This is a genomic window from Chondromyces apiculatus DSM 436, assembly GCF_000601485.1.
In the GTDB taxonomy this organism is placed as follows: Bacteria; Myxococcota_A; Polyangia; order Polyangiales; family Polyangiaceae; genus Chondromyces; species Chondromyces apiculatus.
In genome coordinates this window covers 1-48,424 of the sequence record NZ_ASRX01000094.1, presented here as the reverse complement: position 1 = coordinate 48,424, position 48,424 = coordinate 1, and the positions used below count along the sequence as shown (strand labels likewise).

Here is a 48,424-nt window from a genome sequence, read left to right as displayed (position 1 = left end):
CATCGAGTGCACGTTCAACCTGCTCAAGCGCTTCCGTCGCTTTGCCACACGCTACGAGAAGACTGCACGTAACTACGCGGCCATGGTCGCTCTGACCTGCGCTCTCTGCTGGCTGCGAATTTAGGGACAGGCCCTAGTGGAACAGCGCGTTGAAGCGCTCCAGCCCCTCGGCCTTCACCGAGATCACGCCGATCCCGTAGCAGCTCGCGTCGTCCTGGACTCCGTTCGCATCTGCGAATGCCACGATGGACATGGGTGACGCCCCCTCGGTTTACCCGTGAGACGAGGCCGCGGACGGCGACCGCATCCCGATCCCCGCGGTCCGGACCGAAATCCCGGTCTGGACGTTCCCTCCCAGGCTACGGAGGGCGTGGCGCGGCGGTCAAGACAGTCCCTGTGACATGGGTTACGGACCCCGGGAGGCCGCCATCCCGCCTCCACCACGGCGAGCTTCTTCCCCCGCTTCCGCCCCCATCGTCCCGTGGTTCACCAGCGTCTCTCGCGGCCCCCACGCCCACCGTGCTGACCCCCGCAGGCCTCTTTCGCGGCCTTACCCACGCCTCACGGAGCACGCCCCACCGTCTGGCGACCTTACGTACGTGTCACTGACCTCACCAAGCTCGTTACGCTGGCTCACCCCCGCCGTCCTGACCCCGCGCCCGCCGCTCTGCGGCCTCACCCACACCTCACGGTCCTCGCGGGGCCGTCTGGCGAGCTTACGTACGCCTCACGGACCTCGGAAAAGTCGTCTGGCGACCTTACCCACGCCGCCATCGAGACGATTCCTCACACCGGGCGCTCTCCCCGACCAGCTCCCTCACGCCTCTCCGAAGTCATGCGCGCTGCCCAGTCCGCCCTTCCAGATGGATTACGCCCCCGCTAGATTGCTCCGATGCGTACTTGCGTCCGGAGGACGGTCAGAGCTGCTTTGAGCACCACCTTGATCTTCGTCGCTGCCTGCGGCGAGACCCAGAAGCCGGGCGACGGAGGACCGGCCGGGTACAATGCGTACCAGTGCCCCGCGCCCGTCGGGGAGATCGTGCGGGAGGACTGCTCGCAGCTCGGCCTCAACTACGACGGCGTCTCGGCGAGCGGCAGCCTCGACGTCGGCGGCGTGGTGGGCGCGTCGGGGGAGTACAAGCAGCAGGCGATCCGCGCGGCCGACACGCTCATCCAGGTGCTCAAGGACCAGCGCGTGGCCCTCTGCCACGGCTTCAACACCTGCAAGATGACCGTCGCCGAGTACCGGCAGGACCAGCGGCGCATCGACGACACCTTCGCCTTCGTCGCCACCATCACCGAGCGGCTGAAGAGCATGAGCGGCGACGAGGTGCAGGCGGTGCTCAGGCAGCTCAACGACATCCGCACGAGCGGCACGCTCGCGGGGCGCGCCTCCGGCGAGCCGCTGCCGCAGCTCCCGCCTCCTTCGAACCCGGCCGTGGACCGGGCCCTGCCCGCGCGCGGGGACCCGTCGGCGGCCAACGCGTGGCGCCCGGGGATGTACATGATGCAGGCCGTGGGGCGGGTGGCGGCCATGGCGCACCAGGTGGAGCAGAAGACGACGCTCGGGTTCGACCGCGACCACGCCTGCGTGCTCGGCGCGTTCGTGAAGACGCGCTCCATCCAGAGCATGTGGCAGACGTTCAACGGCGGGGTGAAGTACGCCCTCATCGGCGGCGGCGAGGACAACGCCATCGACGTCGACATCGGCATCGCCGACGAGAACGGGCGGGTCCTGGTGAGCGACACCGCCGACGACGCCAACCCGGTCGTGGAGTTCACGCCGCCGGCCTCGGGGCGCTACGAGATCCGGCTGAGCCTCGCCGACTCGAAGGCGAGCGGCTCCTTCGTGGCGATGGCGCTGATGCAGGACGGCGGCTACGCGATCCCCGCGAACAGGCTCCTGCAGTCGTTCTCGAGCGCGATCCGCTACGGGTCGAAGCTGTCCGAGCAGGTGCAGCCGGGGCTCGTGTTCCACGGCGGCGGCGACTGGGCGTTCTTCGGGACGGTGCTCGAGCCGAACCAGAGCAGCACCTTCAGCGGCATCGACGTGGCGGGCACCCCGACCGTGGCGCTCGCCGCCGGTGACGACAGCTCCCTCAACCTGGACCTGGAGGTGCGGGACGGGTCGAGCGACAGGGTGGTGGTCGTCGACAAGGACAAGGACGCCGTCCCGAACACGGTGATCCAGCCCGGCAACTACAAGGTGCTGGTGCAGAACCCGAGCAGCAACGGCGCGACCATGGTGACGCTGCTCCTGCTCGACGTGGCCCAGTGACCCTCTCCTGAGCCTCTGATCTCCTACGCCACCCGCCGGATCCAGCGCCGGTCCTCGTCGGTCAGCGCGGCCTGAGGGACGGTCGCCCGGCGCAGCACAGGCAACACCCGGGCGGGGTCGCTGCCGCACAGGCCCGAGGCCCACGCGGGGTTGGCCTCCACCACGCCCCACCCGCGGCCCGCCATCCTCCCGACGTCGACGACCACCGCCGGAGGGAGCGCCACCTCGGGGTCGGCGAGCAGGGCCCGGAGCGCCGCGGACGCGGCCTCGACCTCCGCGGTGTCGGCCTCCCAGTCCCCCGCGGCGTCGCGCGCCAGCTCCCCGCCGCGGATGTACGGCGAGAGCGTGAGGGCCTCGCGTCCGCGGACGAAGAACCGGAACTCCACCTCGAAGACGACCGGCTCGCTCACGAGCACCGGCAGGTCCGGCGGCAGCACCGGGTCTGGATCGATCGCGGCGCCGTCCGCGTAGACGCGCGCGGGGAAGCACTTCTCGTCGGTGGGTTTCACGAACACGCGTTCGTGGAGGGTCAGCGCTTCGGCGAGGGTGGTGAGGCGCACCTCGCGGAGGCGGTGACGCGCGGGGAGATCCGGGAGCCAGGCGGCGTCGGGTTCGAGCAGCGCGATCCCGAGCTCGCCCGCGATGGCGTCGGCGAGGAGGGTCTCGCCGTAGAGGACGGGCTCGCGCGCGGCGAGGCCTTCCGGGCACTGGAAGGTGTGGAGGCGCTCGACGTCCCAGCCGGCCTTGAGTGCCGCGGTGAACAGCGCGTTCGAGTCGGAGCTGTAGCGGTGCGAGAGGACGAGGGTGGGCATGCGGGCGCAGAGGGCAGGGTGCCCGAGGCGCGGCGATCGGACAAGGCTGGGAGGTTCTGCGCGTCGGTTTCCGCTGGCTGGCTACAGTTGATCGACGATTCAAGTCCGGTCATGCCGCACAGAAGACGCAAAGCCTCTACTGGATCTCCGAAGGCGGTGGCTTTGAGTCTTCGGGAGCGAGGGCTTCGAGCTTCGTCAGCCATTCGCTGAAGCGAGGACAACGTGCGCGGAGAGCCGCAAGACCGATGCTTTCAATAGCCAGAGGAACATGCACACTTTTCTTGTAGCCCAGGATGGCTGCTTCGAGCCGCTTCGAAGGCGCTGTCTCCTCGCCGTCATTGACCTCCTCCGGCGAGATCACGCGGAGTAGCTGCTGGAGTGGAAGCAGCGCGGGACGGTCCTCGACGTCGAGAACTTCATTGAGCTTGTCGAGTCCTGCGAGTACGAGCGCTTCGAACTCATGCCGCTGCAGGTACGGGATGAAGCGCCAGTCGTTGTTGACTCTGGCCTTCATCGCCTCTTCAAGCAGCGCCGCCCGCTTGTTCGTGTCTGCTACAGCGCCGTGCGTCTTGAAGCCTGGGAAGTTCTTGGGGAGACCGTACAGATCAAAGAGGGTGGTGAAGCGGACGCTGGTGCCGCGTTGCTCGCCCATGAGCTTCACCAGATCGTCTCGCCATTTCGTCCAGTCGCCACCGCCTTTTTGCTTCGTCCCATGACGATCACGACTCTTGGCCACGATGCTGACGAAAGTAGCGATTCCGAGCGACGCGAGATGTGGCTCCAGCACATGTCTCACGAAGTACTCTTCGGTCTCTCCCTCGACGATGATGTACAGCCGCATCACGGCCGACCCCCGAGGATGTTCTTGTCGTAGAGTTCGGACAGCGAGTAGTCCTCCAGCCATGAGGCCAAGGCCTCTTCATCGAGGCGCCTCAGTTCAGTCGCACCGTCCTTCCGTTCAGCGACCACGATATCCCTCGGCAAGAACGCGTCGAGCACTGCGGGAGACTGCGTGGATACGATGACCTGTCGGCGTGTAGCGACGCTCTGGATAAGTCCGCAGAGAACTGCGAGCGCCGCTGGATGGAGGCCCAGCTCAGGCTCGTCGATGCACGTCAGACCCGGCAACAGATCGGAGGGTTGACCCAGAGCTGTAAGCAGGGCGATGGCACGCAATGTCCCGTCTGAGAGGTGCGACGGACCAAACAGCTCTCCACGGTCATCGACCCAATCGAGGCGTACGCCATCTCGTCCACTTACCGGCTGGAGTTCTCGTACGAAGGGCGCGACGCGGTGCACAAGGCCCTGGATGCGCTTCCACGATGCTCTACGGTTTTCGTCGGACGAGTCGCGAAGCGCCAAGAGGAAGCTTGCCAGGTTGTCGCCATCAGAACGCAGGAAGGTGTCAGCCTCCGGATCCGAGAAGGTTCGCAGTGGTGAATTGATGGAGGTGTCGTGAAAATGGTAAAAATTTAGCTGTCGCAGCAGCCAGAGCGCTGTCCGAGCGGTCGTGCCCCTCTCGCTGCGCTCTGTCTCCGCTCTCTCCTTGAGACGCGATTCACGATGGCCGGTCCCCATGGAGTGCCACCTCCAGGACTGGTCTTTCTGATGGCGAAACCCGGCTCGTTCCTCGACGAATTGCAGGCTGTTGTCGGCACTGAAGTCGAGCCGCGCCTCGTAAGCCAGCTCCTGACCCTTGTTCGTCTCGAACTCGAGCCCAAGCTCAATGATGCGCGTCTGGTGCGGGCCGTAGTGCATCAGGAACTTGGCACCGCCCCGGCGGCTCACGAAGTACTGCAGCGAATCGAACGCCAGCATCCGGACCATCGTGAGTGCGCCCAGGAGATTCGACTTGCCCGCTCCATTGGGTCCGATGAGGATGGTGACGGGACCGAGGGCTAGCTCTACACGCTTCAGAGAGCGGAACCCTGCAATCCGGACACGTTTTAGCTTGGATGTCGCCCGTCGGTTCTCTTCGCCCGATGTAGACGGAAGGTTGCTCTCCATCGTCACGCTCGATGTGATGGGCCTCGGATTGGGCACCCGCGAGCATGGTGTTTCCCTCTCCACGGGTCAACGCCTCCGTAGGCCGGTGCCAGGGCCACTGACCCTCGCTTGCATCTCTCTTCGTCGAGCGCCGTCGAGCGCCGAGCGGCAGATGGGAACGCACGAGGAGAGCTGGTGCTGCTACGTGAGGCTCGCTTGCGCGGCGTGGAGGCGGAGGATGGTGATCTCGGGCGGGGCGCCGATACGGATGGGGGGACCGGTGGTGCCCATGCCAGGGTTCACGTAGAGGGTGGCGGTGCCGTCGCGGTACACGCCAGCGTGGAAGCGGTAGAAGAAGCGGGCGAGGTTGTGGCGGGTGGCCCCGACCGGGGCGGCGAACTGGCCCCAGTGGGTATGGCCGCTGAGCACGAGCGAGGCGCCCTTCGCCGCGAGCTTGGGGAAGAGGGCGGGGTCGTGGGCGAGGGCGATGAGGGGGAGGGAAGGGTCGCGGCCGGCGACGGCGCGGGCGACGTCGGCGCGGCGGGTCCACACGTCGTCGACGCCGGCCAGGGTGATGCGGTCGCCTGCGCGGGAGACCTGGGTGTGCTCGTTGCGGAGCACGACGATGCCGGCGGCGCGGAGGCGGGCGACGAGCGGGTCGCCGTCGCCGAAGTAGTCGTGGTTGCCCATCACGGCGAAGACGCCGTCGCGGGCGCGGAGGGCCGACAGGGCGCTGGCGATGTCGTCGTGGAAGGCGGTGCCGCTCGTCACGTAGTCGCCGGTGAGGGCGACGAGGTCGGGCTCGAGGGCGTTGGCGCGGGCGACCCAGGTGTCGATGCGCTCGCGGGGGCACATGAAGCCGACGTGGAGGTCGGAGAGCTGGGCGATGCGGTAGCCGTCGAAGGCGGCGCCGAGGCCAGGGATGGAGACGTCGATGGTGCGGATGCGCACCCAGCGGCGGCCGATGAGGACGCCGTAGAGGGCGAGGACGAGGCAGGCGCCGTAGATCGCGGCAGCCAGGGCGCCGACGCCGAGGGAGACGCGTTCGGGGAAGGTGAGGTGGGCGAGGCCGAGGACGACGAGCCCGACCAGGAGGAGGACGGAGGCGCCGAGGGTCGCGCACCAGTGGGCGAAGTAGAGCTCCTCGCCGAGGCGGACGAGGGGCGCGAAGACGCCGGCGGAGGGCTGGTCGGCCATGACCCGGCGGAGGGGGACGCGGAGCAGCGCGGCGGCGAGGATGCCGGCGATGGCGGCGAGCCAGGGCGCGCCAGGGACCCCGAGGGAGGCGAGGACGTGGTGGAGGCCGAGGGCGAAGGGGACCTGACAGAGGGCGGTGAGCAGGTGGATGACGATCCAGAAACGGCGCATGAGCGGGGCCCGCCCCGAGGCCTGCGCGGCGGGGTGCCGCGGCGGGTGGGGCGTGGACCTCGCTAGCTTAGCGCTCGTGCTCGGACTTGCCCGGGGGCGGTGGGGCGGTGGGGCGGTGGGGCGGTGAGGAGGAGACGGCGCGTGCGGGACGGAGGGGGGGCCTGGAGCTGCGGCGCGGAGGCGGCGCGGAGGCGGCGCGAGGTGCCCGCGTGGTGCCCGCGAGGGGCGCTCCCCACGACTGGGTGCGGGAGCCACGCCAGTTTGCGCCAGGCGATCGGCGTGTTAGGTGGTGCCGGTTCGAGCCGAGGCATCCCATGCAGGACCCGAAGACCACACCCCGCGACGTGAAGGCTCCCCATGGGGGACGGGTGATGGAGATCCGGTGGGCCGATGGCCACCGCTCCGTGCTGCCGCACGAGGTTCTCCGCGGCTATTGCCCGTGCGCCCACTGTCAGGGGCACAGCGGCACCATCAAGTACGTGCCGGGAGGCGACCTGGAGATGAGAGAGCTGCAACAGGTCGGCAACTACGCGCTCCAGTTCACCTGGGGAGACCGGCACGACACCGGGATCTACACCTACCGGTACCTGCGCTCGCTCTGTCAGTGCGACGAGTGCAAGCCGGGCTTCCGTCCGCCGGGGCAGTCGTGACAACCCGCAAGCTGGATCCGCTGCAGATCGTGCAGGCCTCGTACGTCGGCGGGGTCGGCGTGACGATGAACGCGGGCCGCGACAAGGCGGCGGCGGGGTTCGAGGGGCTGCCGCCGCCGACGACGGCGGAGGTGGCGTTCGCGGGGCGCTCGAACGTCGGCAAGTCGAGCCTGATCAACGCGCTCGTGGAGCGGCACGGCCTGGTGCGGACCAGCTCGACGCCGGGCTCGACGCGGCAGATCAACGTCTTCGAGGCGAAGGCGCGCGACGGGGCGGTCTTCCGCCTGGTGGACCTGCCGGGCTACGGCTTCACGCGGCGCTCGAAGGCGGAGCAGAACCTGTGGGCCTCGCTGATCGAGGGCTACCTGCGCGGGCGGGTGACGCTCGGCGCGGTGGTGCTGCTCGTGGACGCGCGGCGAGGGCTGCTCGAAGACGACCTGGAGCTCATCCAGTTCGTCGAGGCGGCCAAGGAAGCGACGCGCAGGCCGGTGCAGCTCATCCTGGTGGCGACCAAGATCGACAAGCTGCCCAGCTCGCAGCGCAAGAGCGTGCTCTCGCGCCTGGCACGCGCGGTGGCCGAGGCGGTCTACCAGGCCGCCCATGTCGCCAGGGGAGACGCGGAGCAGGCGCCGCAGGGCCGCAAGAGCGCGGGGCCCTCGGAGCCGCCCCGCCGGAGCGGGTCGAGCGCGCCGCCTTCGCTGCGTGGAGGGGCGCTGCCGCCGGAGGGTGGGCGCCGGAGCGGGTCGAGCGCGCCGCCTTCGCTGCGCGGAGGGGCGTCGAGGCCAGGTGGATCGAGCGCGCCGCCGCCGCTGCGCGGTGCGATGAGGTCAGGTGGATCGAGCGCGCCGCCTTCGATGCGCGGCGGGGCGCAGCGGCAAGGCGGGGCAGGCGCGCCGGCCTCGGTGCGCGGCGGAGCGCTGCGGCCAGGCGCGCTCCCGGCAGAGGGAGCAACGGACCGCGCCGAGGAAGAGGTCCCGCTGAACATCCCGGTGCGGCCCATCCTGGGGTTCTCCTCGATCACGGGTGAGGGGCGCCGGGAGCTGTGGGTCTCCATCCGGCGTCACGCGCTCGGGCTGGAGTCGGCGCCCACCTCGGGGGCGGGGGTCGGCGTGCAGGAGGCGTCGCGTGCGGAGGGCACGTCGACGGAAACGGCATCGCCTCTTGCCGCATCTGAGTCGTCGGCCGCATCTGAGTCGTCGAATGAGTCGTCGAACGCGCGGGAGCCTTCTGGTTCGTCCTGACCCGGCGGTGCCGTCATGCTCGAGTACTCCGGCAAGATCACGCAGGTCACGCCGTCGCTGATCCCGCTCTGGTGCCTTCCTCTGCTGTTCTTCGTGGCTGCCCTGGTGTGCGCCACGCTGGGGCTGCGCTTCGAGCGGGAAGGGACGGGAAGGGCGCTCGCCGGCAAGCTGCACCTCGGGGGCGCGGGCGCGACGCTGGTCGGCCTCGGGGCGTCGGTCGCGGGCGCGGTGCTCGCGCTCGTGCAGCTCGTCCTCTTGCAGGGGACTGACGAGGCGCGCCGCTGCCTGCACGGCGTGGCGTGGACGCTCGGGCGTATCGGCTCGCTCGACGTGAGCCTTGCCTTCTCGATGGACCTGCTCGGCGCGGCGCTCTCGCTCGCGGTGGCGATCGGGGCCGTGGTGGTGCTGGTGGTGGCAGGGCGCACGCGCGCCACGCGCGAGGCTGCGGGCGAGGGCGTCTGGTCGCGCTCCGTGGCGGGGCTCTGCTGGCTCGCGGGGTCGGCCGTGCTGATCGCCCTCGCGGACAACCTGGTGGTGATGCTGCTGGGCGCCGAGGGGCTGGCGGTGGCCTCGGCGGTGCTCCTTGCGCTGCGCTGGGAGCCCATGGCGGGGACCAAGGGAGCGGCGGACGCGAAGGGAGCGGCGGACGCGAAGGATGCGGACGCGAAGGATGCGGACGCGAAGGATGCGGACGCGAAGGATGCGGACGCCGGCAGCGAGGCGCGTGACGTGCGCGAGGGGCAGGATGCGCGCGCTGCGGGTTGGGCGTTCCTCGCGCACCACGCGGGAGACGCGGTGGTGCTGCTCGGCGCGGCGCTGCTCTTCTGGGGGATGGGCGGGCAGTGGCTGAGCGATGGACGCTACCTGCCAGATTACCGGGCCCGGTTCGTCGCGGTGCACGCGGGCGGCGAGGGGGCCGCGGTAGGGGGGAGCCGGGGCACGGAAGAGGCGGTGGACGTCAAGGGTGAGGCCGCGGCCAGGGCACGGGAAGCGCGGGCGCGTCCGAGCATCGAGCAGCTCCGGACGCGCGCGGGAGCGAGGGCCCACCTGAGCCTCGCGAGCTTCCCGGGGGCGCAGGTGTTCCTCGGGCTCGCGGACCGGGCGCAGCTCGCGGCGCACCCCGAGCCGTTCGCGGTGGCGCCGTTCGTGCGCAAGGAGATCTCGGCGGGCGCGCACGCCATGATCGTGCTGCCGGGCGGGGGCGCCACGGTGTCGGGGGACGGGTTCGAGGTGGCCTCGATCGAGCGGGTCTCGGTGGCGCCCGGGGAGGACATCGCGATCGTGCCGGTGGGGCCGACGCTCTCGTTCCGGGAGCTGCAGGATCAGCTCGTGCTCAGAGACGAGTCCGGGTCGGCGTTCCTGCGCAAGGACCTCGGGGGGAAGAAGGCGTGGGGCGGCTTCGGCCTGGTGTCGCTGTCGTGCGCGCTGTTCCTGCTGGGCGCGGCGCTGAAGTCGGCGCAGGCGGTGGCCTTCCTGAGCACCTTGCCGGAGCGGGTGCCCGCTGCCGTGTGGGTCGCGGCGGGTGCCGCGGCGTACGCGGGTGTGCTGCTGGTGGTGCGGCTCGATGCGCTGTTCGAGCTGGGCTTCCTGGGGAGCGGCGCGGCGGGCGTGCTGCTCCTCGCGCTGCCGTTCGCGGGGGTGCTGCTCGCGCGGTGGGTGGGGCAGCGGATGAGGGCCCCGCGGAAGGTGCAAGACGCGGCGGTGGCCGAGGGAGGTGCGTCGTGAAGGCAGGGGCTGGAGCTGCGATGAAGCGCCTCTTGCCGCTCGCCTGTGCCGCGGCGGTGATGCTCGGCGCCGCGAGCCCGGCGCACGCCGAGGCGCCCCGGGGACGCCTCGTGCTGCGCGGCACGGGGGCGGGGCCGGCGGGTCCCTTGGAGCTGGAGGCGCAGGGCGCCGACTTCGTGGGCACCTTCGTGGTGGAGAACGTCGGTGATGCGCCGGCGCGCGTGGAGCGGGTCGCGGTGCGCACCTCGGTGGACGATCCACGCACGCCCCCGGGCGTGACCGCGGCCCTGGAGCGCGGGGGGCAGACCCTGCTGCGGCCCGGAGAGCGGCGCACGGTGACCGTGCGGTGGAAGGCGGACGGGGCGCGGGCGACCTCGCTGCACGGACACGTGGTGGTGGTGCCAGCCTCGGTGGAGGCCGAGGTCGGCGTGGCGAGCGCGGAGCTGCCTCCGGCGATGGGGATCCACGCCGACAGGGGACGTGGGCTCGGGTTCGTCGGGAAGCACGCGCTGTCGCTCCTCATGCTCGTGCCGCTGCTCGGGGCGCTCGGGGCGGTGCTGTCGCGGCGGGTGAAAGATGCCGTGCTGGGGCGGCTGTTCCCGGTGGGGGCGCACGCGCTGAACGTGCTGCTCGCCGCGTGGGTGTGCGCGACCTTCGATGCGGGCTTCAGCCGGGTCGATGGCAACGACGGCCTCCAGCACGTGGAGCGACGGGCGCTCGTGCCCTCGCTGGGGATGGAGCACTTCGTCGGCGTCGACGGGATCTCGGTCGCGCTCGTGCTGCTCGGGGCGCTGGTGGGGCTCGCGGTGGCGCTGGCGAGGCTCGCGGAGGAGCGCGAGGGTCAGGGGGGGCGCGGGGAGCCAGCGCTGCTGGACGTGTCGGTGGCGGGGCTCCTCGGGGTGTTCGTCGCCCAGGACCTCGCGCTGTTCTGCGTGGCGTGGGCGGTGATGCTGCTGCCCCTCGCGGCGTACCTGCGGTCCGGGAGGACGCCGGACGTGCGCCGCGCCTCGGGGCGGCTGCTCGGAGTGTCGGTGGTGAGCGTGGTGCTGCTCGTGCTGTCCGCAGGGTGGCTGTACCGGAACGGAGGGCCGAGCTACCTGGTTGACGGGACGGTGGCGGCGCGGTCGCTGGCGCTGCCGGAGCTGTCCCGCGTGGACTGGGTGTCGAAGGGGCTCTCGCTCCTCGGGGTCGGTGCGTTGCCGCTCGTGTGGTGCGCGCTGCTCGTGGCCGTCGGGGTGTTCCTGCCGGTGGTGCCGCTGGGCGGGTGGCTGCCGGATACGCTGAGCGGGGCGCGGGCACCAGCGCGGGTGCTGCTCGGGGGCGGGGTGCTCTCGGCGGCAGGGTACGCGGTGATCCGTCTCCACGCGGGAGTGCTGCCGGACGCGACGCGGTGGGGCGCCGGGGGGATGGCGGCGCTCGGGGTGCTCACGTTCGTGGGCGGCGCGGCGATGGCCGTGGGGCAGCGGGATCTCTTGCGGCTGCTGGGGTACGCCTCGGTGAGCCGGGCGGGGCTGGTGCTGCTCGGGGTGGGATCGCTGACGCCACAGGGGATGCAGGGGGCAGCAGCGCAGCTCTTCCAGCAGGGAGTGCTCGCCGCGCTCCTGTTCTTGGTGGCATCGGTGGTGGAAGTGCGGGCGCGGGGGCGCTCCGTGGATGGGCTCGAGGGACTCCTCGCGGACATGCCGCGCGCGGGGTGGTTGCTCGCGCTGGGGCTCGCGGCATCGGTGGGGCTCCCAGGGCTGAGCGGGTTCTGGGCGGAGACGCTGGTGCTGTTCGGGGTGGTGCCGCGCTACCCGTGGCTCGCACTCTTCGTGGTGCCCGGGGTGGTGCTCGGCGCCGTCGCCATGGTGACCGCGCTGCGCAAGGTGCTGCCAGGGGCTCCGCGGGGGCGCGGGCCGGACCTCGGCGGGAGCGATCTCGCGCTCGCCGCGCCGCTCGCTGCGCTGGTGGTGCTGCTCGGGCTGTCTCCGCGGCTGCTGCTCGGGGTGAGCGATCGCGCGGCGCTCGACCTGCACCGCCGGCTGGATCCTCCGTCACCGACCCAGATCGCCCTGGCGGCGCCGCCAGCGGCGGTCGAGGTCGCGCGGGTGGACGGGAGCGGTGTGATGTTTTCTGACGGCGATGGGCGCGGTGACGGGCGCGGTGACGGGCGCGGCGATGGGCGTGGTGATGGGCGCGGTGACGGGCGCGGCGAGGGTCACAGCGAAGGTCACGGCGAAGGACGGGCGCGGGAATGGGCGTGGTGAACAGCGGGGTGTCGCTCATGGATGACGCGCGGACGCGGGCGCGCTGGACGCGTGGGGTGCGGCTGTGGTCGGGGGGGCTGCAGATCGGGGGGGAGCTTTTGCCGCTGCTCGCGGGGAGCGTGCACTACTGGCGGCTCGACCCGCGGGACTGGCGCGCCTGTCTGCAGAGCGTGAAGGACCTCGGGTTGCGGCTCGTGGACACCTACGTGCCGTGGGCGGTGCACGAGACGGCGCCGGGGATGTTCGAGCTCGGGCAGCGGGACCCGCAGCGGGACGTGGCGGCGTTCATGCGGCTCGCGCACGAGATGGGGCTCTTCGTGATCGCGCGGCCAGGGCCGCACATCAACGCGGAGATGACCTGCTTTGGCATCCCGGAGCGGCTGATCTGGGATCCGAGCTGCCAGGCGCGCTCGCCGGAGGGGCACCCGGTGATGCTGCCCATGCTGCCTTCGGGGTTCCCGGTGCCGAGCTACGCGAGCGAGGCGTTCCACGACGAGGTGGCGCGGTACTTCCACGCGCTCGGGCCCTCGCTCGCGCCGCTCCTCTACCCGACGGGGCCGATCGTGATGCTCCAGGTGGACAACGAGGGAGCGATGTACTTCCGGGACGGGGCCTACGATCAGGACTACCACCCGGACGCCATCGCGCTCTACCGGGCGTTCCTGCGGGACAAGTACCGGACCATCGACGCGCTCACGCGGGCGTACGGCAAGCGCTCGTCGAAGCCGCCGATGGACGAAGGGGAGCGCTTCGCGTCGATCACCCCGCCCACGTCCTTCGACGCGGAGCACCCGGAGGATCTGCCGCGGCACCTCGACTGGTGCGAGTTCCACGAGCACCTCCTGGAGACGGCGATGGGGCGCTTCGCGCGGGCGCTGGCCGAGGCGGGGCTCGACGGGGTGCCGACGACGCACAACCTGCCGATGGGGCAGGAGACGACGGCGCTGAACGCGGCGCGGCTGACGCGCGTCGTCGACCTGTGCGGCCTCGACTACTACAACACGGCGGCGCCGGTGAGCCGCGCCATCATCGCCCGGCGGACGACGGAGCTGTCGGTGCGCTGCGAGGGGCTCGGGATCCCGGCGTTCGCGTGCGAGATGGGCGCGGGGTTCCCGCCGTTCTTCCCGCCGCTCGAGGAGCGCGACAGCGCCTTCACGGTGCTCACCGCGATGGCCTACGGGCTGCGCGGCTACAACGTGTACATGGCGGTGGAGCGCGATCGGTGGATCGGGGCGCCCATCGACAGGCGGGGGAGGAAGCGGCCGTTCGCCGCGTTCTGGCGGAAGCTCTCGGCGGCGATGGAGGCGACGTCGTTCCACACGCTGAAGCGGCGCACGCCGGTGCGCATCCTCGTCCCGCGCTCGGAGCGGAGGCTGACGCGGGCGATGCATGCGTTCGGGCCGCTGATCGGGGCGTTCTTCTCGGTGCTGGGGGCCGGGGCGCGGGAGCGGTGCCTGGAGGACGATCTCGGGCTCGGATACCCGCTCGCCGTGGAGGCCGACACGTTCGCGCGGGCCTTCGAGGAGGCGCTCGACGTGCGCGGGGTGCCGTACGCCTACGTGGGCGGAGAGGACCGGGAGGTGTCGCTCGGGGGGGCGCAGTGGCTGATCTGCGCGACCTCGGGGGCCCTCCAGCCCTCGCTCCTGCAGCGGCTGGAGGAGGCAGCTCAGCGCGGGGCGCTCGTCACCCTGGGGCCGAGAGAGCCGGTGTTCGACGGCGCATTCCGGGCGCTGCCCGAGCCCTACGATCTGTCACGCCTGCGCGCGCCGCGGGCGGCGGCCCACGACCCGCAGCTTCTCCAGGCCGATCCGGCGGCCGCCAACGCGGCCGTGGCGCGCGCGATCGAGGCGCTGGGGCTGCCCACGTACGCCTGCGATCCGGAGGGGGTGTTCGCGACGGTGCACGAGGACGACGCGGGGCAGCCGCGGGTGCTGTTCCTGATCAACCCCGGCGACATGGATGTGATCGCGCGCGTCGCCATCGACGCGGACCGGGCCACGGACCTGCTCGAAGACGGGCGCTACGAGGTGCGGCGGGGCTCCGGGGGGTCGGGGAAGCCGACGACGATGGGGCGCGCATCCGCGGGGCTGCTCGAGATCCGGTTGATGCCGCGGACCGTTCGCATGCTGGCGCTGGATCGGTAACGGCGGTTGGACTAGTACTGCGCGCGTGGAACAGGGGCTCCGGGCCCCTTCGTTCCCGATGGTCGCTACCCCTCGTCTTCCTCCGTCATTGTGTCGTACGCGGAGGGGTACGTGTGCGCGCCCAGCGCCGTCGCTCTGCTCTTCACGGGCTCCAGAAAGGGGAGACTCATCATGCGTAGCGTGTTCGTTGCGTGTCGCCTCGCCAGAATCCCTGTCCTCTCGCTCGCGCTCCTTGCCTCCGGCGTTGCCGGCGCGCTGGGCGTCACGGGATGCACCAGCAAGACCGAGGAGTGCAACAAGCTGATCGCCATCCTCAACCAGGAGAACAAGAAGGTCTCCGAGGGGATGCAGGGCATTGACGGCAGTGCCTTCAAGAAGATGGGCGACGATCTGGACGCCTCGATGAAGGCGATCGGCGCCGTGGAGGTGAAGGTGCCCGAACTCGTGAAGCTCCGCGACGAGATGAAGAAGTCCTACGGCGACTTCGCGGTGGCCGCGCGCGAGGCGGGCGAGAGCATGAAGAGCGATCCGAGGAAGGCCATGACTGCGCTGAAGCAGGTCTCGTCCCTCCACGAGCAGAACAGCAAGCTCGTGAACGACATCAACACCTTCTGCCACGCCAAGTAGCGGCGCGAGGCCGCCGCGCGGGTGAGCCGCGCGTCAGCGCTTCATCGCGTCAGCGGCTCAGCGCGTCCGCGCTTCAGCGGCGCCAGAGGATGGTCTCCCGGCTGCTGCGAGGGCCGAGGAGGGGGGGGACGGCCTTGAGCTTCACGGACTTTCCGGCAGGGAGCTGGATGACCTGGGGGTCGCCGCTGAGGGTCCAGGCGGGGCCGTCGGTGAGGGGATAGACGTACGGAGGGGACTGGCTCAGGACGAGGGCGACGATCTCCTTCTCGCCGGAGCGGCCGGTGACCTCGATGCCGCCCGGGATCTCCACGAAGCCGGTGAGGCTGGTCAGCTCGAAGCCGGACACGGCCATGCGCCGCGCGAAGGCGAGCACGTCGAGGGCGCGCTCCTGCTGCGCGCGGTTGCCGCGCACGACGGGAAGCCACGAGGGGCGCTTCGCGCGCGCCGTGCCCGGAGGGAAGCTCCCGGGGTCGCCGAGGGCGCCGGGGCGCGTTTCGAGGCAGAGGCCATGCGCGACGCCGATGTGCACCGGAGGTCGGCAGAGCGTGTCGGGCGCCTTGTCGGGGACGTCGAGCAGCGAGCGCTTGTCAGTGGAGGCCGCGAGGAAGAGCGCGTAAGCGCCGGGGGCCGCCGGGGCCTCGCCCTTCGGAGGGGTGGTGGCGGACTCGCCGGGGGCGAGGGGGCCGAGGCCGCTGGCGATGAGCGTCATCTCCGCGTCGAAGGTGTGGTCGTCGGGGGGCGTCCACACCTCGGCGGTGCGCCCGGCGAGGGTCGCCAGCTCACGCATGCCCAGCAGGCCTCCCGCGAGCCGCGCCGGGGCCGAGAACACGGTCAGCTCGCCCCTGCCCTCGCGCCACACGCTCACGCCTTCGAGGGCGCGGCCGCAGGCCACGATGGCGCCACGCGCCTTCTGGATGGGGCGCTCGCCGCCGGGGAGGCGCAGGCTGAGCGCGTCGTCTGGGTCGTCGCTCTGCGCGAGGAAGCACGTCTCCTTGACGGCGGGGAGCACCACGAGCGGGGTGCTCGCCGGCGCCGACGCGACCCGCCGGAGGCCGAGGGCCTCCACCCGGGTCTCGCGCGCTTCACCAGCGCCCGCGGGGGGGTGGGCGGTGATGAAGGCGTCGATGCCCTCCTCGGCGCACCGGCGATCCGCGCTCTCGGCCACGCGCGCCTCGGGGGGCGTGGGGAGGATGTGGAGCAGGTCCGCGCCGCCGGTGACGGCGACGGGCGCGGCGAGCACGCGCAGCTCGACGCCCTCGCCGCCTTTGACGCTGAAGATCAAAGGCTCCATGCCGCAGCCGCACAGGCCGACCGAGTTGCCCTCGACGGAGACGGGGCCGCGCTCCACGCGCACCTGCGGCGTGCCGCTCTCGGCGCCGGCGATGGCCACGTAGCAGCGCCCGCGCTCGCCGGCGACGGTGAGGGGAGCCTTGCCGGAGCTGGACTCGGTGAGCTCGAAGCCCTCGCGCAGGAACGGGGCGGCCGCCTTGTCGACGGCTTCCATCATGGTGGCGCGGGCCGACACGTAGCTGCGCGCGCGGGGCAGGATCAGGAAGGCGCCCGCGGCGATGGCGCCGACGAGGAGCGTGGCGCCGAGCGCGCGGTGAATGCGGGCCCGCCGCGCCTCGCGCATGTTGTGGTCGACCCGATCGAGCGCGGTGGTGACCGCATCGCGGAGGCGTTCTGCCTCCTTGCGCGCGAAGGCGAGATCCTCGGCGTTGCCCTCGCTGCGTCCTTCCAGGATGGCGATGGCGCGCTCGACCTCGGCGAGTTCCTTGAGGGCGCGGCGCTCCTGATCGCTGAGGTGGGCAAACTGGGCGTCGGGGAGCCTCGGCTTGGGCGCCTTCCTGGCGGCTTGCTGGCCTCTCATGCGTCGGGAGTGGTCACGGCAGGGTGGGCGCCGATGCGTGGCGCGCGGGCGCGGGGAGTCCGGGCGCTCCGGGGATGGTCCAGCTCGGGGAGATCGGTCACCTGTCAGGCCTCATAGCGAAGCGAATTGCCCGCGTTGTCGTGCAGTTTACCCATGCCGATGAGAACCAGATCGATCAGGGCCCAGATGCCGAAGCCGCCGCAGGTGAACAGCTTGAGGATGCCGAGGCCCGTCTGGCCGAGGTAGAAGCGGTCCGCTCCGAAGTAGCCGAGGAAGTACGCGAGCAGGAAGGCCGTCGACTGGCTCTGTTGCGGGTAGCCCGCGGCCGGCTCTCGCCGCAAGAGCAGGCCCCTGTCGTCGCGCATGGTGCCGATGCCGATGAGGATGGTGTCGACCATGGCCCAGATGCCGAAGCCGCCGCAGGTGAGCAGCTTGAGGATGCCAAGGCCCATCTGCCCCAGGTAGAAGCGGTCTGCGCCGAGCATGCCGAGGAACAGGGCGAGGACGAATGCCGTCGATTGTTCCTTGTCCGAGAACGGAGCGAGCTCGGAGGAAGGCTGCGGTCCGAAGGCTCCCCCGCCAGGTGGCGGACCCCAGTCGCCGCCAGGAGGCGGGCCGAAGCTGCCACCGGCCGGCGGTGCACCCCACCCACCGCCGGGAGGTGGCGCGCCCCAGGCACCTCCGCCGGCGCCGCCTTGCTGTCCGCTGCCCCAGCCTCCTCCGGGTGGGGGCGGGTAACCGTTGCCTGCGCTCATGGTGCTTCTTCCTGCGCCGGATTCGAGGGGGGGCAGGCCCGTCTCGCCGCCGCACGGCCATGCTACAGTAACCGCGCTCGCAGTTGCGCATGGACCTCGTTCCTCGGCGCAAAGGAGATGTCTCTCGGCCCCTGAAGGGGCTTCGCGTCCGGGCGGTTCCGTCGAGCGACGGATGGTCCAACGACGGCCGAGCGTGTGTACGGGTCGCGGCTCGATCCCATGCCGATCGGTAGCTTTGGGGTGGGAAACAGGCTGCGGGCTGTGCTTTCCTCGGAGTGTCCAGGGGGAGGCGCTGCGTTGCAAGCGGCGTCAGAGGAGGACGCGATGGCCGCCAATGACGTGATGGTCCGGAACCATGTGCAGATGGTGGGGACCGGAGAGAAGCTGATCGTTTTCGCGCACGGGTTCGGCGGCAACCAGACCACGTGGTGGAGGCAGGTGGAGGCGCTCTCGCCTCATTACAAGATCCTGCTCTTCGATCACGTGGGCCACGGTCGCTCCGACTGGATGGCCTACAGCCCGCGACGCTACGGGAGCCTGCGCGGCTACGCGACGGACCTGCTCGAGGTGCTGAGCGCCGCGAAGGCCGAGCGGGTGTGCTACGTGGGGCACTCCATGAGCGCGATGATCGGCCTGCTCGCCGCGATCGACCAGCCGGAGCGCTTCGAGAAGATGGTCTTCTTCGGCGGGTCTCCTCGGTACATGGACGAGGAGGGATACACGGGCGGCCTCGATGCGGAGACGGCCGAGGCCATGTACGATGCCATGTCGACCAACTACCACGCCTGGGCCGCGGGCTTCGCCGGAGCGATGATGGCGGCGCCAGACCGGCCGCACCTCGCGGTGGATTTCGCCGCGACCCTGGCCTCGCTCAGGCCCGACATCGCTCAGCCCATCATTCGCATGGTGCTCGGGTCCGACCACCGCGAAGACCTGCCGCGCCTGCGCGTGCCCACGTTGATCGTGCAGTCCAGAGACGATCTGGTGGTCCCCATGTCGGTGGGGGAGTACATGGCGAAGAAGATCCCTTACGCCCAGTACCTGGCCATCGAGGCCTCGGGGCACCTCCCGCAGATCACTGCACCCGAGGCCTCGACGCAGGCCATCCGCTCGTTCTTCGGGTGAGCCGGTGCCAGGCGCGGCCATGACCCGTCTGCGCAAAGGTGAGGTCTCTCGGCCCCTGAAGGGGTGCTCGCGTCCGGGCGGTTCCGTCGGGTGACGGATGGTCCAACGATGGCCGAGCGTGTGTACGGGTTGCGACTCGGTCCGCTGCCGAGCGGTAGTTTTGGGGGTGGGAAACAGGCTGCGGGCTGTGCTTTCCTCGGAGGGTCCAGGGGGGGTGCTGCCCATGACGCCTGGCGTTCGAGGAGGTCCAGATGGCAGTCAATGACGTGATGATCCGGAACCATGTGCAGTTGACAGGGACCGGAGAGAAGCTGGTGGTCCTCGCGCACGGGTTCGGGGGCAACCAGACCTCGTGGTGGCGGCAGGTGGAGGCGCTCTCGCCGTACTACAAGATCCTGCTCTTCGATCACGTGGGCCACGGCCGCTCCGACTGGTCGGCCTACAGCCCGCGGCGGTACGCGACGCTGCGCGGCTACGCGACGGACCTGCTCGAGGTGCTGAGCGCCGCGAAGGCCGAGCGCGTGTACTACGTGGGGCACTCCATGAGCGCGATGATCGGCCTGCTCGCCGCGATCGACCAGCCGGAGCGCTTCGAGAAGCTGATCTTCTTCGGAGCATCGCCGCGGTACATGGACGAGGAGCACTACAAAGGCGGCTTCAATGCCGAGGCGGCGGATGCCACCTACGATGCCATGTCGACCAACTACCACGCCTGGGCAGCGGGCTACGCGGGCGCGATGATGGCGACGCCCGACAGGCCGCACCTCGCCATGGAGTTCGCCGAGACCCTGTCGTCGATCCGGCCCGACATCGCCCAGCCCATCATTCGCATGATCCTCGAGTCCGATCACCGGGAGGATCTGCCGCGCCTGCGCGTGCCCACGTTGATCGTGCAGTCCACGGGCGATCTCGTGGTCCCCATGTCGGTGGGGGAGTACATGGCGAAGAAGATTCCGTGCGCCGAGTACCTGGCCATCGAGGCCTCGGGGCACTTCCCGCACGCCAGCGCCCCCGAGGCCACGTCGCAGGCCATCCGCTCGTTCTTCGGGTGAGCCGGTGCCAGGCGCGGCCATGACCCGACGCGCGCTCGCGGTGCTCGCCGCGGGTCAACGCGTCGGGGCGGAAGACAACCTGGAGCGCGTCCTCGCCTGCGTGCGGGAGGAGTGCGGCGCCGACGTGGCGCTGGTGCTGCAAGAGGTCGATCCGGTCACCATGGTCGTGCTGACGAGCGTGCCGCCGACGCTGCCGCGGGGTGACGCGGTGAGCACGGAGATCGTCGGGGACGCGGTGCGCACGGGGGAGTGCATCTACCGCAGCACGCGCTCCGCGCTGAGCCCGCTGCCGAGCGGGCTGCAAGGGAGCACCGCCGTCCTCCCCTTCGCGGGGCGACAGGGGCTGCGGGGCGCGGTGGTGCTCGTCCAGGCCGATGACCAGCCCTACCTGCCCCTGCAGCGGGCGCGGCTCGAAGGGCTCTCCGGGCTCTTCGGGTTGCTCGCCGAGGTGGAGGCGGAGGCACTCCGGGCCGAGGGGCTGCGGGCCCGCTTCAACGCCATGGTGCACACCCTCCCGCACGGACTGGTGTTCATGGACGAGGGGGGCTCCGAGGCGTGGGTCAACGACGCCGCTGCGGAGATGCTCAAGGTGCAGCAGGGCGCGGTGGCGCCCTGGCTCGTGGCGCGGGCAATGGGCTCCCTGCAGTCGCGCGCCGACAACCGGGACGAGATCAGGGCGCAGCTCGCCGAGGTGCTGCGCTCACCCTCGGCAGAGCTGCGTGACCAGCGCTGGATCTTCACGAAGGGCATGGCGGGCGCGCAAGCCGGCGGCGTGCAGGCCGCCGGCGTGCAGGCCAGCGGCGTGCACGCCGGCGGCGCTCAGGCTGGCGGCGCGCAGATGCCGGGCCCGCAAGGTGGTCGCGTGCTCGCGGTGTCGACCACGCCCACCTCGGTGCGCGGGATCCAGGGGCGGCTCTGGGTGTTCGTGGACGTGACGGTGCAGCACTTCGCCCGGCAGGAGCTGCTCGACAAAAACCAGGCGCTCGACGCGGCGCGCGCGGAGGCGGAGACGGCGAACCGGGCCAAGTCGGAGTTCCTCGCGGCGATGAGCCACGAGATCCGCACGCCCATGAACGGTGTGCTGGGCATGGCGACGCTCCTCGAAGGGACGAAGCTCACGGCAGACCAGCGGGACTTCGTGGAGACCATCCGCGCGAGCGGCGAGGCGCTGCTCACCATCATCAACGACATCCTCGACCTGTCGCGCATCGAGTCGGGGCGCCTGGAGCTGGAGTCCATCCCCTTCGACCTGCGCTCCTGCGTGGAGGAGGCGGTGGTGCTGCTCGGGCCGAGGGCGGCGGAGAAGGGGCTGGAGCTCGGGGCGCTCATCGCCGAGGACGTGCCGGCGCGGGTCGTGGGAGATCCGGCGCGGACGCGGCAGATCCTGATCAACCTCATCGGCAACGCGGTGAAGTTCACCCGCACCGGCGAGATCCTGGTGGAGGTGAGCCGCGCGGGAGGTGGCGGGGGCGGCGCGGCGAACGGCGACGCCAGCGTTGTGGCGAGCGGTGCGGTGAGCCTGGTGCGCCTCGCGGTACGGGACACGGGCATCGGTATTCCGGCCGATCGCATGGGCCGGCTGTTCCAGTCTTTCAGCCAGGTGGACGCCTCGATCGCGCGCGAGTTCGGGGGGACCGGGCTCGGGCTCGCCATCTGCAAGAAGCTGAGCACGCTGCTCGGGGGGCAGATCGGGGCGGAGAGCACGGTCGGGGTGGGCTCCACGTTCCACGTGGTCCTCCCGCTGCCCGCGGCGCCGGTGTCGGCGACGGCAGCCGCGCCAGCGCCCGGGCTCGCGTACCTCGGCGGACTGCGGGCGCTGATCGTCGACGACAACGGGTCGAGCCAGAAGATCCTGGCGCAGCACGCCGCGACCTGGGGGATGGACACGGTCGTGGTAGGGTCCGGCCCGGAGGCGCTCGCGCTGCTGGAGCAGGGTGAGCGCTTCCACGTGGCGCTGGTCGACGCGGCCATGCCGGGGCAGTCAGGGTGGGAGCTCGCCGGGCTCTTCAGCATGCTGCCGGACCGACCGGCGGGCGCCGTGCTCCTCCTGGTGGCGGCGGGGGAGGCGCCGGGTGAGGTGTCGGGGATGCAGATCGACATCGCGGGGTTCGTGCGCAAGCCGATCCGGCGGCGCGCGCTCCGCGATGCGCTCCTGGCCGTGGCGACACCGCCCGAGGCGCAGGAGCCGGCGGCGCAGCCGAAGGAGGCCTCCTCGACGCAGGCGCAGCGAAAGGCGCTGCGGCTCCTCGTCGCGGAGGACAACGCCACCAACCAGAAGGTCACCCTGCTCATGCTCGATCGCCTCGGCTACGAGGCGAGCGTGGTCCCCGACGGCCAGGTCGCTGTCGACGCCGTCAAGAGCAGCACTTACGACGTGGTCTTCATGGACGTGCAGATGCCGGGGATGGACGGGCTCACCGCGACCCGGACGATCCGCGCGCTGGGCTCCACCATCATCCAGCCGCGCATCGTGGCCATGACCGCCAACGCGCTGCTCGGCGATCAGGAGCGGTGCGCGGCCGCAGGGATGAACGACTTCGTCGCCAAGCCGGTGCAGATCGAGGACCTCGCGGCGGCGCTCGAGCGCGCCGTGAACGCCACGCCGCGGCTGACGACGTTCGTGCAGGCGGCGCCCGCCGGGGTTGAGGGGGGGCCGTCGATCGATCCAGAGGTGTGGGCTCGCCTGAGCAACCTGTTCGGCGGCAAAGCGTCGTCGCTCGGCCGCATCCTCGACACCTTCATGGCGGACCTGGCGGCGCTCGCAGCCCAGATGCGCGCGGCGCACGAGGAGGGCGACTGGCCGAAGCTCGAGCGGGCTGCGCACACCCTGAAAGGCAGCTCCGCGATGGTGGGGGCCCTGCGGCTGTCGCGCTGCTGCGGGGAGCTGGAGCACGCGGTGTCCTCCCGGATGGACGCGGCGCCAGCGCTCGCAGCGACGCTGAAAGAGCAGCAAGCCGTCACGAGCGAGCTTTCGCTGAGACGCCCCATCACGAAGCCCCCCTCGCTGGTGGCCGCCGAGCGCAGGGCGCTGCCCTGAGTACGCGGCACGGGTCGCCGGTAGCGTTGCGTCAGCGGAATCGGGAGGTGTGTGTGCGCGCGCCTGGCTCACCCGCGACCGGAGGTTCTATCCTCGCGGCGCGCCATGTCCCGGTATCGGAGTGAAGTTCATTCCCTGCGCGCACGCATCCGCGAGCTGACGGAGCAGCTCGAGGCCCGTGATCGGGCCGAGGGCGTGGGAGATCATGCCAGCACCGGCTTCGGGAGGGGCATGTACCATGTCGGTCGCCTGCTCGGCGGCGCCTGGCGGAAAGTGCAGCAGTGGCGGCAGGGGAGCGTGAGCAGCAAGACCGAGGCGGCGCGGTTGCGCCTGCGCATGACCGCGCTGGAGCGCGCCCTCCTGGAGAGACCCTCGGCACCGCCTCCACGCTGGGAGGAGTGATCCAGACCGAGGGCGTGGGTGACCGTCCGCTGGTTTCAGCTCAGGGGTAGTCTCCGCGGTACCGAGCGCTCGTGCTGACTTCTGTGTCGGCGGTGCGGTAGTTCGTCACCATCCACACCAGGGCCACCGCGACGCCGGCGATGATGAAGAAGATCTGCGCGCTCGCGATGTGGGCGAAGTTGAAGAGCCACGGAGAGGCGATCAGGAAGAGGCCCGCACCGAGCTCGATGCCGCCATGGATGGGGAACGGGATGGCCTTGACGACCCCGAGCGGGTAGGCCGTGAGCAGGCTCATCCCGAGCTGCACGACGGCGAGGATGTAACAGATGGTCGCCGGAAGACCCGCGAAGCCGAAGAGCGACGGCGCGAGCACGAGCAAGGCGACGATGGCGTAGTCGATGTAGCCGTGGATCCGCGAGTTGAGAATGTTCATGTTGCCCTCCCGAGAGAGTTCTCTCGCGGAGGAAGCATCGGGCGTGCCGTCGAACTGGCACCAGGCGCTGAGACGGGTCGTGACGGGGCGTGACGGGTGGTAACAGGTGCGTGCGGCGGGGGCGCGTGCCCCGCCGTGAGGCACGCTCAGTGGACGCCGCCGACCAGCCATGCGTGGGCCGGCACGAGAACCTCTTCGGGAGACGCTCCGCCCTGGCTCGCGGGGCCGGTGCTCGCGCCGTCGGAAAGGGAGCCGATGCGGAAGCCGTGGTCGCCGAAGACCAGCACCAGCGTGCGGGGAGGGAGGCTGTCCATGAAGCGCGCGATCACCTCGGTGACCTCCTCGGCGATGCCTTCGAGGCGCTCGGGGAGGGGAGGTCCCGCGTTGCGGAGGCGGGCTTCGACGAGGTCGAGCTTCATCAGCTCGCAGCGGCCAGCGCGCTCGCGGCGGAGCATGGAGACGGCGCGGCCGCGCGCGATGGCGGGCTCGGGGTCCGTGGCGAGCGGCTCCCGGAGCGCGTCGGCGCCGCGCGCGAGCAGGGAGAGCTGCGTGGCCGTGGTGGTGGGCAGCGCCGCCCAGAGCACGGAGCGCTCGACGAGCACGGCGCGGTCGGTGAGCGATTCCTTGAGGCGCGCGGCGACGCGCTCACCGAGGTCGAAGCGCATCGCGTCAACGAGGAGGAGCTTGACGGCGCGGGCCCCGTTGAGCCGACCGATGCGGGCGGCGAGGTCGGGGGCGTCAAGGACCATGGGGGGGCGCTTGCCGGTGACCCGCAGGGCGGAGAAGGACTCGCGGTAGCTGCGCTCGAAGCTCGTGCGCCAGGACTCGACGACGGCGCGCACGGAAGCGTCCGCCTCGCCCGAGAGGGTGGCGCCGAGCAGGGGGAGGTAGTGGGTCGCGAAGAGCTGCTCGATGATGCGCACCGGCCGCGGTCCGCGCGCTTCGTCGAGGGCGATGGCCATCGAGCGCCACTCGGCGGCGCTGAGGACGCGCGAAGGTGGCGGGGTGGAGCGACGGGGCGGGGGGAGGTCAGGGTCTGCGAGGGAGACGTCGTGCGCTGCGTGCGCTGCGTGCGCTGCGTGCGCTGCGTGCGCCGCTGTCGAGGTGGCGCCGTGCAGGAGCGTGGCAGCGTCGGCGCCGCGTACGGGGAAGCGCGGAGCGCCGGGCGCGGCAAGGGCACCAGGAGCGGCAGGAGAAGGCGCCGCGGGGGGCGTGGGCTCGGCGCGGGGGGCATCGGGGCGCGGGGCTTCGGCGCGGGGGGCATCGGGGCGCAGGGCCTCGGGGCGGCGCATCTTGGAGCGGGGAGGGAGGACGCCGCGGGGGCGCGCGTCCCGCGCCGGAGCTTCTGCGGGGGCGGGACAGGAAGGTTCGACGTCCACGTGCACGGCGGCAGCGCCCAGGGCCATCGCCAGGTCGCTGGCGATGACCTCGGCAGCAGCCAGCAAGGCGGTGGGCTCCACGGAGGGGTGCGCGGAGGCTCCCACGAGCGGCGTGGGCTCGCTGGGGAGGGTGGCAGGCTCGGGCGGGAGGGTCGGGGGCTCGCCGAAGAGCGTCGCGGCGTCGGGGAGCAAGCGGGGAGAGTCGATCTGGGGGTCGGACTCGCCGGCGTCCATCACGTCGGCGTCGGGCGGGCTGCTGTCACACGCCCCGCTGCCGTCACGCGCGCTGAGGAGCGTCTCCGGATCGGCCGGGGGAGGGGTGGTCCAGCGGGTGGGCAGGGCCGCCGGGGACCGCGGCTCGGCCTGCGGCGAGGCGAGGGAGGTCCAGGGGGCGGGGCCGGAGTCCTCCGGAGGCGCAGCGTCGGCAGCGAGCTGGGCGAGGGGGACCGGGGTGAGGACGCGGATGTTGCGATCGGGCTCGCCGAAGATGAGGGCGACAGGGGCGTCGCGGGTGGCGTCGAGCCAGGCCGTGAGCGCGCTGCTGTCAGCGTGGTCGAGGGCGCCGTCGTCTCCGGTGAGATGCTGCAGCGGGGGGAGCGCGACGCAGAGACCGGCGGCGCCCAGGGCGCGGGCCCGGAAGACCTGATCGTCGATGATGCTCGTGAGCGGGGCGTCGGGAGCGGTCCGCGGAGGCAGGGCGCCGCGGAGGGCGAGGGCGAGCTCGACGGCATCGTCGATGGCGACCCGGAGCGTTCCACGCTGGGCCACGGCGGTCGCCGCGCAGAGGAAGCGCCGCGTGCGCAGGTCGGCCCACGCTTCCTCGACGGGTCCACTCGGAGCGAACTGGACCTTTCGTGCGGCGAGGGTGGGCGGCAGGGGGGAGCGGCCCTCCAGGTGGTGGGCGCTGGCTGCAGCGGCAGGGTCAAGGCGCATCGCGGGGGCACGCTTGCAGAGGTCGTGCAGAAGGGCGAATTTTCTGCGAAAGCGCCGCCCGATCGGCGCTGAGAGGGGTGCCCTTCGGTCAGCGCCTGGCGAGCGTGAGGGTGGCGAGGCCCCCGAGCAAGGGCTCCTCGGCCACGAGCGCGAGGCCGACGGCTTCCAGATCGTCGTGGAGCTGAGCCTCGTCGTAGCGGGGGCGTGCCTCCACGGCGTCGGCCCAGGCGAGGAGGGCCTGCGTGCCGAGGGGGGCGAGGGCGTCGCCGGCCTCCTCGTCGCGGGCGAGATGGAGGGAGACAGCCTCGTGGGTCATCCTGGAGGACGGTTCGAGGAGGCCGAGGCGACCTCCCGGCCGGAGGACGCGGGCGGCTTCGCGCAGCAGCTCGCGCGGCACGGGGGCATGGAAGAGTGCATTGGCAGCGACCACCACGTCGAAGGACCCTGCCTCGCAGGGCAGGGCGACGAGGGAGGCCTCCTCGTAGCGGACGTTGGCGAGGCCAGCCGCGCGCGCGCGCAGAGAGGCGCGGGTGACCATCGCCGCGGAGCTGTCGACGCCGAGGGCCTCGCGGGAGCCTGCGGCGAGCTTCCGGGTCAGCGTGCCCGGACCGCAGCCGAGATCGAGGCACCGGGCCTCCGGGGTGGGCGCGGCGATCCGGGCGAGGTGGTCGAGGAGGCCCGCGTACGGGTCCTCGTGCTGCATGCGCTCGAAGAAGTCGACCATCTCGTGAAACGCGACGGCCCTGTCCCGGGCGCCGTGGCGGTCGCGCCAGCGCCACGCTGGTTCGAGTGCCTGGTAGGTGCCGCGGTAGTAGAGGAGAGGTGCGAAAGGGGTGCCGGCGGCGCCGTCGAGCACGTGGCCCACGTAGATCACGTGGTCGCCTGCGTCGTGGGTCTGCACGATGCGGCACCCCAGCCAGGCCAGCGCCCCCTCGATGATGGGGCAGCCCAGCGCGGAGCAGGGGGCTCCGGTGAGCGCTGCCTTCCGGTCGTCGTCGCTGCCCTTGCCGGCGAACAGGTCGGAGAGGGCGCGCTGGTCCTCGCGCAGGAAGCTCACGGCGAAGGCGCCCGAAGCGGCCGCGAGGACATGGGTGCGGCTGCGCTTGTCGGCGCAGAAGAGAACCATCGGCGGCTCGATCGACACCGAGCAGAAGGCGCTCACGGTCATCGCCTGGGTGACCCCGTCGTGGGTCGCCGACACCACCGTCACTCCGCTCGCGAACTGTCCGAGGACCCTCCGGAACTCCGAGGGAGCGATCGTCATCGGGCTCAGTGTACGCACTCCACGGGTTCGCTGGGCTCGGGTTTCGTCATCCAGCGCGGGTCGCGTCGTCGGAGACGCGGTAGAGCTGGATGAGCGACGGGCGGTTGCCGAAGGGCTGCACGTACGAGAGCTCTGCGGCCTGACCCACGAGGAAGCGGTGGTAGCGCCGCGCGGGGACGACGACGAGGTCACCGGCGCGGACGAAGACGCGGATCCACTGTTCGTCACGGCCGCGGATGTCGTAGAGGCCCTCGCCCTCCACGAAGAGCCGCACCTCTTCTTCGAGGTGACAGTGCTCGTCGGCCTCGCGGACGATCTCGACTTCGTCCTGCGGCCGGCTGGCAGAGCGGCGGACACGATCGGCTTCGGACCAGCCGCGCGTGGACTGCGCGTGCTGGGTGGCAGCGGCGATCTGAGCCACCTCGAAGCTGTCGCAGGCGATGCCTTCGGCACGCAGGTCAGCCTCGCTACACCCGATTTCTCTTCCCGCGCTCAGCCGGACCGCACGCATGATGCTCCTCCAGGATCGCAGATCCAAGGACACGTGCAGGGACGCGCGTCAAGACGGCAGGGGCCGCTTTTCCGGGTCCACTGCGCGGCTGTTCCGCGTTTCGCGATCACCACGGCGCCCGCTCAACCGCGCCCGAAGAGCCAGCTCAGGCCAGCGATGCTGACGGCGAGGACACCAAGGGCGAGGAGCAGCACCGCAGCGTCGGTGAAACCCCAGCCCGCGCGCGGAGGCGCAGGCTCGGGGCCCTGTGACCGCAGGCGGGCGGCGGGTGGAGCGTCGAGGGCTGCGGAGGAGGGAGGCGCGGGTGTCGCGTGGGGGTCGGCGTCCGCAGCGCTCCCGGCGTCCGTGCTCGGAGGCCCGGCCTCGGGTGCGTCTGGAGGATCGAGGGGCTCGTCGCCTCGCAGGGGCTCGTCCGGGCAGCGCTCCAGTTCTGCGAGGGCCTGGACTGCTGGCAGCTCACAGGCGAGGCGCGTGGCTCCGAAGGTGAGGGACTGACCCGGGCGCCAGGTGACGTCCGCGGCTGGCGGCATCGGCGCGCCGTCGAGTGCCATGACCCCGGCGGCGCCCACGTTGCGCACCAGGATCTGGTCGCCTTTGCGGGTCACGGTGAGCTGCCTGCGGGCTGCAGCCTGGTCGGTCACCGGCAGGTCGACGTCGCGGGCGCGGCCCACGGTGTAGGGGCGCCCCGCTTCTTCCAGGAGCAGGGTCTGCCCTTCGTCGGGACCGACCAGCACCTGGACGTAGGGCGTGGGGTCCTCGCCCTGCGCGCGCAGGCCCCGGGTCACCAGCGCGAGCGCCAGCTCTCGCGCGGCAGCCGCAGGGGCCCCGAGCGCGATGGCCGGGCGGATGCGGATCATCAACCACACCCGCCCGACGCGCACCCGGTCGCCGTCGCGCAGGGGCTCCGGGGTGTGTGGGGGGAGCTTGCGACGACCGATGAAGGTGCCGTTCAGGCTGCCCTCGTCGGCGAGCGTGTACTCGGCCCCGCGCTGCCGGATCGAGGCGTGACGCGCGCTCACGCTGGGGTCGGGCAAGCGGACCTCGCAGCCATCGCCGCGGCCGATCACCAGCCGCGGTGCGTCGAGAGAGAGCGACAGCGCCTCCGCAGGGCCCGGGGGGACGTCAGGCGAACCCGCCTCGGCGGCGAGCACCACGATGGTTACTGCCATGTCGGGGATCCGCTGCGGCTAGCCGATCGAGGCCCGGCGCAGGCGCTCCACGGAGGCCACGAGCTGGCGCACGGCCTGCTCCTGCTGCCGCGCGGCTTCCTCGATGCGCCGGCCCACCTCGACGAGCTGCTCGCCGCCGCGCGCCTGGTTCCGCTGGGTCGCGTTCAGGTTGTGGACCATGTTGGAGATCTGCTCGATCGCGCTGGTGATCTGGCGACCGCCGCGCGCTTGCTCCTGGCTCGAACGCTCCACGTGCTGGGTGATGGTGCGCATCTTCTCGGCGCTCTTCATGATGAGCTCCGAGCCGCGGGCCTGCTCGGCCGTGGCGGCCGCGATCTGCTGGACCGTCTCTGCGATGCGCCCGATGGCGTCCGTGACCTGCTTCGAGCCCTTCGCCTGCTCGACCGTGGCCCGGGCGATGGCGCGGACCATGTTGGTCGACTTCTGCGAGCTCTCAAGAATCTTCTTGAGGGCGCGCTCGGCCTCGTTGGACACCTCCACGCCGCGGTCGACGATGTGCGCGCCGCGCTCGACGGAGGCGATGGCGTTCTTCGACTCGGCCTGGATGGTCTTGATCAGCTCCGCGATCTCCTTGAGGCTCACCCCGGCGCGCTCGGCGAGGTCCTTGATCTCGTCGGCGACGACCGCGAAGCCCTTGCCGTGCTCACCGGCCTGGGCGGCGATGATCGCCGCGTTGAGCGCGAGGAGGTTGGTCTGCTCGGCGACGTCGTCGATGACGGCGAGGATCTGGCCGATGGCCTCGATGCGGAAGCCCAGGTTGGAGATGACGGCGACGGCCTCCTGGGCCGACTCCTTGATGCGGTAGATCTCGCCGATGGTCTTCAGGATGGCCTCGGCGCCCTTCTCGGCGTCCGTCGCCACCTCCTCGGAGAGGCGCGCCGTCTCGTCGGCGTTCGAGCGCACCTGGTCGATGGATACGTCCATCTGGTTCATCGAGGAGCTGGTCTCCTCGGCGGTGAGCGCCAGGGCGTCGACGTTCTTCGCCACCTCGCGGATCGAGTAGGCCATCTCCTCGATGGAGGAGACGGTCTCGCGCACGCTCGAGCTGAGTTCGCTGACGTTCTCGGCGACCTCCTCGTTGGTGGCGGTCATCTCGAGGATGCTGGAGCTCGACTCCTCTGCGCTCGACGCCAGCGACTCGACCGACTGGGCGATGTTCGCGAGGGCGGTCGTGATCTCCCGGATCGACATCGTCGCCTGCTCGCTCGCGTGCATCATCGCGCTCACGCCGTCGCTCAGGCGGGGCACCACGTCGTCGAGCATCGCCGTGGCCTGGGACAGCTCCGCGCGGCGCTGGCGCTCGCGCTGCTCCGCGGCGCCGATCCGGTCGGCCACGGTGTTGAGTTCGGTGTAGACCCGCGCCACGTCGGCGGGCACGCCTGCGGGGGTGCGCACGCGCTCGCCCTCGGTCACGCGCATCACGGCCTCGATGACGCCCTCCACGTCGACCTCGGGCCCCCGATCCGCCATCTCGTTCAGGCGCACGGTGAGCGCGTCGCGCTCGCGCAGCAGGGCGTCGCGCTCGCTCACGGCCCGGTCCCGATCGCCCGAGACCTTCTCCCGCTCGCGGAGCAGGCTGTCCCGCTCGGTCGCGACGCGGTCTCGCTCTCGCTCCAGCGTGTCCCGCTCGCGGGAGACCCCGTCCCGCTCCCGCAGGGCGCCGTCACGGTCCGTGGCGACCCGGTCTCGGTCCCGCTCCAGGGAGTCGCGCTCGCGGACGAGGTTGTCCCGCTCGCGCACGATGGCGTCCCGCTCCACGGCGAGCTTGTCCCGCTCGCGCGACAGGCCGTCACGCTCCTTGCCGACCGCGTCGCGCTCCTTGAGCAGGTCGGCGCGCTCCTCGGCGAGTTCGGCGCTCTTCTCGGCGAGCTCGCCGATCTGCTCGTAGGCATCGGCGAGTTCCGGGGGCGATCCCTCGGGCAACTGCGGCCGCTTGCCCTTGGCCGCAGCGCGCAGGGCTTCACGCAGGCTGCCGAGGGGCGCCCCGCCGCCCAGCCTGGCCACGTAGAGCACCCCTCCCACCCCGATGCCGCCGAGGAGCAGGAAGAGTTGGCTCGCGTAGTCCGCAGCCGGCTTCGACACCAGGCTGAGTGCGAAGGCGACGACGATGATGATCCCGATGGGGCCGAGCAGCTTCGCGTTCATGTCTTGGTCCCGTCGCCCGACGCTTTTCCGACGGGAGGGCGCCCGAGCGTAAGAGCCGAGGGGCCTCCGGCGCAAGAAGGCGGAGGAGGCGAAGGCCTGGAGGCGCGGCTGGGGCGCCCCCTGGAGCACGTGTTCCGGCCGCGCGGCGCGGGTTCTGGTATGCAAAACATCGCGGTGCCGGGCCGTGACGGGACCCGCCCCCGCTTCTTCAGGCGGCGCTGTCAGATGTGCTGGCAGCGTCCTCCGACCTTCGAGAACGCGAAGCCTCGCTGGGCGGTTCAGCGGAGGCCTCGCCCCCGCGGCGCCTCCACCACTGCTCATGCCCCTTGCCGCCCGCTTGCTCATCGCCTTCGGCGTGGTCGCGATCATCGCGACGGCGCTGGTCGGATTCACGCTCCGGGAAGCGTCACGCGAGGTCGTCGAGAGCGGTTATGTGGACCGCTTCGACGCCGCGCATGCGGGGGTGCGGCAGCAGCTCGCCTGGGAAGCCGAGGCCCTGCGCGGGCTGCTCGCGCCGCTCTGCCAGCACGACACCTTCGTCGACAAAGCGCACCTCGAGCTGTACCGGGCGCGCGGCAACCCCGAAGCGCTGGATCCAGGGGTCCGCATCTCCCTGCGCCATCAGGTGGCCGAGCAGGCCAAGGCCCTCCGGCTCGACGAGCTGACCCTGGTGACCGGCGAAGGCCTGGTCCTCGGCGCGGAGGACGTGGCGCGGATCGGCACGCGGGACGGGCGCCTCAAGGCCTTGCTCAAGGAGAAGGCGAAGGGCGAGGCCAACGACAAGTCGGGCAAAGGGGCCGCTGTGGCGGGGGGAGCCCCTCGCCTCCGCCCTGCAGCCGGGGACGCGGAGCCTTCCCTGGAGGTGCACTGCGCCCGCACGGGGCAAGGGGTGACCATCGGGCTCGTCGGGACGCGCCGGGTGGGACCGCTGCTCGAACGGCTCGGCGCTGCCTACGGGGTGCGGCTCGCGACCGCGGCGGACGGCGAGGGCGCGGCGCACGGGGCGCCCTCACCGCAGGCCAGCAGCGAGGCCGCTGTGGTGCGGGTGCTGGAGCTGCCGGAGGTGCAGGGGCTGCGGGTCGTGGCCTCGGTCTCGCGGGAGCCTCTGCAGCGCGCCCTGGCGCTGCTCGACCGCGACATCCTGATGACCGGCGCGACGGTGCTGGCGATCGCCACGGTGATCGCGGTGGTGCTGGCGCGCAGCCTCTCGCGCCCCATCGTCGCGCTCGCGCGGGAGACGCGGGAGGTGATGAACGGCGCGCCCCGGAAGGTGCAGGGGCGCGGAGGGCTGGAGATCGCGGCCCTAGCCGAGGCGTTCAACGGGACCATCGATGAACTCGCGGCGATGCGTCGCAGGCTCGCGACGGCGGAGCGGATCGCCGCGCGCAGGGAGATCGCGCGGCAGGTGGCGCACGAGATCAAGAACCCGCTCGCGCCCATCCGCGCCGCGGTGGAGACGCTGCGGCGGCTCCGGGCGCGCGAGGACCCTGCGTTCGACGAGTACTTCGAGGAGGCCACCGCCACGGTGCTCGAAGAGGTGCACCGGATCGCCAACATCGTCGGCGAGTTCACCCGCTTCGCGCGGCTGCCTCCCCCGAACCCCGAGCCCGTCGATCTGCTGGAAGTGGCCCGGCGGGTGGTCACGCTCCATGCAGCCCACGGCGACGACCCTGCGTCTTCCGGGAGGTCGCTGGAGACGAGCGCGACGGGTCCGCGCGTGGAGCTGTCGGCGGAGGCCGTCCCGCGCGTGTCCGCTGACCGCGATCAGCTCGTGCAGGTGCTGACGAACCTGATCCAGAACGGCCTGGAGGCCTCCCAGACCACGCGGCCGGATCCCCGGGTGGTGGTCACCCTCGGCCCCTTGCCGAACGGCCGCGTGCGGATCGTGGTGCGCGACAACGGACCAGGAGTGGCCGAGGAGATGGTCCCGCGTCTCTTCGAGCCGTACGCGACCACCAAGGAGAAGGGGACGGGGCTCGGCCTGGCGATCGTGCAGCGCATCGTCTTCGAGCACGGCGGCGAGATCAGCTACCGGAAGGCCCAGAAGGGAGGCGCCGTCTTCGAGATCTGGTTGCCGGTGGGGGGTCCACCGCTCCTGGAGCAGACCGCGCGTCCGCCTTCGGAGAGGCCCCCCGAGAGGCTTCCCGAGAGTCCAGAGGGCAGCCCAAGGCCGTAGCTGCATCACGCACTGCGGGCGGTGTGCGCCGAGGCGACCCGGTGGCATGCTCCACGGCCTCCCATGACCAACGAACGCAAGCTTCCCGAAGGACGCCTGGGCCGGCTGGTGAAGATGGCCGGCGTCGGGGCGCGCACCGGAGCCAGCCTGCTTCTCTCCAGGGACGGGGAAGGCGCGGCCCAGCAGGCTGCGGAGGTGCTGGGCACCTTGCGGGGGCTCGCGGCCAAGGCGGGTCAGATGGTGAGCTACGTGGATGGTCTCGTCCCCGAGACGCACCGGGTCTCCTACGAGACGGCGCTGCGCACGCTGCGCACCGCGGCGCCGACGTCATCGCCTGCAGCGATCCGCGCGGTGGTCGAGGAGGACCTCGGCGCACCCATCGGGGATCTCTTCGCGCGCTGGGAAGAGGAACCCTTCGCCAGTGCATCCATCGGCCAGGTGCACCGCGCCACCCTGGTCGACGGCCGTGACGTCGCGGTGAAGGTGCAGCACCCGGGCATCGCCCGCGCGGTGGAGAGCGATCTGGAGAACGCCAGTGTCCTCCAGGGCCTCGTCGGCGCCCTCGCTCCCCGGGAGCTGAACACCAAGGCGGTGCTCGACGAGGTCAAGATGCGCTTCCGCGAAGAGCTCGACTACACCCTGGAGGCCACCCGGCAGGCGCAGTTCCGGGCGCTGTTCGCCGGGGATCCCGAGATCCACGTGCCCGCCGTCATCGAGGATCGCGTGAGCCGACGGGTGCTCACCGCCGAGCTGGTGCACGGCATCTCGCTCGAAGATGCCGCGACCCACGACGTGGACCTCCGCCGACGCTGGGCGGAGACGCTCTGGCGCTTCGTGTTCACGGGCAACCTGGTGGGGGGCATGTTCAACGCCGACCCCCACCCGGGCAATTACCTGTTCCGTACCGACGGCACGATCTCGTTCCTCGACTTCGGGTGCGTGCAGCCCATCGAGGGAGAGCGGATGATCCACGCGCGCGGCCTCCACACCGCCGCACGGGAGCGTGACGAGGCGGCGTTCGCGCGGTGGGCGAAGGCCATCCTGGCGACCCACGGGGGGCGCTACGAAGAACTCGCGGTTGCGCACTCGCGGCGCTGCTTCGAGCCCCTCTTCTCCTCTCCCTTCCGCATCACCCGCGACTTCGTGGCCTCCCTGGTGAACGACATGCGCCACATGAAGGACGCCGTGCTGCTCAAGAAGGACAGCGGGTTCGTCCCTTTGCCGTCGGGCATGCTGTTCATGAACCGGCTCCACTTCGGCTTCTACTCGGTGCTGGCGCGGCTCGATGTCGAGGTCGACTACGCCGCCGTGGAAGCGCGCCTGCTGGAGGCGGCTGGTGTGCTGACGTGACCCATGCGCGGGCGCGCGGGTCTCGCCGGGGGTGACACCGCACGCCGCTGCGCGGCTCACGGCCGGTAAGGTGGCTCGTATCCGGGACGCGCCGGTCGATGGGCCTTGAAGAAGGCCCGGAGCGCGAGGAGCGCCGGGAGGACCCTCGGGCGTTCCGCGTCGAAGAGGTTGCGCGTTTCCAGCGGATCAGCCGCGAGGTCGTAGGCCTCGACCACCTTGCGCCGGGGGTCGTCGATGACCTTCAGATCGCCCCAGTAGAGTGCGCGCCGCAGCCGCCCCTCGGCCAGCAGGGGGCGATCGAGCGGCGCCTCCTCCCCCGCACGCCCGGCGAGCCGCGGGACGAGGCTCTGCCCGAAGAACGACGCGGGGGTCTCGACCCCGAAAAGATCGAGGATGGTGGGGCCCAGGTCGATGAGACCCACCCGCTCCTCGATGCGCCGCGGGACGATCCCCGGACCGCGCGCGAGCAGCGGGACCTGGACGAGCTCTTCGTAGAGCGTCTTGCTGTGCTCCCGGGTACCGTGCTCGCCGAAGGCTTCGCCGTGATCGCTGGTGACGAACAGGTAACCCCGGTCGCGGAAGCGCTCCTCCAGCACCGCCACGACACGACCGAGCTGCGCGTCGGCGACGCCGACCTCGGAGAGATAGCGCTCGAAGGCGCCTCCGGTGCGCGCTCCTCGATCGTAGGGGGCATGAGGCTCGGTGAGGTGGGCGTAGACGAAGAGAGGCCCTGCTCCCGCACCCTCGAGGATCTCGAGCAGCGGGTCGACGACGGCCTGCGCGTGCGCATGGTGGCGCCCTCTGGCCACGACCTGCTCGTCCTGGAAGCCTCGCGCGACCCCGTAAGCGCCGGCGAGGAAGTTGAGGCTGCACACGCTGGCCGTGCGCACGCCGTGCTCGGTGAGGAGCTCCGGGAAGCGTCGCGCTGGATCCTTCGCAGGGTAGACGAAGCGCGCGTTGCCACGCCCGTACATGCCCCACACCATCTGGGAGAAGTAACGCCCCGAGAACATCGTGGCGAGCGAGACGGCCGTCTGGCTGCCCGGCGCGATCACGCGGGGGAAGTAGGCGCCCTCGCGCGCGAGGGTGGTGAGCACGGGTAGCGCGCGCTCATGCGCTGGGTGCGCCGCATCGGAGAGGACGTCGGCGCGCATGGCATCCACGGTGATGAGGACGACCACCGGGGCGATGCCTGGCGCGAGGCTGGATCGAGAAGGCGTCGGTGGCAGGCTGGCGCGATCTCTCCAGAATGAAGCCGACAGGTCCGGAGGCAGAGGCGGCTCCGCGCCGGGGGCCGGCTGCGGCCCTGGTGAAGACCAGCGCACCCGCGCGAGCGTCCAGGCGGCGAGGGAGCAAGGATCGCGGAGGAGCGAGAGGCGCACGGCGTTCGACGGCTGCGCGCCGAGGACGAGCGCGAAGGGAAGCAGGCTCGCAGCACCGAGGAGGGCCCGGGTGCGCGGACGCCAGCGGGCAACCACGCGCGCGCAGCACGGCGCGACCGCGGCGCCCGTGAGGGTGCCCGAGACCCAGGCCAGGGCTCCGTGAACACCAGGGTAATCATCCCGCAGGAACCCATGGTTCGCGCCCAGCGCCACGAGGCCGAGGACGCCGAGGACCACGGAGAGCCAGCGAGGCCACGCGCGGGTCCCGACGACGTGTGCGAGGGGCACCGCGAGGCCGCACAGGAGGGCATAGAGAACGAACAGGGGCGCTTCGAGGCGACTGCCCCAGGGAATGCGCGCCTGACGGTGGAGATCGTCGGAGAGGACGACTCCCATGAGGACCGCAGCACCGGCGGCATAGCAGAGCAGTGCCGCGAACCAGCGTCGCCTGCGTGCCGTCTCGGCAGGAGAGCCCCGCGCGACCAGGTAGGCTCCAAGAGCGAGCGGGACCGCGAGCGTGACGCCCATCGCCAGGGTGCCGGCGGCCTCCCAGAGGTACATCAGAAGACGTGCGCGTAGCCCGCCTGGCGGCCGCGACGATCTGAGGGTGAGCGCGACCGCATGGGTGAGAACAATCGACGCGCTTCCGCCCATGGTCGACAGGCATGCATGCACGGCCGCTTCTTGCGGTCCTGCGAGCCGAGCAGGATGGGCTTCCCGCTCCTGAGCTGCGTCCGGCGAGCGCGGCATGAGTTCCTGGGTGGACCAGCGGAATAGACCAGTGAAGCCCCTGGAATTCCAGGGGCGCATGGATGCCTTGCAGCGTGAGGCGCCCGGTGGAGCACGAGCTTCCGGCGAATGCATGGATCCAGGGCCGAAGGGGTGAACGGGTCGTGCTCGGTCGCGCTGACTGCGCAGCATTCGTCACGAGAGTGTTCGGCCTGAGCCCTCGGTGGCGTCACCAGCGAGCCCGCTCTGGACGTGTGAGGCCTGGCACTCCTGTTGCTGATGTAGAGAGTGGAAGGGGAAGAACCTGTGAAACAACCAGTTCGTGACAGACTGCGCCCGCAATGCGCTCCACGCGCGCTGCTGGCCCTCGTCGGAGCCTTCGCGCTCGCGGGCTGCACCGGGACGCTCGGCACCAGCGGCGCCGTCGTCTACGGCTATCCAACGGCCTACGCCGAGGTCGAGCCGGTGCAGATCGAGACCTACCCACGCACCATGTACCGAGGCTCCTACGCCTACCTCGTGGACGGGAGCTGGTACTACCGTAACAGCGGGCGCTGGGTCGTCTTTCGCCAGGAGCCACCGGAGCTGCGACATTATCGGACGCGCTCCGTCGAGCCGCCCCGGGTCTACGAGCGAGACCGTGGCTATGGCTACCCCCGTGAACGGCCGCGCGAATACCGGCGGTGGCGCTGAGTCGCCGCCTGCAAGGACAAACCATCATCACCAGCACGGATAGATAGGTCGAGAGGGAGAGTCTTTATGATGAGCAAGTGGATCTTGCTGGGCGCTGGAGGGGTGCTTGCCGCATTCGCTTCAGGCTGTCTCGTCTCCCTCGATGGAGACTCCGATGCCGTCGTCGTACCCGGTGATCCGGTGGGCGAAATGGACTTCAACTGGACCATCGACAATGCCGCGGACGCCTACGACTGCAGCTTCTATGCGCTGCCCGGGTCGGCGCTGGACCTCGAAATGGTGCTCTTCGACGACCGCGGCGACCTGGTGACGCGGGAATACGCAGCGTGTGAGGACTTCTCCCTCTCGCTCGTGATCTCTGCAGAGCGCTACTACCACGCCGAGGTGACCATGGTAGATGCTGCTGATCGCAGCCTGGCCATCTCGACGACACAGACGCTCAGCGACATCTGGGTCGAGCCTGAGACGACGGTGGATCTGAGCGTCGACTTCCCGCCGAGCTCCATGCAGTAGGCTGATGTCAGAGCGAACGGGGGATGATCAGCCGGGCGCGGGTGCCACCCCCGGAGTGCTCATCGATGGTGAGCTCGACGTGGGTATGAGCGGCCACGGCGTGCGCTGCGATGAGCGACAGGCTCGACGGTCGCCCCTGTGCCACGGCATCGAAGTCGCGGCTCAGGAGGATGCCTCGGGCCTGTGCAGGGATGGCGATCCCGGCATCGTCGAAGGTGATCTCCAGGGCCTCGGGCTGCTCGGTCAGGGTCACCACGACATCGCTCCCCGGGGCGGAGGCTCCGATGGCGTGATCGAGGAGGGCCTGCAGGAGCACCGTGAGCGCTCCGAGCGGCACCACGTCGTGCGCGTTCTCGGGTGCCTCCAGGCGCACGTGGACCTCGCGGCGCGCGGCGCGCGCGAACCCTTGATGCACCACCCCGCGCAGGATGTCGGCGACGTCGGTGTGGCGCGGCAGCTCGTCGAGAGGGCACGCGCCGAGACGCGCCAGGTCGCTGACGATCTCCGAGGCAGCAGTGACATGCCGTCCCACCTGGACGGCAAGCTCGCCAGCCTCGCCTCCGCGCTCGCGGTGGGGCGCGACGTCGCGCCCCATGGCAGCGAGCGTGCCGCGGAGCTGCGTCCCCAGCGCCCGGGCGGCAGCCACGAGCAGGGGCAGACCGCTCTCTGCGGGAGGGAGCTGTGAGGTGTGCATGTGGTGGACACCCCGCACGCCGACGCGCTCTCCCTGGGAGAAGACGGCCGCCAGCTCGCGCGCGTAGGCCTCTCCCTGCGCCTGGGCGGCAGCGAGCTCCTTCTTGAGGATCTCCAGCTCACGGCGCGCCAGGTCCACGTCAGCCGGGAACGTCAGGGTCTGCATCGCCCCATCGAGCTCCAGGCGACCGCCGTAGCGAATGGCCATCCGCGAGAGCCAGGCCCGCTCGTTGGCGATGCTGGCCGTGGTGTCGGGCCCGAGGCTGACGCTCACCGTCACCTCGTCTCCCGCGCGGCGGATGCTCACCTCGGGGGTGCTCGCCGCGCCGCTCGGGTCGCCGCTCTGAGCGATGAGCACCTGCAGCATGCGCCGCAGCTCCGACTCGTCGCCGAACACCGCGGTGCCATCGCCCATCTCGATCTGGACCCGCGCCTCGGGGGCGACCTCCCAGACCAGCTCCGCGAGGTCGATGCGGCCGCGGCGACCCCGGTGCATGGGGCGCCCGTGAAGGGAGGCCAGCATACTCACGGCTTCGTCGAGCCGCTCCAGGGTCCCCTCCACGCCGCCCGTGCCTTCCTCGATCAAGGGAGGCGGCGGTCCAGCTTCGGAGGTCAATCCCACGCCCTGGCGAAGCTTCCGCGCGGCACTGCGCGCCTCCTGCGCCAGGAGCCATGTCAGCTCGGGAGGTGTGAGTCTATCGGTAGGCACGCAGCACCATGATGCCAGACGCGGCCCGCCCCTGCTACGCTCTCCTCGCGTCGATGTCCGACCGCTCCGCCGCGTATTTCCTGGCTCTCGCGCTCGGCGCTGCCGCCGTCACGACCCTGCTCCCGTCGGCGTGCAGCTCGAGCGCTCCCAACCCCTTTGCGACCGGTGGCGGCGGGGGCGCCGGTGGGCAGGGGGGGCAGGACGGCGGAGGGGGCGAGGGGGAGGGCCTGGACCCCACCCTGGGTGGCCCCTGCGTCGACGATGGCCAGTGCGACGACGGGATCCCCTGCACCGTCGACACCTGCGACAAGACGCTCGACCGCTGCCGGTTCGCGCCGGACGACATGTCCTGCCAGAACGCGGTGTACTGCGACGGCGTCGAGCGCTGCGCGCCGAAGTTCGGCTGCCGCGCCGGTGAGCCGGTGGACTGCGGAGACGCCAACGCATGCACCATCGACGCGTGTGTCGAGGAGACACGCCAGTGCACGCACGAGGCGCGCGACGCGGACCAGGATGGCGATCCGGATGCTCACTGCGGCGGCGGCGACTGCGACGACGCGGATCCCAGCGCCTCGTCCGCGCACCCCGAGCTGTGCGGCAATGGCCGGGATGACGATTGCGACGGTGTCGTCGACGAGGCGATGTGCTCGTCACCGGCGAACGACACCTGCGTGAGTGCCCTGGAGATCACCCAGCCCGGCTCCTACGCGATGAGCACCATCGGCGCTGCGTTCGACTACGCCACGGCGTGTAGCCCCGCCGCCCAGCCGCCCCTGAACGACGTGGTCGCCGCCATCGTGCTCCCCGCAGGTCCACCCGTCGATGTCGAGGTGACGGCGCGCACCCCCTACGTGGGCGTCGCGGTGACCCTCGCCGGCCAGTGCGGCGACGCCGCGAGCGCGATCGCCTGCGGCGGCCCCCATCCCGCGCCGTTCGGCAAGATCGCCAAGCTCCGCGGTCGCGGCCTCGGCAGCACCTCGCAGACCACCGCGATGCCGCTCTACGTGACCACGGCTGGGGGCACCCAGGTGACCCTCGACGTGGCCTTCCTCCCGCCGACCCCGCCACCTACCCACGAGACCTGCGGGACGGCCACCCCGCTCGCCGCAGGGGTCCCGGTGGAGGCAGAGATCCTCGACGCAGAAAAGGATCTCGGGAGTGCCTGCGAGACGGCACTGGGGGACCTCGTCTACACCTTCGAGCTGACCGAGCCGCAGGACGTGCACGTTTACGCGACCTCGCTCGATGGCGACGGATCCCCCTCCATCTCGCTGCGCAACGCTGCCTGCGCGCTGCCCGAGGACGAGATCACCTGCCAGACGGCGAACCCCGCCCACCTCTTCCGCCACGAGCTCCAGCCGGGCACCTACTTCGTCGGGGTGAGCGCGAGCGCTCCGACCACGGTGGTCTTGACCCTCGAACTCGACCCACCGACCGCTCCGCCGCCTGACGAGACCTGCGCGGGCGCTCCTCCTCTTCCCATCAACCAGAGCGTCCCCATCAGCCTGAGCGCACATCAGGACGACATCCAGGTCGGCTGCCTCGCGGGCGCACCAGACGCCGCCCATGCACTGGACTTGACGGTCTCCTCGGACGTGCTCCTCGTCGAGCGGATTTCCCAGGGCGACACCGGCGCGATCGCCCTCCTCGCGCCGGCCTGCGAGGCCCCGAGCGACAGGCTCGCTTGCTACGCCAGCGCGATCTCGCCCGTGCGCACCGCGAAGTACAACGTGCCGGCTGGCGACTACCGGGTGGTCGCCGAGACGCTCTTCGCGCAGCCCGTGGAGGTGACGGCCCTCGTGCGGCCAGCGTCCCCGCCCACCCTGGTGGTGTTCGCGGACGGCTGCAGCGATGCGCTGGAGATCCCCTCCACCGGCGGACGCTTCCAGGGGACGACCGCCAACGCCAGCGCCGACTTCGGCGCGGGCTGCGACCAGACGGGCACACTCCCTGGCGGCGCCGCCGACCAGCTCCTCAAGCTCGTCCTGCCGGCCCGGAAACGGGTGGTGCTCGACATGGCAGGCTCCGGGTACACCACCCTGCTCAACGTGCGCGCCGGGCCGGCATGCCCTGGCGCCGAGATCCCCTTCGCGTGCACGATCGGTACCGGGCAGGGCAGCTTCCTGGACCTCGTGCTCGATCCCGGAACCTACTACCTGCAGATCGACGGTCTCTCGAGCAGCGAAGGCCCCTGGTTCCTCGACGTTCACGTCGTCGACCCGCCGCCCTGATCCAGACGACGCGCACCCGCCTGCCGCAACCGCGCCCGGGTTCTTTGCCGGCGTTTGCAGCGCGACTACGCTCCTAGGATGGACTCGACCCGAGACTCGCGCGCAACCGTCGAGCTCAACCTCTACGAGCTGTCCTGCGAGGGCATCACCGTCTCCTACTCGCGGAGCGGGCTCGAGGGCATACCCCAGCTCAGCTACGCCACCGGAGACCGGAGCTACGTCTTCCGGGGTGAGGAGATCCGCGCCATCTCCACCGAGATTGGACGCCAGCTCAGCGTCACCCTGGAGGCCAGCCCCGACCTCGAAGCGATCACCTTCACCTTGATCTTGCCGCCCCTCAACCTGGAGGGAGATGAGGCACCCATCGAGACGGTCGCCCTGATCACCCGCCACCGCACCAGCATCGGCGGCCCGCGCCTGGTGAAGGGCCAGGTCCTGTCCTACGAGACTCTGAAGCTCACCGGCGTCGCGCGCGCGGTCATTTTCTGATCGGACGCTGATCGGAGCTGGAGCGAGCTGGGGATCCCGTCACCGCTCGTCACGGTCGACGCGCACCGGCTCCGCGGCGCCTTCGATCGTCGCCTGCTCTCCGGCAGGCAGGGCCAGCGGAGCATTCACGGGCGCTGCGGGGCCGAGCTGGGGATGGTTCACCTTCTCCAGCGCCGCGAGGGCCGCGCGGCGGAGGACCCACAGTCCGGCCGTCGTCCCTGCGGACACCACGATCCCCCGACCGATGCTGGCGAGCACCCCACGCTTCTTGCGCGCCACGTTCTGCGGGTGCCACCACATCCGCTGCAGCGCTGCGACACGCTCCCGGCGCAGCCGCTCTTCCCGGCTCCTGATGCCCAGCACGGCAAGGGTGATCCCGCCGCCCACGGCCACCATGACCGTCGCGAAGCCAGCGAGCAGTGCCTCCGGGTGACGCTTCACCTGGGCTTTCACGCTCACCACCTGCTTCACTTCTTGCCGCCGCCGATCCAGCTCGTCGAGGGTGCGTGTCAGCCGTTCACGCAGCAGGTCTGCGCGGGTCTCGAGCTGTTCATCGGAGACCTTCACGTCGCTCATACCAGGTGCTCCTTCAGGATGCGGACGTCCTCCTCGACCCGCGCCCGCGTGCGTGACAGCGGGTTCAAGGGGATGCGCTTGTAGCCGAGCAGCACCGCCACCGCGGCGATCACGAGGAGCGCCACCCCGATGAGCAGCGCCGGCAACGCGCTGAGCTGGATGGCCAGCGCGAGCGCCACGAAGAGCATGGTGACGCCGATCATGGCTGCGCAGAGAGCTGCGCCGATCGCGATCCCGGCGATCTTCGCCCGCCTGATCTCGTCGCGCACTTCTTCCTTGGCCAGCGCGATCTCCGTCTGGACCAGCTCACGGGTGTCCAGGATGGCTTCCTTCAACAGATCGACCGTCGGGGTCGACGGCCCGGGCTCCACGTGCTCCATGCCTCACCTCTCGCGGAGGAACGCGATGCACACGGCGCGCCAGGTACAGTGGACTACGTTCGTACGCCGGAGACGACACGCTCGTGCCCGCCCAGGTCACGAGTGCGCTGGATCTCGCCAAACCCTGCGCGCTCAAACAGCGCAGCGGTGTCCGGAGCCTGCCCAGCCCCCACCTCCATCGCGAGGACGCCGCCCACCTCCAGCCACCGCGGCGCCTCCGCGATGATCCGGCGGGCCACGTCCAGACCGTCAGGCCCTCCCTCCAGCGCCATCCGGGGCTCGTACTCACGGATGTCGGGAGGCAGCCCGAGCATGTCCTCGTCGGAGATGTAGGGCGGGTTGGCGGTGATCAGGTCGAACCTCACCTTCCGGGGGACCCGCGCGAACAGGTCGGTGCGCATGAACCCCACGTTCACGGCACCCAGCCGGAGCGCGTTCTCGCGCGCCACCGTGAGCGCCTCGCCCGAGAGATCTGCGCCGAGAACCCGGGTGGTCGGTCGCTCCTTCCCCAGCGAGATGGCCACGCACCCCGAGCCCGTGCACAGATCGAGCACCCGCGCGCACAGCGAGACGTCCCGGGTGCGCGCGAGCCCCACCTCGACCAGGATCTCGGTATCTGGCCTGGGGACGAGCACCCGGTGGTCGACCCGGTAGGTCCTCCCGTAGAACTCCCGCACCCCGAGCAGGTAGGCCACCGGCTCCCCGGCCCGCCGGCGCTGGTGCAGCGCCTTGTACGTCGACAGCTCGCTCTTCTGCAGCGGCCGCTCCGGATCGATGACCATCTGCACCCGGCTCATCCCGAGCACCTTGCCGAGCAGGAGCTCCGCATCGAGCCGGGGGGATGCAGACCCGCGCTTCTTCAGATCGTCGGCGGACCAGGTGAGCATGCGGCGGATCGTCCAGGCCTCGCCCCCGCCCTCCGCCGCCTTGCTCCCCTGTTCCTCCTTCACCGCTCCCCCCCGGCGGCGTGCAGCCCGTCGCGCACGACTGACTCCACCTCGGCCCGGATCGCGTCGCGACGCTCGGCGGTCCGCGCCTCGAAGCGGAGCACCAGCACCGGCCCCGTGTTCGACGCCCGGCACAGACCCCAGGCTCCGTCGCCGAAATCGACGCGCGCTCCGTCGATGTCGATCACCGGGTGCGTGCGGCGGTAGTGCTCGGTCACGTACCGGACCACCTCGAACTTGATCGCGTCCGGGCAGCTCACCCGGATCTCCGGCGTGGCGAAGGTCTCGGGGAGGTCGGAGAGCAGCGCCCGCACCGACTGCCCCTCGCTCACCAGGATCTCGAGCAGGCGCGCCGTCGCGTAGATGGCGTCGTCGAACCCGGGCCACCGGTCGGCGAAGAACATGTGCCCGCTCATCTCCCCCGCGAGCAGGGCGCCTTCCTCCTTCATCTTCGTCTTGATGAGCGAGTGGCCGGTCTTCCAGAGGATGGGCCTGCCACCGTGGGCTGCGATGTCGGCGTACAGCACCTCCGAGCACTTCACCTCTCCCAGGATGGCCGCCCCGGGGCGCTCGCGCAGGAGCGCCCGCGCGAAGAGCACCAGCAGGCGATCGCCCCAGATCACCTCGCCCTGCTCGTCGACGACGCCGATGCGATCTCCGTCGCCGTCCCAGGCGACCCCGAGCGCCGACCCGGTGTCCTTGACGCGGGCCCGCAGGGCCTCCAGGTTCTCGGGCACCGTCGGGTCGGGGTGGTGGTTCGGGAACGTCCCGTCCAGCTCGCAGAACAGTGGATCCGGGTCGAAGCCGAGCGCGCGCAAGGTGCGCAGCCCGAGCGGCCCCGCGGCTCCGTTGCCTGCGTCGACCACGAAGCGCAGGTCCGTGCGCGGCAGCCGCGTCCCCTCGCGCACCGAGGCAACATAGGCGTCGCTCACGTCCACTTCCGTCAGCGTTCCCGTCAGCGTTCCCGTCAGGCGGGCCGCAGGGGGCTCGCCCTCCTTGCCTGCAAGGTCAGAAACGAGGTCGGCCAGGCGCTGGATGTCCTTGCCGAAGAACGATGCCTTGCCGCGCATCATCTTGAAGCCGTTGTCCGGGCCGGGGTTGTGGCTGGCGGTGATCATCACCGCGCCGTCGGTACCGAGGTGGTGTGCTGCGAAGTAGAGGAGCGGCGACGGCCCCACGCCCACCGACACCACGTCGGTGCCTCCCTCGCGCAGGCCGGCCGTGAGCGCCTGGAAGAGACGATCGCTGGAGAGACGCGCGTCTCGCGCCACGGCGACACGCAGACGCCTGGACGATGCCGCGCCAGCATCACCCACCTCACCGCCCGCCCCCGCCTCACCGCCCGCCCCCGCCTCACCACCCCGCAGGATCCAGGCGAACGAGGCCCCGAGCGCGCGGGCAAGACCATCGGAGAGATCACGATCGGCGACGCCGCGGACGTCGTACTCGCGGAAGATGTGGCGGGGGAAGCTCATGTTGGGTCTGGCCGCCGAGCGTCATCGCCAGCGTGCCCGTGCGCAACCAACACCGCCGGGGCCCGGAGCGCAAGGAGATCCAGCGCTTTCGGGGCTGTCGGCGATGACGTCTGCGCGGCGTCGGCGCCTCGCCCGGCCCACCGGTGAGCCCCCGTCCGCCCCGCCCGACGACGGGTCAGTCCACGCTTTCCCAGCGCACCCGCACTCCCCGCAGCCGCATGCGGTCGGCCAGCGCGGTGGGCAGCGCGCGCAGGTAGGGCCGCTCGCGCCACCACCACTCGGCGTAACGGAGAAGCTGACGCACCAGCGAGTAAGCATCGAACCGGGCGTTCGGGTAGGGCTCCTCGGCGACGAGCGCGAGCAGATCGTCCACGTGCCGCTCCGCCAGCGCCCGCATCTCATGCCGACCCCGGTGCCCCTCCGGCAACACCTGCGCCAGGACGTACAGCTCCGCGAGCGCGCTGTGGGCCCAGACCACCTGCTGCACCGCCGGGAGCGCCAGCGTGTCCTCGGCGATCACCCGCGCTGCCGTCCACCTGTCGGCGAAGGACTCCTGCGTGTGCGTGTCCTCGAGCGGATCGATCGCCGCCGTCAGCGCCAGCCACTGCACGATGGACCACGGCTCGTTCCCCGTCATGCGGAACGCTCTCATGTAGTAGGAGCGCGCCTCTTCCAGGGCCGTCCTGCTGGCGAGCTGCGCGCGCAGCGGCCGCACGTCACCCTCCACCGACGCGGGTCCCCCCGGCGCAGGCGGGGGCGGCAGCGACCCCCCGGGGAGCGCCCGCATCACCATCGCCATCGACGCGCCGCCCCCCGTGATCAGCGGCCAGACCGGGCCCCCGTGGTACAGCAGCGCTGCCCGCTTCTTCGCGCTCGCCAGCAGACCGTAGGCCTTTACCCGCTGCGCGGGCGTGTCCTCGTCCGGCACCGCCGCCTCGAACGAGTGCATCACCGCCTCCAGCGTGTGCAGGTCCTCCTCGGAGGGCCTCTGCGCCCGGTCGAGGCGCGCCATCACCGTGTCCACGGCCCGCCGTGCCCGCTGGAACCGCGCCTGCTTCACCTGCGCCTCGATGTCCGGGGGGAGCGCCGCGTAGGCGACGATGGCTGCCCAGTCGTGCGTGTCGGGACACGTCACGTGCAGCTCCTGGCGGACATCATGCACCAGGAGCCGCGGATCGTCTCCGCGCAGGAGCCGCCGGTACACCACCTCTGCCAGGATCGCCGACCCCCGCACCGACAGCGGGAACTGCGACGCCAGCACCAGCGGGATCCCCGCCTCGTGCAGCTCGTGCGCCACGCTCGCCCCCTGCGCCACCACCGACCCCACGTTGCCGCTGTCGCAGCTCGCCACCGTGACCACCGTGGGTGACCCGAGCTCCGTCCCTTCGACCGCGTTCGGGTGACAGCGCAGCGCCGCCGCGAGCCGCGACCCCGACACCACGTCCACCTGCGTCCGGTCCTCGTCCCTGTGGAATGCCAGCCCGTAGCGCAGCTCCCCGTCCTCGTCCGACCCGTAGCCGTGGGCGAGCACGTGCACGTGCGTGAACGGCGTCGCCGCGCAGGCCTCGCGCACCTCGGCCAGCGTCGCCTCCGGCAGCACCGTCACGTGCCGCCCGAACTCCTCGGGCGCGTTCGTCACCAGCCACGGCGCGAGCGCCCGCCGGATCGCCAGGAGGTGTGCGCGGAGCGGCACGGGCGAGATGGGCCGACCGCCCACCCCCTGCGCTCCCCGGGGGGCTGCCGCCACCACCAGGATCCGCGGCACGGCTGGCCAGCGCACCGTCGCCGCGGCCACCCGCCGCACCTCCCGGGTCAGCGCGAGCGGCATCACCGTCTGCAGACAGAGCGCCTGTCCCTGCCCCGGGAACCCCGACGGCGCGGTGACCAGCTCGAACGGCAGGAGCGACAGCTCCGACGCCGACAGCACCAGCCGCAGGTGCACGAGCCCCCGGTCACTGCGGGGCGCCGACGACAGCTCCGCGGTGAGCGACCGGATGGACGCGATGAGCCGCCCCACCTCATCGGCCGCCTCCGACAGCGCCGCCCGCGCCTGCCGCGACCCTTCCTCGTACCGGAGCGCCCGCATGCGCCGCATGAGCTGCACGTGCTCGAACCCCACCTGCACGGTCTCCGCGTCGTGGTTGCCGCACAGCGCGAGGTAGGGCGTCAGCGTCGAGAGGAGCTGGTTGTTCGCTGGACCGTGGCGCAAGAGCTCCAGCGTGACGGTGCGGATCATCGGACCACCTCCGTGGAAGCCTGGCGGGGCAAGGTGACGCGCGTCCCGGGCTCCGCGCGCCAGGGCGGCGCGTGCGGCGGGATCCCCGGCGCGGACGCTGGCAGCGCGCTCCGCAGCTCACCCACCACCTGCGCGCCCTCCACCCAGATCGACACCACCGTGCGCCGCTGCAGCACCAGGTCCGGGATCACGTCGAGCGCCTCCAGGCTCCCTGCCTGCAGCGCGTCGTAGATCGGCGCGAACCCCTCCGGCATCAGCATGGGCGCGGTGAGCTGGATCAACCGGATCCACGTCCCGCTGTTGAAGTAGAACCCCGGCGCCTGCCGCCTCCGCAAGCTCCTCGCCAGGTGGGTGTGCCCTGCCACCACGAAGTCAGCCTCGCCCACCGTCGCGTCGAGCGCGAGCGACGTCTCGTCCTCCACATCGAACCGGAAGCTCTGATCGTCCTTCAGGTAGTGCGCGAGCGCGTCCCGCAGGCTCTCCTGCGCGTCGGCGCCGCGCCACCGATCGAACAGGATCCGGGGCAGCCCGAGCGTCTCGTCCGCGCCTGCGCCCATCACCTCCGTCGGCCGGAGACCTGCTTCGTGGTCGAGGCACGCCTGCCGCAGCCAGTCCACCTCGCGCGGCGACGGCCCCGCCCCGCGACCCGCGCCGCCCGCGCCGCCCGCGCCG

The 48,424-nt window shown here is 71.3% G+C and carries 37 protein-coding genes and 1 pseudogene; 18 read left to right on the top strand and 20 right to left on the bottom strand.

Features of this window, described 5'->3' with window-relative positions; genetic code table 11:
• Both CAP_RS49315 and CAP_RS38680 read left to right on the top strand, forming a co-directional pair.
• Positions 1-124 (top strand): annotated as a pseudogene (locus tag CAP_RS49315) (IS5/IS1182 family transposase); the annotation flags it as partial.
• Positions 125-928: 804 nt separating this feature from the next.
• Positions 929-2,278: a hypothetical protein gene (locus CAP_RS38680; RefSeq protein ID WP_044250244.1), complete on the top strand. Its 1,350-nt coding sequence runs from the start codon at positions 929-931 to the stop codon at positions 2,276-2,278.
• Between the two features lie 23 nt (positions 2,279-2,301).
• Here CAP_RS38680 and CAP_RS38675 read toward each other — a convergent pair whose 3' ends face one another.
• The 4 genes from CAP_RS38675 to CAP_RS38660 all read right to left on the bottom strand — a co-directional run bounded on the left by CAP_RS38675 (position 2,302) and on the right by CAP_RS38660 (position 6,444).
• Positions 2,302-3,090, bottom strand: a complete 789-nt coding sequence (locus CAP_RS38675) for an ATP-grasp domain-containing protein (protein WP_044250243.1) — start codon at positions 3,088-3,090, stop codon at positions 2,302-2,304.
• 136 nt (positions 3,091-3,226) lie between these two features.
• Positions 3,227-3,931 (bottom strand): DUF4276 family protein, encoded by a 705-nt coding sequence (locus CAP_RS38670; protein WP_052376742.1) that lies wholly within the window; start codon positions 3,929-3,931, stop codon positions 3,227-3,229.
• Positions 3,931-5,097 carry an AAA family ATPase gene (locus CAP_RS38665; RefSeq protein ID WP_044250241.1) on the bottom strand — a complete coding sequence of 389 codons (1,167 nt, stop codon included), beginning with the start codon at positions 5,095-5,097 and terminating at the stop codon, positions 3,931-3,933. The genes CAP_RS38670 and CAP_RS38665 overlap by 1 nt, the downstream gene beginning before the upstream one ends.
• 180 nt (positions 5,098-5,277) lie before the next feature.
• Positions 5,278-6,444: a metallophosphoesterase gene (locus tag CAP_RS38660; protein ID WP_044250240.1), complete on the bottom strand. Its 1,167-nt coding sequence runs from the start codon at positions 6,442-6,444 to the stop codon at positions 5,278-5,280.
• A gap of 314 nt (positions 6,445-6,758) precedes the next feature.
• Here CAP_RS38660 and CAP_RS54545 point away from each other — a divergent pair, with 314 nt between their 5' ends.
• From CAP_RS54545 to CAP_RS38630, 6 genes are all read left to right on the top strand, one after another.
• Entirely contained in the window at positions 6,759-7,094 is a 336-nt protein-coding gene (locus CAP_RS54545; protein ID WP_044250238.1) for a gamma-butyrobetaine hydroxylase family protein, read from the top strand.
• The gene (gene yihA / locus CAP_RS54540) at positions 7,091-8,335 is read left to right on the top strand and encodes a ribosome biogenesis GTP-binding protein YihA/YsxC (protein ID WP_063748823.1); all 1,245 of its coding nucleotides are present in this window, start codon (positions 7,091-7,093) and stop codon (positions 8,333-8,335) included. The genes CAP_RS54545 and yihA overlap by 4 nt, the downstream gene beginning before the upstream one ends.
• A gap of 15 nt (positions 8,336-8,350) precedes the next feature.
• Positions 8,351-10,060 carry a hypothetical protein gene (locus CAP_RS38645; protein ID WP_044250236.1) on the top strand — a complete coding sequence of 570 codons (1,710 nt, stop codon included), beginning with the start codon at positions 8,351-8,353 and terminating at the stop codon, positions 10,058-10,060.
• Entirely contained in the window at positions 10,057-12,306 is a 2,250-nt protein-coding gene (locus tag CAP_RS38640; RefSeq protein ID WP_156041525.1) for a complex I subunit 4 family protein, read from the top strand. Before CAP_RS38645 ends, CAP_RS38640 begins: the two co-directional genes overlap by 4 nt.
• Positions 12,294-14,450: a beta-galactosidase gene (locus CAP_RS38635; RefSeq protein WP_231511951.1), complete on the top strand. Its 2,157-nt coding sequence runs from the start codon at positions 12,294-12,296 to the stop codon at positions 14,448-14,450. The genes CAP_RS38640 and CAP_RS38635 overlap by 13 nt, the downstream gene beginning before the upstream one ends.
• 171 nt (positions 14,451-14,621) lie before the next feature.
• Positions 14,622-15,077, top strand: a complete 456-nt coding sequence (locus CAP_RS38630; protein ID WP_044250234.1) for a hypothetical protein — start codon at positions 14,622-14,624, stop codon at positions 15,075-15,077.
• Between the two features lie 73 nt (positions 15,078-15,150).
• Here the strand turns inward: CAP_RS38630 and CAP_RS38625 are convergent, their stop codons facing one another.
• Complete coding sequence (locus CAP_RS38625) at positions 15,151-16,947, bottom strand: hypothetical protein (RefSeq protein ID WP_044250233.1); 1,797 nt, start codon at positions 16,945-16,947, stop codon at positions 15,151-15,153.
• A gap of 104 nt (positions 16,948-17,051) precedes the next feature.
• Complete coding sequence (locus CAP_RS52975; protein WP_052376739.1) at positions 17,052-17,702, bottom strand: TM2 domain-containing protein; 651 nt, start codon at positions 17,700-17,702, stop codon at positions 17,052-17,054.
• Between the two features lie 324 nt (positions 17,703-18,026).
• Between CAP_RS52975 and CAP_RS38610 the strand changes: the two genes are divergently transcribed.
• The 4 genes from CAP_RS38610 to CAP_RS38595 all read left to right on the top strand — a co-directional run bounded on the left by CAP_RS38610 (position 18,027) and on the right by CAP_RS38595 (position 23,318).
• On the top strand, positions 18,027-18,827 hold the full coding sequence (locus tag CAP_RS38610) for an alpha/beta fold hydrolase (protein WP_044250231.1): 801 nt from the start codon (positions 18,027-18,029) through the stop codon (positions 18,825-18,827).
• Between the two features lie 251 nt (positions 18,828-19,078).
• Positions 19,079-19,879, top strand: coding sequence for an alpha/beta fold hydrolase (locus tag CAP_RS38605; RefSeq protein WP_044250229.1), 801 nt, complete (start codon positions 19,079-19,081; stop codon positions 19,877-19,879).
• A 19-nt stretch (positions 19,880-19,898) separates the two neighbouring features.
• Positions 19,899-22,916, top strand: a complete 3,018-nt coding sequence (locus CAP_RS46525) for a response regulator (RefSeq protein WP_052376738.1) — start codon at positions 19,899-19,901, stop codon at positions 22,914-22,916.
• A 105-nt stretch (positions 22,917-23,021) separates the two neighbouring features.
• Positions 23,022-23,318 (top strand): hypothetical protein, encoded by a 297-nt coding sequence (locus tag CAP_RS38595; protein WP_044250228.1) that lies wholly within the window; start codon positions 23,022-23,024, stop codon positions 23,316-23,318.
• A gap of 40 nt (positions 23,319-23,358) precedes the next feature.
• Here the strand turns inward: CAP_RS38595 and CAP_RS38590 are convergent, their stop codons facing one another.
• The 6 genes from CAP_RS38590 to CAP_RS38565 form a co-directional block, all read right to left on the bottom strand.
• Positions 23,359-23,751 carry an SPW repeat domain-containing protein gene (locus CAP_RS38590; protein WP_044250227.1) on the bottom strand — a complete coding sequence of 131 codons (393 nt, stop codon included), beginning with the start codon at positions 23,749-23,751 and terminating at the stop codon, positions 23,359-23,361.
• 146 nt (positions 23,752-23,897) lie between these two features.
• Positions 23,898-26,063, bottom strand: coding sequence for a hypothetical protein (locus CAP_RS55410; protein ID WP_044250226.1), 2,166 nt, complete (start codon positions 26,061-26,063; stop codon positions 23,898-23,900).
• An 88-nt stretch (positions 26,064-26,151) separates the two neighbouring features.
• Positions 26,152-27,327 carry a flavin reductase gene (locus CAP_RS38580; RefSeq protein WP_044250224.1) on the bottom strand — a complete coding sequence of 392 codons (1,176 nt, stop codon included), beginning with the start codon at positions 27,325-27,327 and terminating at the stop codon, positions 26,152-26,154.
• Positions 27,328-27,373: 46 nt separating this feature from the next.
• Positions 27,374-27,838 (bottom strand): 1,2-dihydroxy-3-keto-5-methylthiopentene dioxygenase, encoded by a 465-nt coding sequence (locus CAP_RS38575; RefSeq protein ID WP_044250223.1) that lies wholly within the window; start codon positions 27,836-27,838, stop codon positions 27,374-27,376.
• A gap of 122 nt (positions 27,839-27,960) precedes the next feature.
• Positions 27,961-29,007: an FHA domain-containing protein gene (locus CAP_RS38570; RefSeq protein WP_044250222.1), complete on the bottom strand. Its 1,047-nt coding sequence runs from the start codon at positions 29,005-29,007 to the stop codon at positions 27,961-27,963.
• 18 nt (positions 29,008-29,025) lie between these two features.
• Positions 29,026-31,173, bottom strand: coding sequence for a methyl-accepting chemotaxis protein (locus tag CAP_RS38565; protein WP_044250221.1), 2,148 nt, complete (start codon positions 31,171-31,173; stop codon positions 29,026-29,028).
• Between the two features lie 319 nt (positions 31,174-31,492).
• On the opposite strand from CAP_RS38565, the gene CAP_RS38560 reads away from it, so the two are divergent.
• Both CAP_RS38560 and CAP_RS38555 read left to right on the top strand, forming a co-directional pair.
• Entirely contained in the window at positions 31,493-33,349 is a 1,857-nt protein-coding gene (locus tag CAP_RS38560) for a sensor histidine kinase (protein WP_044250220.1), read from the top strand.
• A 63-nt stretch (positions 33,350-33,412) separates the two neighbouring features.
• On the top strand, positions 33,413-34,699 hold the full coding sequence (locus tag CAP_RS38555) for an ABC1 kinase family protein (protein ID WP_052376737.1): 1,287 nt from the start codon (positions 33,413-33,415) through the stop codon (positions 34,697-34,699).
• A 56-nt stretch (positions 34,700-34,755) separates the two neighbouring features.
• Here the strand turns inward: CAP_RS38555 and CAP_RS38550 are convergent, their stop codons facing one another.
• Positions 34,756-36,642 (bottom strand): sulfatase-like hydrolase/transferase, encoded by a 1,887-nt coding sequence (locus CAP_RS38550; RefSeq protein WP_044250219.1) that lies wholly within the window; start codon positions 36,640-36,642, stop codon positions 34,756-34,758.
• A gap of 474 nt (positions 36,643-37,116) precedes the next feature.
• On the opposite strand from CAP_RS38550, the gene CAP_RS38545 reads away from it, so the two are divergent.
• Both CAP_RS38545 and CAP_RS38540 read left to right on the top strand, forming a co-directional pair.
• Complete coding sequence (locus CAP_RS38545; protein WP_156041523.1) at positions 37,117-37,503, top strand: hypothetical protein; 387 nt, start codon at positions 37,117-37,119, stop codon at positions 37,501-37,503.
• A 66-nt stretch (positions 37,504-37,569) separates the two neighbouring features.
• Positions 37,570-38,016: a hypothetical protein gene (locus tag CAP_RS38540; RefSeq protein WP_044250218.1), complete on the top strand. Its 447-nt coding sequence runs from the start codon at positions 37,570-37,572 to the stop codon at positions 38,014-38,016.
• Positions 38,017-38,023: 7 nt separating this feature from the next.
• On the opposite strand, the gene CAP_RS38535 is transcribed toward CAP_RS38540, so the two are convergent.
• Positions 38,024-39,331: a sensor histidine kinase gene (locus tag CAP_RS38535; RefSeq protein WP_231511950.1), complete on the bottom strand. Its 1,308-nt coding sequence runs from the start codon at positions 39,329-39,331 to the stop codon at positions 38,024-38,026.
• Positions 39,332-39,426: 95 nt separating this feature from the next.
• Here CAP_RS38535 and CAP_RS38530 point away from each other — a divergent pair, with 95 nt between their 5' ends.
• Complete coding sequence (locus CAP_RS38530; protein ID WP_231511949.1) at positions 39,427-41,649, top strand: putative metal-binding motif-containing protein; 2,223 nt, start codon at positions 39,427-39,429, stop codon at positions 41,647-41,649.
• Positions 41,650-41,727: 78 nt separating this feature from the next.
• Complete coding sequence (locus tag CAP_RS38525; RefSeq protein ID WP_044250216.1) at positions 41,728-42,138, top strand: hypothetical protein; 411 nt, start codon at positions 41,728-41,730, stop codon at positions 42,136-42,138.
• Between the two features lie 39 nt (positions 42,139-42,177).
• Here the strand turns inward: CAP_RS38525 and CAP_RS38520 are convergent, their stop codons facing one another.
• From CAP_RS38520 to CAP_RS52970, 6 genes are all read right to left on the bottom strand, one after another.
• A complete protein-coding gene (locus CAP_RS38520; RefSeq protein ID WP_052376736.1) occupies positions 42,178-42,714 on the bottom strand; it encodes a hypothetical protein in 537 nt (178 codons plus the stop codon).
• A complete protein-coding gene (locus CAP_RS38515) occupies positions 42,711-43,094 on the bottom strand; it encodes a phage holin family protein (protein ID WP_044250215.1) in 384 nt (127 codons plus the stop codon). The genes CAP_RS38520 and CAP_RS38515 overlap by 4 nt, the downstream gene beginning before the upstream one ends.
• Positions 43,095-43,147: 53 nt before the next feature.
• The gene (gene prmC, locus CAP_RS38510) at positions 43,148-44,044 is read right to left on the bottom strand and encodes a peptide chain release factor N(5)-glutamine methyltransferase (protein ID WP_231511948.1); all 897 of its coding nucleotides are present in this window, start codon (positions 44,042-44,044) and stop codon (positions 43,148-43,150) included.
• Complete coding sequence (locus CAP_RS38505; RefSeq protein ID WP_044250213.1) at positions 44,041-45,516, bottom strand: phosphomannomutase/phosphoglucomutase; 1,476 nt, start codon at positions 45,514-45,516, stop codon at positions 44,041-44,043. The genes prmC and CAP_RS38505 overlap by 4 nt, the downstream gene beginning before the upstream one ends.
• 175 nt (positions 45,517-45,691) lie before the next feature.
• Positions 45,692-47,752, bottom strand: a complete 2,061-nt coding sequence (locus CAP_RS46520; protein WP_052376735.1) for a CHAT domain-containing protein — start codon at positions 47,750-47,752, stop codon at positions 45,692-45,694.
• Positions 47,749-48,424, bottom strand: a 676-nt coding sequence (locus CAP_RS52970; RefSeq protein ID WP_044250212.1) for a metallophosphoesterase family protein, incomplete at its 5' end; no start/stop codon positions are given. The genes CAP_RS52970 and CAP_RS46520, both read right to left, overlap by 4 nt.

Coding starts and splice junctions, on each gene's coding strand:
- CAP_RS38595 (WP_044250228.1), top strand. CDS start 23,022: ATGTCCCGGTATCGGAGTGAAGTTCATTCCCTGCGCGCACGCATCCGC.
- CAP_RS38505 (WP_044250213.1), bottom strand. CDS start 45,516: ATGAGCTTCCCCCGCCACATCTTCCGCGAGTACGACGTCCGCGGCGTC.
- CAP_RS38520 (WP_052376736.1), bottom strand. CDS start 42,714: ATGAGCGACGTGAAGGTCTCCGATGAACAGCTCGAGACCCGCGCAGAC.
- CAP_RS46525 (WP_052376738.1), top strand. CDS start 19,899: ATGACCCGACGCGCGCTCGCGGTGCTCGCCGCGGGTCAACGCGTCGGG.
- CAP_RS38565 (WP_044250221.1), bottom strand. CDS start 31,173: ATGAACGCGAAGCTGCTCGGCCCCATCGGGATCATCATCGTCGTCGCC.
- CAP_RS38605 (WP_044250229.1), top strand. CDS start 19,079: ATGGCAGTCAATGACGTGATGATCCGGAACCATGTGCAGTTGACAGGG.
- CAP_RS38625 (WP_044250233.1), bottom strand. CDS start 16,947: ATGAGAGGCCAGCAAGCCGCCAGGAAGGCGCCCAAGCCGAGGCTCCCC.
- CAP_RS38670 (WP_052376742.1), bottom strand. CDS start 3,931: ATGCGGCTGTACATCATCGTCGAGGGAGAGACCGAAGAGTACTTCGTG.
- CAP_RS38665 (WP_044250241.1), bottom strand. CDS start 5,097: ATGGAGAGCAACCTTCCGTCTACATCGGGCGAAGAGAACCGACGGGCG.
- CAP_RS38590 (WP_044250227.1), bottom strand. CDS start 23,751: ATGAACATTCTCAACTCGCGGATCCACGGCTACATCGACTACGCCATC.
- CAP_RS38675 (WP_044250243.1), bottom strand. CDS start 3,090: ATGCCCACCCTCGTCCTCTCGCACCGCTACAGCTCCGACTCGAACGCG.
- CAP_RS38555 (WP_052376737.1), top strand. CDS start 33,413: ATGACCAACGAACGCAAGCTTCCCGAAGGACGCCTGGGCCGGCTGGTG.
- CAP_RS54545 (WP_044250238.1), top strand. CDS start 6,759: ATGCAGGACCCGAAGACCACACCCCGCGACGTGAAGGCTCCCCATGGG.
- CAP_RS38550 (WP_044250219.1), bottom strand. CDS start 36,642: ATGTACCTCTGGGAGGCCGCCGGCACCCTGGCGATGGGCGTCACGCTC.
- CAP_RS38645 (WP_044250236.1), top strand. CDS start 8,351: ATGCTCGAGTACTCCGGCAAGATCACGCAGGTCACGCCGTCGCTGATC.
- CAP_RS38560 (WP_044250220.1), top strand. CDS start 31,493: ATGCCCCTTGCCGCCCGCTTGCTCATCGCCTTCGGCGTGGTCGCGATC.
- CAP_RS52975 (WP_052376739.1), bottom strand. CDS start 17,702: ATGAGCGCAGGCAACGGTTACCCGCCCCCACCCGGAGGAGGCTGGGGC.
- CAP_RS38525 (WP_044250216.1), top strand. CDS start 41,728: ATGGACTCGACCCGAGACTCGCGCGCAACCGTCGAGCTCAACCTCTAC.
- CAP_RS38540 (WP_044250218.1), top strand. CDS start 37,570: ATGATGAGCAAGTGGATCTTGCTGGGCGCTGGAGGGGTGCTTGCCGCA.
- CAP_RS38515 (WP_044250215.1), bottom strand. CDS start 43,094: ATGGAGCACGTGGAGCCCGGGCCGTCGACCCCGACGGTCGATCTGTTG.
- CAP_RS38570 (WP_044250222.1), bottom strand. CDS start 29,007: ATGGCAGTAACCATCGTGGTGCTCGCCGCCGAGGCGGGTTCGCCTGAC.
- CAP_RS38580 (WP_044250224.1), bottom strand. CDS start 27,327: ATGACGATCGCTCCCTCGGAGTTCCGGAGGGTCCTCGGACAGTTCGCG.
- CAP_RS38610 (WP_044250231.1), top strand. CDS start 18,027: ATGGCCGCCAATGACGTGATGGTCCGGAACCATGTGCAGATGGTGGGG.
- CAP_RS38630 (WP_044250234.1), top strand. CDS start 14,622: ATGCGTAGCGTGTTCGTTGCGTGTCGCCTCGCCAGAATCCCTGTCCTC.
- CAP_RS55410 (WP_044250226.1), bottom strand. CDS start 26,063: ATGCGCCTTGACCCTGCCGCTGCAGCCAGCGCCCACCACCTGGAGGGC.
- CAP_RS38635 (WP_231511951.1), top strand. CDS start 12,294: ATGGGCGTGGTGAACAGCGGGGTGTCGCTCATGGATGACGCGCGGACG.
- CAP_RS38530 (WP_231511949.1), top strand. CDS start 39,427: ATGATGCCAGACGCGGCCCGCCCCTGCTACGCTCTCCTCGCGTCGATG.
- CAP_RS38660 (WP_044250240.1), bottom strand. CDS start 6,444: ATGCGCCGTTTCTGGATCGTCATCCACCTGCTCACCGCCCTCTGTCAG.
- CAP_RS46520 (WP_052376735.1), bottom strand. CDS start 47,752: ATGATCCGCACCGTCACGCTGGAGCTCTTGCGCCACGGTCCAGCGAAC.
- CAP_RS38575 (WP_044250223.1), bottom strand. CDS start 27,838: ATGCGTGCGGTCCGGCTGAGCGCGGGAAGAGAAATCGGGTGTAGCGAG.